We start from the raw sequence: 57,671 nt of genomic DNA, 5'->3' as shown, positions 1-57,671 counted from the left end.
TGATTTTTCAGGACTGGCAGAAACAAACAGTTTGGTACGTCATCAAAAACACAGACTTGAAAATGAAATGATGATGATGACCGATAAAGCCAACTGCATGGCTTCCACCGGAGATTACGTTACTGCGATGAATGAAAATAAAGATGTTTTAAGACAAATTATTCAGGCGCAGAGAAATGAACTTCACCGTATGAAACGCGAAAAAATATTTGATGATCATGTGATGAGAACCATCGAAATGCAACTGGATTTTGATGAAGCGAAGATCACCGGATTTGCCCATTAACGAAAATTTAAAATAATATGAATACACCAATCACCGTTCAGTTTAAAATAAATGCCCCGGTTGAAAAAGTCTGGAAGGCATTAACCGATAAAAACGAAATGAAAAACTGGTACTTTGATATTCCGGATTTTGAATTGGAAGTCGGAAAACAGTTTAATTTCTACGAACCTGGAGACGAGAAAAAATATCATCATCAGGGAGATATTTTAGAAATTATTTCACATCAGAAAATGAAACATTCCTGGACTTACCCTGAATTTTCAAATGGGAAAAGTGTTGTGACTTGGGAAATTCAGCCTGATGACAAGGAAACAATCGTTACATTAATTCATGAAAATATTGAAGCATTTAACGATTTAGGTGAAAATTTTTCAAGAGAAAGTTTCTCAGAAGGATGGAACGGAATTATCGGACAAAGTTTAAGACAATATTTGGAGAAATAGATTTCAGGGATATTACAATTTGGCCAGCCTATTAGCAAAGCGGAATAAAATTTGCTATTTTTGGGGAAATATTTTGAAATTCAATGAAAAAAAATATAATTGCAGGTTTTGCAGCAATTTTGTTCTTGACATCTTGTAACAAAGATGAAAAAATTCTGAACAGCTTAAACGATTATAATACCTCTATGGAAACTAAAGGTTATCATTTTGGTGATAAACTGGAGCTTCCAAAAGATGTTGCAGAAAATGCAGAAAATGTTACGATCAGTTTCGGAGACAAAGAAACTTCAAACCTTACGATTGATCCTAAATTCTTTACTTTAGGAGATAATGCAGTAACTTTTAATATCAAAACAAAAGGCGGTGAAACCCTCAATCAGGATGCAACCATCAATGTATTCGCAAAGAATCCTGAGAAAAAAATCTCATATCAAATCATTGCAGAATATCCTCATGATCCTAAAAATTTCGTACAGGGTTTTCAGGTGGAAGGCAATACGATCTATGAAAGTGACGGACAAAACGGTTCTTCTCAGATTTTAAAATATACGTTGGGAACTACAACGCCTCTCGCTTCTACAAAACAGGCTCAGGAAGATTTTTCTGAAGGAAGTACAATTGTTGGGGATAAAGTTTATCAATTAACATGGCAGAGCAAAAAAGGTTATATTTATGATAAAAATTCATTAAAATTATTGTCAAGCTTTGCGTATCCGAATGTGCTGGGAGAAGGTTGGGGATTAACGTATGACGGTAAAAATCTTATCGCATCAGACGGAAGCAAATTATTGTATTTCCTTGACCCGAATAATCCTACAAAATTGGTAAAATACATTGCTGTTGCAGGAAGCTCTCAGGCTTACGATCAATTGAACGAGCTTGAATTCCACAACGGATTTATTTATGCAAACGTTTGGCAGAAACCAATTATTCTAAAAATTAATCCTGAAAATGGGGAAGTAGTCGGAACATTTGATTTTACTGATATTGCAAAACAAAACACGAAAGGAAGCGATGATGTATTGAACGGAATTGCTTTCAAAGGTAAAAATATGTTGGTAACAGGGAAAAACTGGTCTAAAATTTATGAAGTTGCTGTAAAGTAACTTTTAGAAAATAAAATTTGATAATAACACATCAATAGGAACGGGCTTTAGCCCGTTTTTTTATATAACATCGGTCAAATCGGCTTTAGCCAAAACCTAATTTAAGCAATAAATTCCCTATTTTTGAAACATATTTAGATCATCAATGAAAAGAAATATAATAATTGGTTTTGCAGCGGTTTTGTCATTAATTTCCTGTAATAAAGACAAGGAAATATTGGGAAGTTTAAGTGATTATAACAACTCAATGGAAACTAAAGGATATCATTTTGGTGATAAACTTGAGCTTCCGAAAGATGTTACAGAAAACGCCGAAAGTATTAGCATCAGCTTCGGAGAAAAAGAAACATCTGATTTAACGATCGATCCCAAATTTTTCACATTTGGGGATAATGAAGTCACTTTTAACATTAAAACAAAAGGTGGCGAGACATTAAATCAGGATGCAACAATTAATGTATTTACAAAAACTCCAGAGCAAAATATTTCCTACGAAATTGTAAAAGAATATCCTCACGATCCCAATAATTTTGTTGAAGGATTTCTTATCGAAGGCAATACCATTTATGAAAGTGACGGGTTGGCCAATGCTTCTCAATTGATAAAATATACGTTGGGAACTACCACTCCGATTATTACGGAGAAACAGCCTGCTGACATCTTTTCAGAAGGTTGTGCAATCGCTGGTGATAAAATTTATCAGTTAACATATCAGAATAAAAAAGGTTTTGTATACGATAAAAATACTTTAAAGAAAATATCGGAATTTCCTTTACCTAATGAGTTTGGAGAAGGTTGGGGGCTCACTTATGACGGGGAAAACCTGATTGCAGATGACGGTTCAAACAATCTGTATTTTTTGGATGTTAATGATCCTTCAAAAGTGGTGAAAACCGTTCCTGTTGGTGGATATAAAGATATTTATAACCAGATCAATGAACTGGAATATCATAATGGATTTATCTATGCAAATGTTTGGCATAAACCGATTATTTTAAAAATAAATCCTGCAACCGGAGAAACGGTCGGCAAATTTGATTTTACGAAAATCACCGAAGAAAATGCACAGAATGACAGCGAACGCGTTTTAAATGGTATCGCTTTTAAAGGTGATAATATGCTGATTACAGGTAAAAAATGGTCTAAAATTTATGAAGTTGCCATTAAATAAGCAACAATTTCAATTTGAATACAATAAAGTATGTAAATTGGTAGTGTCCACAAAATTTTATCTTAGAAAAAAGAACTTTTGAAATTATTAAACTTATTATTGATCATTCTATTCTGTTCATTGTCTGCACAGAAGTCAATTCCTTTTGATACGTTAATGTTAAAGGAGGCAAAAGATATGCTTGCTGATGATTATGGAAATCTGTACATCTATAAAAACAAGGATTTCAGTTTTACAAAGTATGATTCTTTAGGGAAACAGCTTGGTAAACTGATGTTTACAGTTCCTTTTAAAGTTCAGAATGTTCAGAATCCGTTGAGTATTGCTTTCTTTTCTGAAAATGCTCAGGAAATGAAGTTTGTAGATCAAAATCTTAATGAAATTCAGAAAGTAGATTTTAAACAAAAATTCGGATTTATAAGAATGGCTTACGCAGAAGATCTGCAGCAGTTATGGTTGTTGGATGACAGCATGAAGCGATTAATTCAATATAATTTCAGAAACGAAACAATGATCAATTCTTATCCTTTTGATGCAAGTTTTGACGACTTGATGGATTTGATGGTTTTTGAAAATAAGATCTATATTTTAACCAAAAAGCACATTAAGATTTATAATTTTAAATTTGAAAAGCTCTTTGAAGCTCCCATTGAAAATGGGAAGCGTTTCAGGAGAGAAAATGAATTTATTTTAGTAATTACCAATAATTCGATTTTAAAATACATTCCTGAAAAAGAAATGGTGAAAATTTTTGAAGATCCCGATGCGCAAATTGTGGATAAAAATACCCTTTCTTATTTTGAAATCAAAGCCAACAACCTTTATCTTTACAACCTCGAAAAAAGTAAAGAAACCAAGTGGCAAACAGAGCCTGAACCAGAGAATAAGTCAACGGATCAGCCTATAGGAAAAAGTGAAGAAAAATCTAAAAACGGATCTTCGGAACAACCTGCAGGAGAGAATTTGGAGAAACTGATCAATGAGATTTCCGAAGTTCAGAAGTTTGGTATTTAGTTATATAAGCAATTAAACAGTAAAACATTAAGGGAAATTATGCATATTGCAGTTACAGGGAATATTGGAGCAGGAAAAACTACATTAACGACCTTGCTTTCAAAGCATTACGGATGGGATGCGCAATTTGAAGATGTAGACCATAATCCTTATCTGGAGGATTTTTACGCGGATATGAGCAAATGGAGTTTTGCACTTCAGATCTATTTTTTGGGAAGTAGATTTCGTCAGGTAAAGGAAATCAGAGAGAGTGGAAAAAACATTATCCAGGATCGTACGATATACGAAGACGCTCACATTTTTGCAGAAAACTTAAATGATATGAATCTTCTTTCGACCAGAGATTTTAATAATTATATTTCTGTTTTCGATTTGATGAAAAACTTTGTTTCTGCGCCGGATTTATTAATTTATTTGAAATCTGATGTTCCGAATTTGGTGAAAAAAATATACAAAAGGGGAAGAGAATATGAAGCATCAATCAGTATTGAATATCTTTCAAAACTGAATCAGAAATACGAAAAATGGATCTCGAGTTATACGGAAGGTAAGCTTTTAATTATCGAAGTTGATGATCTTGATTTTGTTGAAAAACCAGAAGATTTCGGATTTATCCTTGAAAAGATAGAAGCAGAACTGAACGGGTTGTTTTAACATTTATTTATCATTAATTAAGAGTCTTATGACTTGATTTGTTACTACATTTGATAGACTCAAGTTTAATTTTTTAAATACAAATAAAATGTTAGTTAAGGTTTTACATAATGGAAATTGTTCAAAATCAAATGCCGTTTTGGAATATTTGGATGAGAATGGAGTGCCGTTTGAGATCATCAATATGACTGAAGATCCACTAAGCATTTTGGAAATTAAAACGGTCTTGAAAAAGCTTAACCAAAGTGTTTTTCATATCATCCGTAAGACTGAAAAATTATACATGGATAATTTTGCCAATAAGAATTATTCTGAAGAAGAGTGGATTAAGATTTTATCTGAAAATCCGTCTCTGATACAAAGGCCAATTTTAATAAAAGGTTCCGTTGCCATGCTGGGAAGACCAATTGATAACGTAAAGTTCTTTATAGAAAAGTAATTTTAACATTAACATTAAAAATATAAACAAAAAGTCAGCATAACGCTGACTTTTTTCTTTTTAAAGAAGAATTACTCCTTCTATTTTTGCGACTTCTTTATAAATTTTAACTACCTGATGAGCATCTAAAACAAATGCATTGATATTGCAGGCTGTATATTTTCCATTTTTACTTTCGCGGTTTCCCAGGGTAAATTTGATTCCGTCAAAAACTCTGTAAATTTCAGTAAGTTTAGACTGATCGGTTGGGATTATGAATTTAAATAAATAATCTTCCGGAAAATCATGATGATCTTCCAGCTTTTCCCTCAAAGAATTATAGAATTCCTCAGGGTTTGCGTGTTGATTTCCTTGTAATATATCCATCTGCAAATTTTAATTTTATATATAAATATAGCGAAATTTTTTTTATTTTCCAAGAGGTCCTAAAAGAGCCTTGGAGTTCTGGTGTTCGTAATCTTCAATGATATTGAATAAGCCATTGACCATTTGTTCGGAAGCCAACTGACTTAAACCTCCCGAGCTTACCGTATTTTTATTTCCCCCAAGCAGACTTCCTAATAAATTGCTTCCGGATAAAGCGGTATTGATGGTTTTAACGATACCGTATTGATTCAATTGTTCATCAACTTTAGGCATAATAGCTGCCACCAATTGTTGCTGAGTTTTTTCTTTCAGTATTTGAGTCGCTGTAGTTCCCTGAATAATTCTCGTAACATCCTGAGCATTCAGGCTGTTCACAGCTCCTTCCAAAATAGGTCTTGAAACATTCACCGTATAGGAAGCCGCCTGAGCGATGTAATCTTTTTCTTTGGCAACCAATGACGGAGCAATTTTTTCTAATGTAGAATTAATATCTCTCAACTCTTTTGGTAAAGCTTTGTCAACCAAATTGTTTTGCAGAAAGGCGTCTTTGTTACCATAAATTCCCATTCCTTTATTGATACCGTTTAATAAAAGCTTTTTAATAACAGAAAGCCCTAAATCGGTAGTCGCTAAAGTAGTGCAAGACTGCATGGTTGTATTGATAATTGTACCGGTACCAATGATTAAAGCAGCAGCTATGATATATTTTTTCATTTATTTTTTATTAATCTTTAACATTCTCAAATTGTGAGCCAAATTTAACGAGTATTCTCTGTTTAACAAAATTTTAAATTTAACTCCTTAAATTGGGACGTTTTTTATGATAAGCTATTGGTGAATCGATTGCATTTTTTCTCTTAATATGTAATTTTATTTAATGAAATGGTATTGAATTTTAATATTACTTATTCTTAATATTGATTTGTTATTAATTTTCAGAATTTTTAAGAAATATTAACTATGTAACATATATTTTTATAATTTTGGCTAATGTCTTTTTTTGAGAAATACGAAACGACTCGAATAAAGATGATAAAAAGACACTAAATCTTTTTATAAATAATTGATTGTACAAATAAATTGAAACTATATGAAACAAAGTGATTTAAAGTATTCTTGTCTCATTGCTGTTCTATACTTTGGTATGAATGTCAATGCGCAGACTACTCCCAAAAAAGATAGTCTGAAAGAGCAGAAGATCGAGGAGGTAGTGATGATTGGATATGGATCTCAGAAAAAAGAAAATGTTACCGGAAGTATTGGCGTTGTTTCTGCAAAAGATCTTGCGGATAAACCCAATGCCAATCCTATTAGTTCTATTCAGGGGAAACTTGCGGGGGTAAACATTACGAATTCTGGTACTCCAGGAGGTTCTCCAAGAGTAGACATTAGAGGGGTTGGTTCTCTTACAGGAAATACCGTTTTTATTGTAGATGGTATGATTACGACTGATATCTCTTATCTTGGTTCTCAGGATATAGAATCAATGAGTGTTTTAAAAGATCCATCGAGTTTGGCTATTTTTGGAGCTCAGGCAGCTAATGGTGCTATTATTATTAAAACCAAAACAGGAAAAGGAAAGCCTGTTTATAATTTTAATTCTTATTTAGGATTTAAAAAGGTAACCAACGTACCTAAAATGGTTAATTCCGATCAGTATGTGGAACTATATAATGAAAAGATAAATAATGATGTTCCTAATCCACTACCTTCAGATTTTATTTCAAGAGGAAATTTTTCCGGAGATACAAAATGGTTTGATGAGATTTTCCGTACAAGCATAATAAATTCCAATGATTTTTCTGCAATGGGAAGTCTGGGAAAACTTAATTATTATGGTAGTGTAGGATATCTTCAGGATGAAGGTAATCTTGCTGCAGGTCAAGGAATTAATTCAGGAAGTGGTTTTAATAGATTTAGCAGTAAATTCAACCTTAGCTATAAAATAACTGATAATATCACGATTGGAGATAATTTCAGTTTTTCTAAAATGCGTACTGATGTAGCACAGAATCCATTGTTAGATGCGTATTCGGCTCCTCCTATATTTTCTGTAATGAATCCTAGCACAGGTGATTATCAGTTTTTTAACGGATATAATATACCTAATCCTAGAGCAAAGTTAGACTTATATCGTTCTCAGGTAAGACAGGAAAGATTGCTTAATAATGTATGGGGAGAATTGAAGTTTTTGAAAAATTTCACATTCAGAACTAGTTATTCAAGTGATAGTTACAGCCCTAGCCAATATGAATATACACCAACACTTGCTTACGTTCCTGCTTCTAGTCAAGTAGCATCTACATTGGTTACAAGAAATTTCAGAAATAGAAACTATGTTTGGGATAATACCATCAATTGGAAAAAAAGCTTAGGAAATCATAATTTAGACGTGCTTGCAGGTTTTTCAAGAACAAGAACTACTTTATCTCAAGATTATAGTTCGGCCAGAAATGTTCAGTATGATGGAACAAATGGTTCTTTAGACATTGCAAATGGTACAAATATTATATATGTAACTGGTGTAGACAGAGATGATAATGTTGTTGCTGGTGTTGATCAAGATCAGCAAAGAATTCAATCTTTCTTTGGAAGATTGAATTATGATTACAAAGGAAAGTATTTATTAAATGCATCTATTCGTAGAGATGCAAGTTCGCAGATCAATGTTGATAGATCTAGAACTTTTCCTGCAATTAGTGCTGGTTGGGTAATATCTAAAGAAGATTTTATGAGCGAGCAGAAAGTTTTCAATTTATTAAAACTTAGAGCTAGTTATGGTGAGTTGGGTAATCCTAATGTAGGTAGAGGATTCAACCAGAATATATCGATTATTGGTGGTGGTGCATATTTTGGAAATGCGGGTTATCCTGCTGCAACTATTGACCAATTTGTAGATACAAATATTGGATGGGAAACTACTACAGGAAAAGATGTTGGTTTAGAAATGGCGTTATTTAATAATAAGCTTAAAATTGATGCAGCTTATTATGATAAAGACTCCAAAAATATAGTTTATAATGTTTTCCAAGGAACGGTATCAGGTGCAAGTAACTGGAATGCATTTAAAACCAATGCCTATTCTTTTAATAACAGAGGTTTTGAAGTGTCTGTTAATTATAACACCAAATTTAGCGAAAATGTTAGCTTTGGAATCTATGGTAATTTTGCCTCTCTTAAAAATGAAATTACATCAGTTTATGGTGGTTCATATTTAGAAACAGGTGCTAGTTTATTTGGAAACTCTATCGTAAGACTACAAACGGGTCAGGCAGTAGGCTCTTACTATGGTTATGATGTAGCTGGTGTATTCCAAACAGATGCAGAAGCTGCAGCATCAGGACAGGCAGGTGCAAAGGCCGGATGGTTTAAGTTTGCAGATCAAGATGGCAATGGAATTATTGACTCAAGAGATAAAACATTCTTAGGAAACCCGATTCCTAAAGGGACTTATGGTTTTGGAGTTAATTTTAATATTTATGCAATTGATATCGCTGTTGATTTCCAAGGTGTATTTGGTAATAAAATATACAATTATAATCGTGAACAACGTTTTGGTAGCGAAACTTGGGACTTAGATATGTATGAAAACAGATGGCATGGAGCAGGTACTTCTAATACCAATTCTATGATTACATCAAATCAATTAGTTATTGCACCCAATAGCTTTTACGTTGAAGATGGAAGTTATATCAGAATTAGAAATATTCAGGTTGGGTATAATTTGCCAAAAGAATTTGCCAAAGCTCTTTCTATCACAAAATTAAGATTATATGTGAGCACACAAAATCCTTGGACAAGTTTCAAATATCATGGTTTCTCACCGGAGATTACCAATACGGATAGAGTACAAATGGGAATTGATAATAATATTTACCCAATCTCTGCAATTTATACAGTAGGTATGAATTTAACATTTTAATTAAAACATCATGAAAAAAATATTTTTAACACTTTCTATATTTTCATTAATCGTAAGTTGTAATGATGATTTTGTAGATATTAAGGATGAGGGAGAAAAAGATGTATCAAATTTCTTCACGACACAGGATGACGCTATGCAGGCAACCACTGCAATTTATAGTTTTTTAAGAAGTTGGGAAAATACAGGTTTCCCTGCGCAATACGTATTTGGGGTACCAGGTGATGATGTAGAAAAAGGATCTAATCCTGGAGATGCTTCATTTATCAATGCCTATGATAACTTTACATTTACATTAAGTGATGATGGAGTAAGAGGATATTGGATTGGACAATGGCAAGCTGTTAACAGAGCAAACCAAGTGATTACAAACGTTCCAAAAATAGACATGGATGCTACGCTTAAAAACAGATTGATAGCTGAAGCAAAAATGTTAAGAGCTTATTTCTATTTCAATTTGGTGAGAATTTATGGTGGAGTTCCTATATATGATGGATTACCGGCAGATGGAAATTATTTGAAAGCGAGAAACTCTACAACAGAAGTTTATAATTTTATAGTTTCTGATCTTACTGCAGCGGCAGCGGTTTTACCTCAGACATATTCTGCCGCAGATCGTGGAAGAGTAACAAAAGGGGCGGCTTTGGGATTACTTTCAAAGGTATATCTTTATATGAAAGATTATCAAAAAGCATATGATACTTCAACACAGGTAATTGGAATGGGATATAGTTTAGATCCGGATTTCAATCATTTATTCAGACCAGCCGGAGAATTTGGTACAGAATCTGTTTTTGAAGTCAATTGTGATTGTGCTGCAGGATTCGGAGGAAGTCAGTATGCAGAAGTTCAAGGGGTGAGAAATCAATATGGATGGGGTTTTTTTACTCCTACTCAAGCTTTAGAAAATGCATTTGAGCCGGGAGATATCAGAAAAGAATTAACTATTCTGAGAGAGGGAGAAACAACTCTTGAAGGAGATTTGATTCACAAAGGAGATCCTCAAGCAGGAAATTCTTGGAATCAAAAAGTTTATGTACCATCATCTTTAAATAATAATGCTTGTGGATATGGCTCTATTCAAAATATAAGAATATTAAGATTTGCTGATATTCTTCTAATAAATGCAGAAGCTGCCAATGAATTAGGAAATACTGCTGCCGCTGTTTTAAATATTAATAAAGTAAGAACTAGAGCTCAGCTTGCTAATACTACTGCTACTACTCAGACTGCACTTAGAGCTGCTATTTGGCAAGAAAGAAGAGTAGAATTAGCGATGGAAAATGATAGATTTCCAGATCTAGTAAGAACAGGACAAGCTGCTACGTTTTTAGGATCTAAAGGATTTGTAACTGGAAAAAATGAACTTTTCCCAATTCCTTTGGATGCAATGAATCAAAGTAACGGGCTTTTTACTCAAAACCCCGGCTATTAAAATTAAATAATAAACTTTAGAGGAGAATGAAAGTTCTCCTCTTCTTTTAGGGATGATTTTAAAAATAAATGAATTATGAAAAGGATAACACTATCAATTGCTGTAGCATCATTATTTGCAGTTTCATGCAAGAACTCCCAAAATGCAAAACAAGAATCTATTCAAAAATCAGTCGTAAAAAGCAATATCACAGATGAGCAACTCATGGACAAAGTTCAGATGGATGCTTTAAAATATTTCTGGGATTATGCAGAGCCGAATTCTATGTTGGGAAGAGAGCGCTATCACGAAGACAATATCTATCCGGATAATGATAAACATGTAGTCACTACAGGAGGATCAGGATTTGGATTAGCAACTATTTTGGTAGGAGTTGAAAGAGGTTTTGTTCCAAGAAAAGAAGCGGTAAAAAGATTGACAACGATGATGGATTTCCTTGCAAAAGCAGACCGCCATAAAGGTGCCTGGTCGCACTGGATCAATGGCGAAACAGGAAAAACTGTGCCTTTTGGAAAGAAAGATAATGGCGGAGATCTGGTAGAAACAGCGTTTTTAACTTCGGGAATTTTGATGGTTCGTGAATACTTCAAAAACGGAAATGCCGAAGAAAGAGCATTAGCCCAAAAATGTGACGAACTTTGGAAAGGCATTCAATGGAACTGGTACACAAAAGGAGGCGAAAAAGTCCTTTATTGGCACTGGTCACCGGAATATCAATGGGAAATGAATTTTCCTCTTGAAGGCTATAACGAATGCTTAATCACTTATATTTTAGCGGCATCATCGCCTACTTATTCAATCGATGCCGAAACCTATTACAAAGGGTGGACAAGAAACGGAACCTACCTTTCAGACAAAGAAAAATACGGACTTCCAATGTACGTAAAGCACAATTATGCCGAAGAATATGGCGGACCATTATTTTGGGCTCACTATTCATACATCGGTCTAGATCCGACAGGTTTATCCGATAAATTAATCAAAAATTATTTTGATTTAAATAAAAATCAAGTCCTTATCGACTACAAGTACTGCGTTGAAAACCCAAAACAATGGAAAGGCTACGGGCCGGATTATTGGGGATTAACAGCCGGTTATTCAAGAAACAAAGACGGAAGCGTTGGCTACGATGCTCATTTTCCACAAAATGATCACGGAGTAATCACTCCGACTGCGGCTTTGAGCAGTTTTCCGTATTCACCAAAAGAATCAATGGATTTCTTAAGGTTTATTTATACTCAAAAACCTGAATTTATAGGTTCTGCAGGGCCTTATGATGCCACCTCTATCAATTATGATAATTGGACAACTCCAAGATATTTAGCAATCGATCAGGGAACAATTGCTCCGATGATTGAAAACTACAGAACAGGATTTTTATGGAAACTATTCATGAACGCTCCTGAAATACAGCAAGGATTGAAGAAATTGAGCTTCAAGTCTGAAAAATATAACATTAAATAGTATCTTTTTAGGAGCTTAATCCCGCTTTCCGCACTCGCTATTTTGTGGGTTTCGGCGGCGGCTTTGCCGCCGCCGAAACCCACAAAATGAGCTCAAACAAATGCTTCAATCGGGGCTAGTGAATGAAATAATTGAATTTTTAGAATAACATTTTACATCAATAGGAACGGGTTTTAACCCGTTTGACAAAAAAATTAAATCAAACGGCTTTAGCCAAAACCTAATATTAAAATGAAATTAAAACTAAAACACCTCCCAATTTTACTTCTTCCATTTTCTCTAAGTGTAAACGCTCAGGAAATCAAAGGAGAACTAAACAAAGAAATCAAGAGACAGGAAAAAATATCCTACATTCTTGATTACCCACAAAAGGTAAAAGGAAACGTACCTTTAATCGTGTTTCTTCACGGTTCTGGAGAAAGAGGAACTAATCTGGAGATGGTAAAAGCGCACAGCCCGTTCACGTATAAAAACCTGATCAAGGAACCTGTAGCAATTTTGGCGCCTCAATGTCCCGCAAATTCTTGGTGGGATACAGAAACTCTTTATCAATTAATTAAAGAAATTCAGACAAAATATAAGATTGATGCTTCCAGAATTTATCTTACCGGACTTTCAATGGGAGGTTGGGGAACATTGAAACTGGCAATGGAGCATCCTGAGATGTTTGCTGCCGTAGTTTCAGTTTGCGCTCCGACGGATAGAATAATGGAAGCGAATATCGATCAGTACAAAGATTTAAACATGAAAATTTTTCATGGCGGAATGGACGACGTAGTTTTACCCGAAAATGCATTAAATTTCTACCAAAAACTACATCCTGTAAATCCAACCGCAGAATTAACAATTTTCCCTAATGACAACCATAATTCATGGGACTCGACCTATTCAAATCCTGGACTGTACGAATGGATGCTGTCAAAGAAGAAAGAGAAATAATTATTATTTAGAAGGTAAAGTTTAAAACCTTTGCTGAGTGAAATTGAAAATTAGACGTAGTTAAATGCCCTTGCGCCTTAAAAGCATAAAGTTTATCAAAAAACTTTGCACCTTTGCGTTTAACCAACCAAAAATTAAAACAAAAAATAGAACTATAATTTATAACGAAGATAGATTTATGAAATCGAAGATTCACGAATACCATAAAAAAATGAAGATATAATGAGTAAAAAGTTAATTGTAATCGCCACTTTAGCACTGGCACCTGTGTTTTCGGCGCAGGAAATGGTAAATAAGCCCGTTCAGTCTTACCAGACGGCTCAATATCAGGCTAAAAAGAAAGCTTTTATAGATAATCTTTTGTCTAAAATGACTTTAGATGAAAAGATCGGACAGATGAATTTACCAAGTTCAGGTGACTTTACTACAGGTCTGGCTCAAAGTTCCGATATCGGAAAAAAAGTGGAGCAGGGGTTAGTTGGTGGACTATTCAACATAAAAGGAGCGGATAAAATCAAAGCAGTTCAAAAAGTAGCAGTGGAAAAAAGCCGTCTTAAAATTCCTTTGATTTTCGGAATGGACGTTATCCACGGTTACGAAACTACTTTCCCTATTCCATTAGGTTTAGCAGCTTCTTGGGATATGAATTTGGTTCAGCAGTCAGCAAGAGTTGCTGCAAAAGAAGCAGCTTCAGACGGAATCAACTGGACGTTCTCTCCAATGGTTGACATTTCCCGTGAACCAAGATGGGGTAGAGTTTCCGAAGGTTCCGGTGAAGATCCGTATTTAGGAAGTGAAATCGCTAAAAATATGGTGTACGGTTACCAAGGAAAAGATTTGGCAAACGGAACGAATATTTTAGCTTGTGTTAAGCACTTTGCACTGTACGGAGCTGGTGAAGCTGGTAGAGATTATAACACTGTTGATATGAGTCACGTGAGAATGTTCAACGAATATTTTCCGCCTTATAAAGCGGCTGTTGATGCCGGAGTAGCTTCTGTGATGGCTTCTTTCAATGAAGTTGACGGAGTTCCTGCAACAGGAAACAGATGGCTTCAAACTGAGGTTTTAAGAAACAAATGGAACTTTAAAGGTTTTGTAGTAACAGATTACACCGGAATCAACGAAATGGTTGACCACGGAATGGGAGATCTTCAGCAGGTTTCTGCATTGGCTTTAAAAGCCGGAGTTGACATGGATATGGTTGGCGAAGGATTTTTAACAACACTTAAAAAATCTTTAGCAGAAGGAAAAGTAACTCAGGCTGAAATCGATTTGGCGACAAAAAGAATTCTTGAATCAAAATACGATCTAGGTTTGTTTGATAATCCTTACAAACACGGAGATACAAAATTAGCAGCGAAAGAGGTTTACAGCATAGAAAACCGTAACATCGCGAGAAATGCTGCTGCTCAGTCAATGGTTTTAATGAAAAATGATAACCAAGTTCTTCCTTTGAAAAAATCAGGAACTGTTGCGGTGATCGGACCATTGGTAAATAACTCATTAAACATGGCCGGAACTTGGAGTGTTGCAGCAAAGCATGACAAAGCGGTTAATTTAATGCAGGGTCTTCAGGCTAATTTCGGGAAAGAAGTAAAATTCATTTCTGCAAAAGGTGCCAACATCGATTATGATGCAAAACTAGAAGATATCTACGCTGCTCACGGAAAAAAAACCGACAGAGACAATCGTTCAAAAGAGGTCTTATTAAAAGAAGCTGTTGACGTTGCAAGCAAGGCAGACGTTATCGTTCTAGCGATCGGTGAATCTGCAGAAATGAGCGGAGAATCTTCTTCAAGAACTGAAATTACGATTCCTCAGTCTCAGGTAGATTTATTGAACGAATTAAAAAAGACTGGAAAACCAATCGCAATGGTACTTTTCACGGGTCGTCCGTTAGCTTTGACGAATGTAAAAGATACGCCTGATGCAATTCTTAATGTTTGGTTCGCGGGTTCAGAAGCCGGAAATGCTATTTCTGACGTTCTTTTCGGAAAAGTAAATCCTTCAGGAAAACTTCCGATGACTTTCCCAAGAAGTTTAGGACAGGTTCCTATTTATTATAATGCTAAAAATACAGGTCGCCCGTTAGACCAAAAATTAGTTGATAAATGTGAATACCAAAGATTCCGTTCAAACTATATGGATGAGTGTAATACGCCGTTGTATCCGTTTGGTTACGGGTTGAGTTATACGAAATTCAATTATTCTGACATAACAGTTTCTAATGCTAATCCAAAAGGAGATCAGACGGTTCAGGCTTCTGTAACGGTTACGAATTCTGGAAATTATGATGGAGCTGAGGTTGTTCAGTTGTACATCAGAGATATGGTGGGAAGCATCACGAGACCTGTAAAAGAGTTAAAAGGTTTCCAAAAAGTAATGCTGAAAAAAGGAGAATCTAAGAAAATCACTTTCGATATCACTCCTGAAAGCTTAAAATTCTACAACGGAGATTTAAAATTCGATTGGGAATCCGGAGATTTCGACATTATGATCGGAACCAATTCTGAGGATGTAAAACATTCAAAAATCAATTGGACAAAATAATATTTCTAAGCCACTCAAAATGAGTGGCTTTTTTTGTATCTTAGAATTAAATTAACTAATACCATATTTTTGGCACACTTTTTACCAAATTGAAAACAATTAAAATTAAAATATGAAAAAAACAGTTTTATTAGGTGCGATGTTCCTTGGTTCATTAGTTTTCGCACAGAAAGTTGGCGGAGACAGGGATGTTCACGGATGTATCGGCTCAGCGGGATACACGTATTCGCAAATTAAGAATGAGTGTGTAAGAGTTTTCGAGCAGAAAATTAAACTGAACGAAGTAAGCACAGATAAAAGTTATTCTACAAGAACGGCTGTTATTTTTAGTAAAAACATGCAAAAAGCTGAAATTTTTATTCCGGATGGAAGTGCAAAAAGCATAATTCTTGACAGACAGGGAAAAAGCAAACTTTGGAAAAGCGGAAAACAGATTAAAGATAGCTACGTTTTAGTCCCTTACAAAAAGACTGGTTATCAAATTAAAAAAGATGATGTAGTAATCTATCAATAAACAGAAAAACAGGAAATCAATTTGGTTTCCTGTTTTTTTATGTTGAAATTTAATCTTTGTAGCTTTTTGACTCCATCGAATTGTAGTTTTATTGTTTTTAAGGAGCAATTTCCCGCTATCCACTATATCTTTTTTATTACGGCCTCCGCTTCGCTCCGGCCGCAACAAAAAAGGATGCCGTTCCTATCGGGGCTAAGGTATTTGTCGTTCTTTCAGCATTTGTCATGAACCGAAGGTGAAACTATCTCATGAAAAATTTAGTAATAAAAAAGATTGCTTCGTCGCTACACTCCTCGCAATGACCTAAGAAATGCTTTTGCGAACTTAAAAGTGTAAGGTAATTTAAAAAAAACTGTGCAAGTCTACGGTCAAAAAATAAGAAATGCAGGCTTCACCCCGTGTAAATAAAACGTAATTGGTATTTAATCTTAATCAAAACCTAAAACCACCTCCACAATTTTTCTCTCTCAACCAAAATCCGTATTTTTGTGCATCTAAAAGTAAAAGAAGAATGAATTCCTACAAAAATCCATTGGAAGAGCGCTACTCCAGTGAAGAAATGTTATTTAATTTCTCACATAATAACAAATTTCGTACTTGGAGACAGCTTTGGATCGCTCTTGCAGAGATCGAAAAAGACCTTGGTCTTGAAATTTCTGACGAGCAGATCGCAGAGTTGAAAGCCAATGCTGAAAACATCGATTACGATAAAGCAGCAGAGTATGAGAAAAAATTCCGTCATGATGTTATGGCTCACGTTCACGCGTATGGTGATGTGGCGCCTTCAGCAAAAGGGATTATACATTTGGGAGCTACTTCGGCGTTTGTAGGGGACAATACAGATTTAATTCAAATCCGTGACGGACTATTAATTTTAAAGAAAAAATTAGTAAACGTAATGAAAAATCTTGCGGATTTTTCTATTCAATATAAAGACCTTCCAACGTTAGGATTTACGCATTTTCAACCAGCTCAGTTAACGACTGTTGGAAAAAGAGCGACACTTTGGTTACAGAGTTTGGTTCTTGACATCGAAGAACTTGATTTCTTCCTAGAAACACTACGTTTCAGAGGAGTAAAAGGAACAACAGGAACTGCTGCAAGTTTCCTAGAGCTTTTCAACGGTGATTACTCTAAAGTGAAACACTTAGATAAAGAATTGTCAAAAAGATTCGGTTTCGATAAAGTGTTTGGAGTTTCCGGTCAGACTTATGACAGAAAGATTGATGCTAAGGTTGTTGCTTTATTAGGAAACATCGCTCAGTCGGCTCACAAATTCTCAAATGATTTACGTCTTCTTCAAAATCTTAAAGAAGTTGAAGAACCATTCGAGAAAAACCAAATCGGTTCATCTGCAATGGCTTACAAACGTAATCCAATGAGAAGCGAAAGAATCGGAGCGCTGGCAAAATATGTCATGTCTTTGACAACAAGTTCTGCAATGGTAGCTTCTACGCAATGGTTTGAAAGAACATTGGACGATTCTGCTAACAAGAGATTGACGATTCCACAAGCGTTTTTAGCGGTTGACGCTATTCTATTAATTTGGAACAACATCATGAACGGAATCGTAGTTTATCCAAACAGAATCAACAAACATATTGAAGAAGAACTTCCTTTCATGGCGACTGAATACATCATCATGGAAGAAGTGAAAGCTGGTGGTGACCGTCAGGAAATCCACGAAGTGATCAGGGTTCACTCAATGGAGGCTTCTAAAAAGGTAAAAGAAGAAGGTAAAGAAAATGATCTGATTGAAAGAATCTTAAACGATGATTCTTTAAAATTGGATAAAACGAAATTAAAAGAAGTTTTAGACCCTAAAAACTTTATCGGTTTTGCTCCGATTCAGACGGAAGAATTCATCAACAATGAAGTTCAACCGATTCTGGACGTAAACAAAGATCTGATAGGTTTGGAGGCTGACCTTAAAGTATAAATCAATATGCAGTCTTTTCGGCTGCATATTTTTTTGAATTGATATGAAGTTTTACGCATTTTTTATTCTGATACTATTTCCTGTGATTGTATTTTCTCAGGATTTAAAGCCGAATAAGAAAATAAAATCTGATACAGATTTCAATCATACAATTTTAGGAATTACAGCTCCAATGAACTTGGGTGAATTTTCAAGAACAGCTTTGTTTACTAATTCTAAAAATGACAGTGTTTTTGCTGCTGAATATGAAAATAAAGACAATGATGCATTGTTTAAATTCAAAATTATTCCGGCTTTTCTTGATGAAGAGAGACTTTTGAATCATTATTATAAAGAACTTAACGAAAGGAAATATACACCTCAAGAAAGAGAGAAAGTAAATAAAACAATAGTTTTTCAAGAAGGAAAATTTAAACTTCATGGCATCAGTACCTATTTTAGCCATCTTAACAAGTTGATTAACGTAAGATTTTATGATGCCGGATTTTGGATGTTTATCTCAGAAATAAGTCAAAAAGGTAATGATACTTTGGCTTTAGATGCAAAGCAAGATGAGTTTTTAAAGAGACTAATGCCTTCAAAGATTGTAGAGAAGAACCCGTTAACTAGATATTCAAATATTCATTATGCACGTGCTGCTTTTCGTGATACTCTGATGCTAAGAAGTACAATGAGTAGTGCAACGAATAAGCTGAAATGGATATATGAAAATATTGATAAATATGAGAGAGCATCAGGAATTCCGGGAACTCTTTTAGAATATCAAATTGCTGGGATTAACGGTTTTATAGATTATAAGACAGAAAAAAATCCCAAACCTAGTAATGGTGGCATTGCAACAAATAAGCTGATTTCTTTTTTTACCAAACTTAGGAATGATGGTTTTACAGATGAATTTTTGATGGAGAATTATTATTATTTATTAACACCTCCAGAAAATCATCAGTTTGACTACAGAGGTTATCAAAAATGGAAAATGGAAAACTCAATGGATTATAATGTTTCTCAGAAATACTATATTATTGTAAATTCGCGTAAGAAGACCAACCTGAGTAAAGACGAATAATTAAAATTGAGGTTTAATCATCTACTACAACATGAAGAAAGTACTTTTATTCATTTCATTGATTCCAATGATTTCCTTTTCTCAGAAGAAGGATGTTTTAAAGTACTTCATATCGAAAGATTCTTTGGTTGGAGTAAAAAATAAAGACGGTAAAATTATCGTTCCTGCGCAGTTCAGAATTTTTTCAAACATTGAAAATGGTGAATTGGTTGAAGGAGAAACGATCTATTTTGATGGTTTTAAAAAAGATGAAGAAAAGGAGAAAAATGCTTGGGGATATGTTTATGATAAAAAAGGAAATTTCCTGTACAGACCTTTCTTGTACGACAGCGGAGCAGATTATTTCGAAGAAGGAGTAAGAAGGTTCGTTAAAAATGGGAAAGTCGGTTTTGCAGGCAGAAATGGTAAAACTGTTATTGAAGCTAAATATGATTTTGTATCGCCTTTCAATTATGGATATGCCGCCTTTTGCGATGGCTGCGATTGGGGAAAAACCGAAGAAGAACACAAAGCAATCGTTGGAGGAACTTGGGGAGTGATGAATTTCAAAGGTGAAATCATTCAACCCATTTCAAAATCCGAAAATGCTGTAGAAATTAATGGGAAATATTATCCGTATCCATTCAAATACAATGAAAAAGAGAAGAGTATTCTTCAGTTTTTCGAAAAACAAAATAAACAGCTTTCCGATATTTATTACGTAAATCATTATAATAAATTGTCTGAAAATGAAAAAAAATTATTATTTGAAATCGTGGAAAGACCAAAAGAAAATTTTCCATTCTATCAGGTAAATACATATGATTACAGAAAAATGGAAGCAGGAATATCCAATTTTAAATTTCTGGTTTCAGAAAACGGAAAAAATGTTTTAGCTCTGGAATTTGACAATGAAAAGATTCCTTTTGAAAAATGGCTTAAAGATGAAATGAAAGAAGCTGAAGAATTTCAAAAAGAACATCCCGATAATCCGAACAAATTAAGTAAATAAGTCCAGTAACAAGAAAATTTCAGAATTATTAATTTTTAAAATTGATTATTTAAAGATAATGCTACAGAATCAAAATCATCAACAATTAATGACCGATTTAAAAGAACTGGTTGCCAAGACGAGAAGTCAGGTAGCTGTTCAGGTAAATTCGGCAATGGTGGTTTTATATTGGAAAGTTGGACAAAGAATAAATGAAGATATCTTAGGAAATAAAAGAGCAGAGTATGGTAAAGAGGTAATTTCACAAATCTCTCACCAACTTACTTTTGAATTTGGAAGTTCTTTTTCAGAAAAAAATATCCGAAAAATGATGCAGTTTGCTTCTGTTTTTGGGAATTTTGAAATTGTCGCATCAGCGATGCGACAATTATCGTGGACCCATTTCTTGTTACTTATTCCTATTTCTGAAGATACTAAAAGAGATTTTTATATTGAAGTTTGTAAGATTGAAAACTGGAGTGTAAGAACTTTGAGAGAAAAGATTAACTCTTTACTTTTTGAGCGAACTGCGATAAGCAGAAAGCCGGAAGGAGTAATTAATAAGGAACTGAAAAATTGGTCTGAGAATAATATTTTAAATCCAGATCTGATTTTTAAAGATCCTTATTTTTTAGATTTTTTGGAATTGAAAGATACGTTTTCTGAAAAGGATTTAGAGGAAGCAATAATTGTTGAGCTTCAAAAATTTATTTCTGAATTAGGAAATGATTTTGCATTTCTCTCAAGACAAAAAAGGATTACAATCGATAATAGAGATTACTATTTAGATTTACTTTTCTATCATAGAAAATTAAAATCTTTAGTAGTTATCGAGTTGAAATTGGGAGAATTTGAAGCTGCACATAAAGGTCAAATGGAGCTTTATCTTTCATATCTTAATGCATATGAAAAAGTGGAAGGCGAAAACCCGCCGATTGGTTTAATTCTTTGTTCCGGAAAAAATTCCGAACATATCGAACTAATGAATCTGGAAGCAGATAACATAAAAGTTGCAGAATATTTTCTTGTATTACCTTCAAAAAAAGTTTTACTTGAAAAATTCCACCGTTCGATAGAAATCGCAAGGAATAAATTTGAAAATAAAAATAAGTCTAATAATATTTAAATATCTGGCATCTAATGTCTAATAACAAAAGAATTTTCGTAGAAAAAAGAGGAATTTTCGATGTAGAAAGTCCAAAAATTTTTGATGAAGTAAAAGCGGTTGTTCCGTCGATCAAAAATGTGAAAGTGTACAATGTGTACGATATTTTCAATTTGAACGATGGTGAATTCGAAAAGGTTGTCAACAGCACTTTCGTAGACCCTGTTACTGATATTTTGCATGAAGAAAATCCTGCCGAAGGAATCCATTTTGCTATGGAATTTTTGCCGGGACAGTACGATCAGCGTGCCGATTCTGCTCAACAATGCATCGCTTTACTGACTGAAAATGAGAAGTCTAAAGTGAGAAGCGGGAAATTGATCGAGTTTGAAGGTGCTTCTGAAGCTGATTTAGCTAAGATCAAAGATCTTTTGATCAATAAAGTTGAATCTCAGGAAAAAGATTTATCTGTTTTAGATATTCCTGCGGATGAAATTCCGTCAAAGGTTTTAATTCACGAAAATTTCATCCATTTTAATGATGCTGAACTTGAAAATTTCTACAATAATCACGGTTTTGCTTTAGGATTAGATGATTTAAAATTCATTCAGGATTATTTTAAAACCGAAGAGAGAAATCCTACGGAAACTGAACTAAAAGTTTTAGATACGTATTGGAGTGACCATTGTCGTCACACAACGTTTGAAACAGAATTGTCAAATATTGAGTTTGAAGGACAGTTTAAACATACATTGGAAACTATTTTCAATGATTATATCGAAAAAAGAAAATTCTTAGGACGCGAATTGAAACCAATCTCTTTAATGGATCTGGCGACAGTTTGCGGAAGATATTTCCATAAAACAGGTAATTTGGAGAACTTGGTGGTTTCTGACGAGATCAACGCCTGTACCATCCAAATCGAAGCTGAATACGATGGTAAAAAAGAACCGTGGTATTTATTATTCAAAAACGAAACGCACAATCACCCGACAGAAATTGAACCTTTCGGAGGTGCTTCAACGTGTTTAGGTGGTGCGATCAGAGACCCTTTGTCCGGACGTTCTTACGTTTTTCAGGCGATGAGATTGACTGGGGCTGCTGATGTTTTGGAATCGGTTGACAAAACTTTACCGGGAAAATTACCTCAAAAAACAATCACAAAACAGGCTGCAAACGGATATTCTTCTTACGGTAACCAAATCGGTTTGGCGACTACGATGGTTTCCGAAATCTATGATGAAGGCTACAAAGCAAAAAGAATGGAAGTTGGTTTCGTTGCCGGAGCAGTTCCTGTGGATTGGGTAAGACGTGAAAAGCCTGAAGCTGGGGATTCTATCATCATTTTAGGGGGTGCAACTGGTCGTGATGGTGTTGGTGGAGCAAGCGGAAGTTCAAAAGAACAGGACGAAACTTCAATCCATACAATGAGTTCGGAAGTTCAGAAAGGAAATGCGGTTGAAGAACGTAAAATCCAGAGATTGTTCAGAAATCCTGAAGTGACGAGATTGATTAAAAAATCAAATGACTTCGGAGCTGGAGGTGTTTCTGTAGCAATCGGTGAAATCGCTGATTCTTTAGATATTAATTTAGATGTTTTACCTTTAAAATATGAAGGTTTGAACGGAACTGAATTGGCTATTTCTGAGTCTCAGGAGAGAATGGCGGTTGTGGTTGAACCAAAAGATAAAGAGCAGTTCATCAAGTTCTGTGAAGCTGAAAACATTGTTGCCGTTGAGGTTGCAAAAGTGACAGATTCAGGAAGAATGCAGATGTTCTGGAAAGGCGATAAAATTGTTGATCTTTCAAGAGAATTCCTTGATACTAATGGCTGTTCTAAAAGTCAGGAAGCTAAAATTACTCACCTTAATGAAGTAAAAGAAGAAACTCTATCATTTAATGAAGAGAATTTCTTAAAAATATTAGGTGATAAAAACGTTGCTTCTCAAAAAGGTTTGTTGGAAATGTTCGATTCTTCTATCGGTGCGACTACGGTTGCGATGCCTTTAGGCGGGAAATATCAGCAGACTTTGATGGAAGGAAGCGTTCAGACGTTACCAATCATCGGAGCAAAAAATATTGAAACGGTTTCTTTGGCAAGTTGGGGATTTGATGCGGAGATTTCTAAGCAGAATTCTTTGCTGGGAGCTTCTTACGCTGTCGTAGAGAGTGTTGCAAAAATCGTTGCGATGGGTGGCGATTACAAAAATATCAGATTCAGTTTTCAGGAATATTTTGAAAAATTAGGTCAGAATCCTGAGAAATGGGGTAAACCTTTAGCTTCTTTGTTGGGAGCTTATGATGCGCAGATCAATTTTGGTTTGGCTGCCATTGGAGGTAAAGACTCAATGAGTGGTACGTATCAGGATTTGAATGTTCCGCCAACGTTGATTTCTTTCGCTTGTGCGAACGGAGAAAAGAAAAATATTATCTCTCCTGAATTTAAAAACGAAGGAAATAAACTATATTTCTTCAATCATACCGCTCAGGAAAACGGACTTCCGAATTATGACGCTTTAAAAACTGTTTTTGAATTTATTTTCGAAAATATTAAGACTGGTAAAATTATTTCAGTTAAAACGATTAAAGAAGGTGGAGTTGCAGTTGCTTTAGCAAAAATGAGCTTCGGAAACAGATTAGGTGCTGAAATTACAGTAGATGAAAACGTTTTATTAACTAAAAATATCGGCAGCTTAATCATCGAATCTAAAGAAGAATTAAATGCTACAAATCTTCAATTGATTGGTAAGGTTGTTGTGGATGAAGTTTTAACTATCAACAAGCAACCGATAGCGATCAACAAACTTTTAGCTGCAAATACAAACACATTTGAAAATCTTTTCCCCACAGTTGAAAAAGAAAAATTGACGGTTAAAATTGATGAAAAATTAAACTCAATCAACCCTAGAAATATCATTATTAAAAAACACGGAATCGCTCAGCCAAAAGTATTCGCACCGGTTTTCCCGGGAACAAACTGTGAATATGATACGCTGAATGCTTTCGCAAAAGAAGGAGCGGTTGTCAAAAGCTTACCTTTAATCAATATCAACCATCAATTGTTGGATGAAAGTATTGATGCTTGGGTAGAGGAAATCAAAACTTCTCAGATTTTGGCTTTCTCAGGAGGTTTCTCTGCGGGTGACGAGCCGGATGGTTCTGCAAAATTCATCGTGAATGTGTTGAAAAACGAGAAGATGAGAAATGCAGTTCATGAATTGTTAGACAGAGACGGAATGATCATCGGGATCTGTAACGGTTTTCAGGCGTTGGTTAAATCTGGATTGTTGCCTTACGGAAGAATCAAAGATTTAGATGAAAATTCTCCAACGTTGGCTCACAACGCGATCAGAAGACACATTTCTCAGATGGTAAATGTGAAAGTTCTGAACGATGAATCGCCTTGGTTGAAAGGAATGAAAGGACAAGTGTTCACGATTCCTATTTCTCATGGTGAAGGTCGTTTCATGGCTTCGGAAGAGGAAATTCAGAAGTTGTACGAAAACGGGCAGATTGCAACGCAATACTTGGATTTAGAAGGAAACATCGCTCACGGAATGCCGTTCAATCCAAATAATTCATTGTTCGGAATTGAAGGAATTACCAGTCCATGCGGTAAGATTTATGGTAGAATGGGGCATCCTGAACGTTTTGCAGAAGGATTGATGAAGAATATTCCAACCGCCAATTATCACAATATATTTAAAAATGGAGTTGAGTACTTCAAATAATAATAAAAAGAAAATGACTGTCATTAATGGCAGTCATTTTTCAAATCTGGAAGGTTTCTACGAAGAAGTTTCTAAGGTCTTAACGAAAGATACCAATTGGAAAGTCGGAACGTTAGATGGTTTCAATGATATTTTATACGGTGGTTTTGGAATTTTTGAAAATTATGATGAAGTTCAAATTATTTGGAAAGATTCTCAGAAATCAAAAAAAGATTTGGGGTTTGAATTGACGAAAGAATTTTACGAAAATAAAATCAAGCAGGGAAAACCTTTTAATGTAGAATTAATTCAAGATAAATTAAATGAATTGATTGATGGAAAAGGGCAAACTTTATTCGATATTTTAATTGAAATTATAGAAGAGCATCAAAATATTACGTTAATTTTGGATTGATGATTAGTTATAAATGATCAGCGATAAATTATAAATGATACTAAAAGTAAAATGAAGAAAATGATATATGGATTGTTCTTTGGTGACAGCATAACTTACGGAGAATATGACGGAGTTTTTGGTGGTTGGGTTGATATTCTGAAAAGATATGCTTTGCAGAAGTACAATGAAGGAGAAGGTAATGAATTGATTCTTTTTAATCTCGGAATTGGTGGCGAAACAACAGAAAGTTTGGTTAAAAGAATTCCACATGAAATGGCGGCGAGAAATTCTGCCGAAGGAAATGTTGTTTTCATCGGTTATGGAGCAAACGATTTAGCTATAAAAAATGGAATTCAGATGGTAAATCCTGAAAATTTCAAAACTAATATTTTGACTGCAATTCAACACGCAAAACAATATTCAAAGGATATTTACCTGATAAGTATTCTTCCATTTTCTAAAAAAGTGGATGGAGTAGTCGTCGCTTCGGGAAAATTGAGAACGAATGAAGAAGTTGTGATTTACAATCAGATTCTTAAAGATATTGCGACTGAAAACTCATTAATTTATATTGATTTTTATTCAGCTTTTTTACAGGATAAAGAAATTGTACTTTCTGCAGACGGGGTTCATCCCAACGAAAGAGGCTACGGAATGATGGCCGAAATTGCAATTCCAATCATTGAAAAATATTTAGAATTTTAAACACAAATAATCACTAATTTTTTCGCAAATAACACAATCATTTGTGCAAATCAGTACAATCTGTGGTAGAAAAAGACTTTTTTGTAGGAGCTGGTTGAAAAAATCAATTAAAAATATACTTCCAATACACCAAGACTCCTGTAACAACCGACAAAATTGCCGTTAACATTACCGCTCCCGCAGAAATATCCTTGATAAAACCAATTCTTTTATCAAATTCAGGTTGAATAAAGTCACAAATTTTCTCAATCGCTGTATTAAAAATTTCAGCACTTAAAACTCCGAAAGAAACGATAAGGATTATGATCGTATCAATATTGGAAAGTTGGAAATAGAAAATCAATATAATATTAATAAAGAAGGCTAAAACCTCCAATTGAAAGTTTCTTTCCGTTTTCAGCATTAAAAAAACACCTCGAAAAGCATTAAAAAAACTCTTATAGATGGGTGGTTTTCGCATGATTTGTTTTTACAAATATAAGAACTTGAATTTTGATGATAATTATTAAATCCATTATCTTTGAAAAATTTTAAAAACAAAACCATGAAGAAAAATTTATTGGCCATGTTGCTTATTCTTATCTCAAATTTGCTTTTTTCACAGGATTATAAAAAGAAAATTGCTAAAGCTACCTGCGATTGTGTAGCTAAAGTGCAAAATGAAAACAAAGGTGAAAAAACAAAGGAAGCTCAGCTGGGACTTTGTATGATATCGTCTTCAATGCCTTATGCAAAAGAGCTTAAAAAAGACTATGGCATTGATATTGAAAATATTACAGATGAAAGTAGTGATAAGGCATTTGAAAATTTAGGGAGTACAATCGGATTGATGATGACTACAGAATGTTCTGATGTGTTTTTAAAGATAATGGATGATACCGATGAAAATAGTGACGCGACATCTGAATTATTATTAAACGGAACCATTACCAAGATTGAGAAAGAGAATTTCGTGATATTTCATGTGGTAGGAGAAAATAAAAATTTAACCAAGTTTTATTGGGTTTCCAATATTGAATCAAATCTTGATCTTCCTAAAGAATATAATTTGCTAATCAATAAAAAAGTTAGCATCAGCTATTACACAACTGAGATCTTCGATGCAAAAATTAATGATTACAGAAATCTGAATATTATTTCAAGTCTGAAAACAGATTAATGATATTTGTTAAAAACTACTGGACATTATTTTTTTCAGTCTTACATCTATTTGTTATATTTGTACAAACTTATTTTATAAATCTATGAAATTTATTATTTCAAGTGGAGAACTGCAGAAAGCATTGCAAACTGTAAGTGGCGTAATATCAAGCTCTCAATCGAGACCTATTTTAGAAAACTATCTTTTTGAGTTAAATGAAAATAATGTTACCATTACAGCATCTGATGGCGAAACAACTCTTGTAACTTCTTTGGAAGTGAAGTCTGATGATTCGGGGAAGTTTGCTGTGCCTGCTAAAATTTTTCAGGATTTTATCAAGACCTATGGCGAACAGCCTTTAACATTTTCTGTAAAAGATAATGACGAGGGAACCGGAAGTCAGCTTGAGATTTTAGATGAAAAAGATAATTTCGCAGTAGCTTTGGACAATGCCGATGATTATCCGGAATTGCCGGAATTTGATGCTGCCCAAAGTGTAACAATGTCTGCGGGAGTTTTATCTGAAGCTCTTACAAACACACTTTTTGCTACAAGTAACGACTCTCTTCGCCCTGTAATGACGGGAGTTCTTTTCCAGTTTGGAGAAAATGAAACAAACTTTGTTTCTACAGATTCTCACAGATTGGTTGTGTACAAAAGAATGGACTTAATGAATGCTGAACCAATGGAATTCATTATGCCTAAAAAACCTCTGAACATTTTCAAAAATATCTTGGCAAGTTCTAATGAAGATGTAACCATCGATTTCAACGAGAATATGGCTAAGTTTACTTTTGGTAAGCATATCTGGATCTGTAGACTGATCGACGGAAAATATCCTAACTATACAGCGGTAATTCCTAAAGAAAACCCGAATGTATTAACGATCAACAGAAATCTTTTATTAGGAGCAATCAAAAGAGCATCTATCATGTCTAATAAATCTACCAATCAGGTTAGATTTAAATTGTCGGCAAACATTCTTCACCTTCACGCAGAAGATACGGAATATGCAAACAAAGCAGATATGCAGATTCCTTGCGACTATAACGGAGAAGATATCAACATCGGGTTTAGCTCTAAGTTTTTAACTGAAATGTTGACAATTCTTGGTTCAGACGATATCACAATGAAAATGTCTCAGCCAAACAGACCGGGAATTATTGAACCTCTGGATGGTCTTGAAGAAAACGAAAATATCTTAATGTTATCAATGCCTGTAATTGGATTGTAATATTAATTTATATAAAATATGTAAAGAGGTTTTGATTTTCAAAGCCTCTTTTCTTTTTTGGGAGCTTAATCCCGCTTTTCACTATATCTTTTTGGTTACGGGCTCCGCTTCGCTTCGCCCGCAACCAAAAAGGATGCCGTTGCAATCGGGGCTAGGGATGTGTTCAACAACATAAACATTTGAAAATAGCCACGATTTTGTCATGCTGGAAGCACCTAAATGCAGTATTGGAAAAGATTCTGGAAAGATTCGCGTCTGGATGCTTTCAGCATGGCAAACTTGATGGGAAATCTCGCAGATATTTACGCTTATAGATCTGTGCAAATTTGTGAAAATCTGTGGTCAATTAAAAGTAATCAAGATTAAAAATAAAATCTGCAAAATCTACGATTGTAAGGAAAATCATTGAGAGAAAATTAACCTCTTAAAATATCTTATAAATTTCGGTATTTCTTAAAAAAACACGACATTTGTAACTCGAAAAATTCAAATAAAATTTTCAAAATTTAATAAATGAAGATATCAAATAACTGGCTGAAAGATTATATAAAAACGGAATTAAAACCTGAAAGAATTGGTGAATTCCTTACTGATATCGGTCTTGAGGTTGAAGGGATAGATAAATTTGAAAGTATCAAAGGAAGCTTAGAAGGGATCATCGTGGGTAAAGTTTTAACTTGCGAGAAACACCCTAATGCAGACAAATTGAATAAAACAACAGTAGACGTAGGAAACGGAAAGGTGTTAAACATCGTTTGCGGTGCTCCGAATGTTGCTGCCGGACAAACTGTTCCTGTTGCGGTTGTCGGAACCAGGATCTATGATAAAGATGGCGGATTTTTTGAGATCAAGGAAGCGAAAATCAGAGGCGAGGTTTCTCAGGGGATGATTTGTGCTGAGGACGAATTAGGTCTTAGCAACGATCACGGAGGGATTATGGTTTTAGATGAAGAGAAATATGAAGTAGGAAAGAATTTTGCTGATTATTTTGAATTGACAAACGATGAAGTTTTCGAAATCGGATTAACGCCAAACAGAACCGATGCAATGTCTCATTACGGGGTTGCGAGAGATCTATTTGCTTTCCTTTCAACAAATAAGCAGAAGTCAGAATTTGAAAAAGTGAGTTCTGAATCTTTAAATAATGAAGGTTCTCACAGCTTTACGTTAGAAGTTGAAGACGCAGAATTATGTCCAAGATATATCGGTGCTGTGATCGAAGATGTAAAAGTTGCAGAATCTCCGGCTTGGCTGAAGAACAGATTAAAAGCAATCGGATTAAGTCCGATCAACAATATTGTAGACATTACAAACTATGTTCTTCACGGTTTAGGTCAGCCGCTTCACGCTTTTGATGCAGATAAAATTGCAGATAAAAAAGTGAAAGTGGGAACCGTAAAAGAAGGAACAAAATTCACGACTTTAGATGGTGTTGAAAGAACTTTGAACGGTTCTGAGATTATCATCAAAGACGGAAAAGATAATCCGATGTGTATCGCCGGAGTTTTCGGTGGAGCTAATTCAGGTGTTTCTAATGAGACCAAGACTATTTTCCTGGAAAGCGCTTATTTTAATCCGGTAGCGGTAAGAAAAGGGGCAAAATTCCACGGTTTGAATACGGACGCATCTTTCAGATTTGAAAGAGGGGTGGATCCAAATATCACAAGAACTGCTATTACTCACGCAATCAAAATGATTCAGGAATTAGCTGGCGGAAAATTGACAGGAGATTTGTTGGAAGAATATCCAAAGAAAATCGAAGACAATTATGTGATCATCAGATTCTCAAAAATCGAACAAATCTTAGGAACAAAGATTCACAGAGAAAAGGTAAAAGAAATTTTAAAAGCTCTTGAAATTCAGGTTTTAAATGAAATTCAGAATGGTTTTGAAATCTCCGTTCCTGCTTACAGAGCAGATGTTACGAGAGAAATCGATGTTATTGAAGAGATTTTAAGAATCTACGGATATAACAAGATCGAGGCTCCACAAAAGATATCTTTCACGCCTGTGAAGTTAAGCGCAAAAGATCAGGACGAATTGGAAAACAACTGGGCAAGAACTTTACAGGGTCTTGGTTTCAATGAAGTGATGAACAATTCATTAACATCTGTGAAAGATGAAACTGATGCTGTAAGGCTTTTAAATCCATTAAGTAATGATTTGGCATTCATGAGAAAGTCTTTATTAGAAGGGCTTCTTGAAAATGCTATTTACAATATCAACAGAAAAAATCAGGATATCAAATTCTTTGAATTCGGAAAAATTTATCACAAAAAAGATAAATATGAAGAAAGAAAGCAAATGGCTATCTTAATTTCAGGAAGAAATGTTACTGAAAACTGGTTACAGCCAAAATCTGCGACAGATTTCTATAATTTAAAAGCTTACGTAAAAGTTTTATTAGAAAGATTAGCAGTTGATTATAAGGAGGTTGCTTTATCTGACGATAGATTTTCTGATGCTTTAGCATATGAAGCTGACGGAAAAGTTTTGGTAAGAATAGGGAAAGTAGCTCCTCAGATGTTGAAAGATTTCGATATTGATCAGGAGTGTTTCTATGCTGAAATTGAGTTGGAATTGGCTCAGGAATTACGTTCTACAAATGAATTGAAATTTAAAGATATTCCAAAATTCAACAAGATCAGAAGAGATTTAGCTTTATTGATTGATAAAACCATCACGTATCAGGAACTTTACGAGACTGCTAGAAAGAATAAGTCACCATTCATCAAAAACATTAATTTATTTGATGTTTATGAAGGGAAAAATCTTCCGGAAGGCAAGAAATCTTATGCAATGAGTTTTGAATTATTAAATGAAGAGAAAACATTAGAAGAAAAAGAAATTTCTCATGTAATGGATTCTTTAATTAAATCGTTCCAAAAGGAATTTAATGCAGAATTAAGATCTTAATATAAATACAACATTAAAAATTATATATTTTAGAACGGACTTTTTTTAGTCCGTTTTTTTTGTTTTTTAAACAAATGTAATTTCATAGGAATTTAAGCTAATTTTTTATAATGTGATTAAATGGAAAGATGTACAATTATATTTGATTATTGGATGGTTTTTACGAAAAAATATTAGTAAAATTTGTGTTTAACGAAACAATAAAAACCTCTGAAACCCGTTTAAATAATATAATTTCCGTAAATTTGATTAAATCAAAAAAGAAAAAAATGAAAAATCTTTTTTTAAGTATATGTGCAGCAGCGGTTTTGGCATCGTGTGGTACAATGTCTAGTCCATCTGCTTCTAAAGTAGGAAAATCTCAGCCTTCACTGGCAAATACAAAATGGACATTGGCAGATAATGTAAAAGGAAAAGTTCCGACTTTAAACATCGAAGGCGAAAAAATCAATGGAAATGCAGGATGTAATAATTATTTCGGAACTGCAAAAGTAGATATAGTTACAGGTAGTTTTTCTGCCGGGCAAATGGGCTCTACAAGAATGGCATGCGATAATATGAGCGTAGAGCAGAATTTTATGGATATGGTAGGAAAGGCTAATAAATATGTGGTTTCCGGAAATACCTTAGAATTATATAAAGACAATCTTTTATTATTGAAATTCAATAAAGCAGAATAAATAAAAAGGAACTCAATTTGAGTTCCTTTTTTTATGTTTAGATATTTCTTATTCTTCCTCTTCTTCGTCGTACTTAGCCAACTCCTCATCACACCATTTGAATGCAGCTTCTACCACTTTAGTAGCCTCATCTGCCATAGTTTCTTCATCATCCCCTTCCAAATCATCTAACCACTCAACTTCTTCTTCCTCAACGTTTAAGATAAATCTTGGATATTCTGTATGAACTACGAATAAATCTTCAGGAAATTCCGAATTATCTGCTAATAAAAACTTTGGTAACTTCATTTTTTTAATGTTTTAACTTTAACCAAAGATAATAAAATTATTGATACTTGTTCTTGTCGATCTTAATTTTTTGCAAAACTTTATAGCGTGTAAGGGTTGTTCTTTTTAAAGTATCTTCAGGTTTAAAAGTAAGGCTTACCTGAGGGTTTATGGTACTTATTAATTCCGCAACCTGTATCTTTTCTAAATCTTTTTCTTCGATAATAAAAAACTGTAAAGGAACTTTGTCTAACTTTTCAGACTGTAAAAATTGGGTAATTTCTTTTCTGTTTTCAAGATAATTTCCTTTTGAAAGCCATGTAAATGCTGCACCTGAAAGTAAACTTAAAGCTCCAATAACATACACTTTAAGATTAAATATCTGGAATAATTTCCTGAAATAAACAATCCAGATCGGTAAACTGAAAGGAGCCATTAATCTGTAATCTATCGGATTTACAGAATAAAAATATTGGATAAAATAAGAACATATAATTCCAATAACACTCACAAAAACATAGAAAAATTCAGGATCTGAAAGCTTCTTTTTTACAAATAAGCAGATGATCAGAAGAATATTAACAAAACCAATTCCGTAAATAATATAATTAATTTTTCCTCCTCCCGGATTTGCAATGTGAATAAACGGATTAAATGTTGTACATAACCCTTGGAATAACTCAACCAACAGCTGAGAAGTAGGGTGGAGCCCCATTTCTAAAAATGTTTTTACATAATCTGCATTAAAATAATCAATAAAGAGAAATTTATATAAAACAATGAAAACACAGCTTATTGCAGCAGAGATTATAAAAGAGAAGGAGTATTTTCTTTTCCAGAAAATAAGTCCGTAAAGTCCGGTTCCTGCGATGATAAACAGGGCGCTGTACCGTATGTTATAAAGAGCGATTAAAGCCAATGAAAGGTAAAAAACAGCTTTCCATTTTTCTAATTTTCCTATAATAACAAGCATTGCTGTGTATAAAAAAAGAAATACAAAAGGCAGAATTAGCTCTTCACTCATCGTATACGAGTAGATCGAAAGAAAACTGAATAAAGCACTTAAAATAATCGTTTCTCTGAAATAAAATTTCTTTTTCCAAGCAAAACAAATGATAAAAAGAAATGCTAAAATACCTACGACTTTACTACTCCAAAATTCATCAAACCCGAAAAAGGTGAAAAATTTAATGCTTAAAGGATATCCTAACGGCGTTGTGGTATTATCAATTATCGGAAAAACATGAGCCGCTCTCATGTATCTTATTGAATCCGGATTTAGACGGCCTTTTTCATTCAGTAAAAAACGGAAAATGGTCATCACTAAAGTAATGATGACCATTGATATCTGAATATGTTTCTCTTTAAATTTCATCGAAGAAAAATAGTGAATTTTGCAATACAAGTCAATTTTTCTTCTAACCGAATTATTTCATGTCAATTTTAAAAATTCAGAATTGACAATTCACTCATTCACCTTTTTATTTTGCAAACATCTTAGCAACTTTTTCTGCCTTTTTGCTTTCAGAATAGTCGTAGAAACCTTCTCCGGATTTCACGCCTAATTTTCCGGCCATTACCATGTTTACCAACAATGGATTTGGAGCGTATTTAGGATTTTTGAAACCGTCGTACATTACATTTAAAATAGCTAAACAAACATCAAGACCGATGAAATCTGCCAATTGAAGAGGTCCCATCGGATGAGCCATACCTAATTTCATTACGGTATCAATCTCCTCAACACCAGCAACGCCGTTGTAAAGTGTTTCGATAGATTCGTTGATCATCGGCATCAAAATTCTGTTTGCCACAAAACCCGGGTAATCGTTAACCTCTACAGGCACTTTTCCTAACGTTTTACTCATATCATAAATGATATCAAAAGTTTCTTTAGAAGTGGAATATCCTTTAATAATTTCAACCAATTTCATGATTGGAACGGGATTCATAAAGTGCATTCCGATCACTTTATCGGCTCTTTTTGTAGCAGCAGCGATTTTAGTGATAGAAATTGAAGAAGTATTGGTTGCCAGAATACAGTTTTCAGGAGCCAATTCGTCCATTTGAGCGAATATTTTTAACTTTAATTCCTGATTTTCTGTTGCAGCTTCTACAATTAGATCTGCTTCTGTTGCAGCATTTTTAAGTTCCGTGAAAGTAGTTATGTTACCTAAAGTTTCTGCTTTTTGCCCTTCAGTAAGGTTACCTTTAGCGATGATTCTGTCAAGATTGGTTGTAATAGTTTTTAAACCTCTGTCCAAAGCATCCTGAGATACGTCTACTAAATTTACTTTAAAACCGCTTTGAGCGAAAGTATGTGCAATACCATTTCCCATGGTTCCGGCTCCGATAACTACGATGTTTTTGATCATTTTCCTTAAATTATTTTTTATAGATAGTTAAATTTCTTGCGTTGGATAAGTCGGTTTTTTTTACAGTTTGTGTTTCATCAAAACCTACCGTTCCGTCATGATTCTTCTTTCTTGCGTTATTTTGAGTTTCAATGGCAGATTGCAGACCTTTTGTAAAAGCAAGAGCCTGTTTTTTTGAAAAGCTGTCAGTTCCGATATATAAATGGAATTCACCTTCTCTTCCCAGCCCGCTTTGTTTGTAAATCTCCAGATTTTTAATTTTATTTTTTTTCTGAAATTGTTTTACATAATTCATTACAGGATCTGTTGATGGAGTACCGCAACAAATGCTTCCGTATCTTATCTGTAAATAGTTTTCACTTTTCTGTGCCCAAAAGAATGAAAAACTAAATATTCCTGCAATTAATAATATTTTTTTCATATTGATTTTTTTATTTGATAAAGTAAAACTCAATTAACGTGCCTTTGTTATTTCGTAGAAATTTTCAATGACCATTTTGAATGTTTAAACTCACTTTAAAAACGGTTTAAAAATAAGCTTTAAAATTTACTTATTAAAATGATCCCAAACACTTTTAGAAATATCAGAAATAATCTTGCAGTTTACGGCATCGGTTTCTGTAGAATTGCTTACAAATAAGGCAATTGCGTAATGTTTTCCGTTGGGTAAAGTTACAATTCCTATTTCATTTTCGGCACCTGTAAGTCCGTCTTTATTCTTTCCGGAAGATCCCGTTTTGCGGGCTACAGGAGTGTTTTTTGGCAATTGTTCTACCATTTTATTCAATCCTGTTTTTGTTCCGAGCATTACTTTCATCAGATAGTCTGTAGATTTTTTAGAAAGTAATTTTCCGTCATAGAATTTTTTCAGAACCTGAACCGCAGAATTGGTCGTGCTGTAATTTTCATACTGTGCCTGCCAATCTTTATGCATCTCTTCTTCATTAAATTTTATCTGAAAACCTTTTACGCCTTTAGAATCCATGAATTTTTGAACAGTTTGCGTACCTCCAATTAATTTTAAAAGAATATCACAACCATTATTATCGCTCATAGCAACGGTCTGATCAATAATTTCGCTTAACGGAACTTCCGCATTTTTGTCTTTATATTTATCGCGAAGAGGCGACCATGTATTTTCTAATAAATTTGATTTATCCAGTAAAATTTTCTTATCTAAAGACAGTTTCCCTTTATCAACAAGATCTAAAACAGCCGCCGCAATATGAAACTTAAAAACACTTTGCATCGGAAGTTTTTTCTCGCCATTTTTATTGTATTTAAAACCATTTTCAAATCCTAAAACTGAAACGGCTACCGTTGCTTTTTTGTCTTTAATGATTGAGTTGATCTTCTTTTCTAAAACTGATTGCTGAGCGAACGTAAACGCCGAAATCAAAAGAAAAAGAAATTTGATTTTTTTCATAATATTTGGTATTAAAAAATCCCTTTTAGAAATTAAAAGGGATTTGCAATTTAAGACAATTATTATTTTATTTCAAAATAATTAAGATTAACTCCGTCGTTTTCAAAAATTATTCTGATCTTATTTTCTCCTTTTTTAAGGTTAATGCCTGTAGCAGAGACGGTTTTCCATGTTTCATTTCCGCCTGTAGAATTTAAAGAAAAGGTTGCCAGCTGCTTTCCTGAAGTATCCTCAATTCTGATTTTACCATTGTTATTACTTGAATATCTGATGTCAAAACTATAGCTTTTATCGGCTTTTACATTGATGGTGTATTGCAGCCATTCTCCCGATTCTGTTTTTCCAACGTAATATTGATTGGTGATTTTGTCTTTACATTGATAAATATCAACACCGTCATTTCTCATTTGATTTCCTGAATTCCATTCAGATCTTTTGGCAGGATCGCTTACCCAAAGATTGATGAAATCTTTATCTAAATATGCCGTGCCCATTCTTCCCAAATCATAATCCGAAGCAAAAATTCTTCCCGGAACCTGATTGTTTTTAAACGGCTTTGTAGATCCGTCTGTTGTCTGTCTGAACATCGCATCAATCACATCATTTTTAATTTCAGTGTTAGTGAATTTATAATTGTCAGCAATTTTCATTAAAGCTTTTGTTGCGAATTCTTTCGTTGGTTTTTCACCTCCTTTCGTCCAGTAATCCAATAGTTTTTGATAATCCGGAGTGATCTTTACATTGGTAATTCCTGCGATATTATCGATTTTTTTCATTGGCCAGAATGCATATCCGATGTTGTATTTGTCCAAAAGCTGGATCAATTCTGTAAACCAGACATTAGAATTTTCTCCTGTTTCACCCAGCCAGATTGGCATATTATGCTTTTCTCTGAGATCTAATGCATTTTTTATTGTTGCGTCATCATTATAATTCCAGTATTTATGGAAACTGAATGCCATATTATCGTCCCAAATCGGAGTTAATCCGTTATAATTATTTCCCCATCCGTTTCCTTCAAGAAAGATGATATGCTTTTTGTCAACCTGACGAATGGTTTCTGTAATATCTTTTTGTAATTTCCAAAGGGGAGCATTAGACATTTCATCTGTTCCGTTCGGGTTTTTTCCTGTGAAATTAATGTTGGGCTCATTAATTAAGTCATAACCGCCGATCCAAGGCTCGTCTTTATATCTTTCTGCTAATTTTTTCCAAAGAGCGATTGTTTTTTTCTGATTCTCTTCGCTTTCCCAAAGTGACGGTTTTGATTTGTCATTATCAGAAATATTCACATCATTTCCCTGTCCGCCCGGTGCAGCATGAAGATCTAGAATTAAATACATTTTATTATCTGCGCACCATTTTAAAAGATTATCTGTCATTTTAAAACCTTCTTCCAGCCATGTGTTCTGACCTTTTACTGATTCTTTTTCAATCGGCAAAGTGTACAAATTATAATGCATCGGAAGTCTTATCGAATTAAATCCTGCCTTTTTCAGGAAATCAATATCCTGCTTTGTGATTCCGTTTTTTAAATAGGCTTTATAGAAATCATTCATTCCTTTTTCACCGATCAATTCTGCGATTTTCTCTTTGATTTTGTATTGCGGACCGGCAAAATCAGCAGTTTTCAGCATATATCCTTCCTGCAGCATCCATCCTCCTAAACCGAGACCTCTTAATTGAATATTTTCACCTTTATCATTAACGATTTTCTGACCATTTGTTTTTAAAAGCTGCGATGTCCCAGATTGAGACAATAAAAGACCGGATAATAGGATGGCTCTTTTCATAGTTTTGATTTAAATATTTATAAGGATTTTTTTAGTTGTAGCTGATATTTGCTTCCATGTAAGAATCTACATTGATGCCGTTAATTTTAGCAGGAATCCATTTTGTATGTAAAACGAAGTTTTTCAATTGTTGATTGAATTGTTTTTCAAATATATTGTTTTTTTTATTCTCAAAGCTACTTTCTATTGATAAATCTTTAATTTCACCATTTTTCGTAAGAATGAAATTTGCAGAAGTAGAGGAATAAAATTCTTGGTTAGTTTTGTTGATGTAGTTTTTCGGAAGAGGATATTGAAAGAAATAATTTTTCTGTATTTTATCGAATTGATTGTCATAAGATGAATTGGGAATTCTTGTGGTCATATCACATTCTTCGTAAGAAAAAACTTCTTCAGGATGATTTTTTACAAATTGTTGTTTAGCAATATATTTTAAAGAATCGATGAAATTTTTGCCAAATTTGTTCTCAATAAGCCTATTCATTTCTGTTTCTCTACAATTCTCATATTTACCATTTAGATAACGAATACAGGAAAGTGAAATTTTGTTGGCTTTAATGTTTTTTTGATGTAAAAGCTGTATAAACTCTTTTTCACCTAGATAGTCATAACCTAAACCTGAAAATAGGGTCCATGTATAATTTTTATAATGAAAATCATTTTGTGCCTGTCTTTTTTCATAATTACAATCTATCTCGTAACCATTTTTCGTTTGATTACAAGATAGAATTGTAATTAATATTGAGAATGAAAATAGAGCTGGTTTTATTTTCAAAATTGCTTTTTTTCTTAACTAATTAATTTCATAATCTCCAAAGCCACTTTTAAAGCTTCAGTTCCGTCTTCCAGAGAAACTTCTACATTTTTATCTTCTATAATAGCATCTGCGAAGGAATTTAATTCATCCAAGATCGCATTATTAGGCTGAATATTTGGATATTCAAATAAGATCTGGTTCTTTTCACCATCCGCATTTTCAATAATCATATCAAATGGAGTAGGGTTTTCAGGGGCATCTTTCATACGGATAACTTCTGCTTTTTTCTCTAAGAAATCAACGGAAATATAAGCGTCTTTCTGGAAGAAACGGCTTTTTCTCATCGCTTTCATAGAAATTCTGGAAGTCGTAAGATTGGCAACGCATCCGTTTTCAAACTCAATTCTGGCATTAGAAATATCCGGTGTTTTACTTACTACACAAACACCGCTGGCATGAATATTTTTAACTTTAGATTTCACAACACTTAATAAAATGTCTAAATCGTGAATCATTAAGTCTAAAACCACAGAAACATCCGTTCCACGAGGGTTAAATTCTGCCAATCGGTGGATTTCAATAAACATTGGATTTTGAATGTAATCTTTTGCTCCGATAAAAGCAGGATTGTATCTTTCAACATGGCCAACCTGAGCTTTTATTCCATTTTCACGACATTTCTGAAGGATTTCTTCTGCTTGTTCGAGTGTGTGAGTGACAGGTTTTTCGATAAAAAAATGAAGTCCTTTATCAATCGCTTTTAAAGCATAATCGTAATGATAAATTGTTGGCGTTACAATATCCAGCATTTCGATCTGATCCAAAAGATCATCAAAATTTTCAAAATATTTATAACCTAATTCTGCTTCTAATTTTTTTCCGTTTTCTACATCTTTATCATGGAAACCTACAAATTCATACTTATCTGACTGATTAAGAAGTCTTAAATGTATCTTTCCTAAATGTCCGGCACCTACCAAACCTGCTTTTAACATAGTTGTATTAAATTTCTGTAAATATAATGATTTTAGGTATTCGGAAATAGATGATAGGTTTTAGGTTGATAAATAGTATTTGTTTTATTATTTTTGTGCAAACTACCACCAGAACCCCCAATAATTACCATCTAATGACGCAAGATTCGTTTGTACATAAAGGAAAAAGAAAGATTTTGGTTGAATATCTTCGACACAAGATCGGAATTTCGGATGAGAATGTACTTTCGGCCATGAATGATGTTCCGAGACACCTTTTTATTGAAAGTATTTTTGAAGATTTCGCTTATGAAGATCGTGCTTTTCCTATTTTGGCGCATCAGACGATTTCGCATCCTTCAACCGTTGCAGAGCAATCTGAATTATTACAGCTAAAAACAGGCGAAAAAGTGTTGGAGATCGGGACAGGATGTGGTTATCAGACCGCTGTACTTATAGCCATGAAAGGTTTGGTCTATACGGTTGAAAGACAAAAAGATCTGTTCGATTTTTCTAAGAAAAAATTGAGAGAGATGAATTTATATCCAAAGTTTCAGAGTTTTGGTGATGGTTTTGCCGGACTTCCGACTTTTGCTCCTTTTGACAAAATTATTGTGACTTGTGGAGCCTCAGTTTTACCAACGGAATTATTAAAACAATTAAAAGTTGGCGGAAAAATGATCATTCCGTTAGGTCCGACTGATGAGCAGGTTTTATACAGATTTACGAAAATTTCTCCCACTGAGATTGAAAAAGAAGAATTTGGAGCTTACAAATTTGTTCCGATGTTAGGCAAAACCAATCAATAATAACTGTAATTGTTGGGAAAACGCTAAGACGCAAAGATTAATAAAAAATACTTTTTTTAAGGCGCTAGAAAATCAAAGATTTTCAGTGATGTTAAAGTCTTCAATTTTATCGAAGATAAAATCCTTGCGCCTTATTATATGTAATTAAATTGAAAAATAGCGTCTTTGCGATAACCAACATTAATAACCTACAGAATTATCCCATAATATGGAAACCTCCGTCAACATGGCGGATTTCTCCTGTAATTCTTGTTTCTTTTCTGAAAAGATGTACAATTTCGTGCGCCAGATCTTCAGGTAAAGCATTTCCTAGCGGACTTTTTTGATTTGCTTTTTCAACATCCTCAGGATTCAACGTTGCATTTCCGGCTTTGCTTCCCATATATGGTGAAAAACGGATCGCATTGGCACGGATGCCGTATTTTCTGCCTAATTCATGCGCAATTTCCATGGTTAATCGTTCAAGCGCAGCTTTAGCAATACTGATATTAATGTAAGGAAAAGATGAAACTTTTTCTGCTGCAATGTAGCTAAGCGAAACAATAGAAGCTCCGTTTTGAAGGACATTGTTCGAAAGTAAAGCCTGAGATAAGGAGATCAAAGAAAACGCTGAAACGTTCATCGTTTCATTAAATTCTTCTACAGTAACTTCCAGCATTGGTTTTACAGATTTTTGTCTGATGGTTTTATCCATTGCAATAGCATGAAGAAAACCGTTAAGTTTAATATCTTTTTGATAAAGATCTTTCGCCAGAAAATCCAGACTTTCCGGCAATGTTACGTCTAAAGGAGCGGTGTACACCTGATCTCCCAAAACTTTATGACATGCCGTTTGAAAGTCATTATAGTTTTTATCAAGAAAGGCTTGAGCTTTTTCAGAAAGGTTTTTATGAAAAGGAGTAGCTCCTAATCCGGCACACACAACTTTTCCATTATTTTCAAGGATTTTTTCTGCAGTTTTCATGGCAAGGGAGTTTTCATCCGCGATACCTGTTATAAGAAATGTCTGATTGTTCAGCATAATTTTTCATGTATTATTTTAAATAAAATATTGATTTTAAGCTTTATAAAGAGCTGTCCCCCAGGTCCATCCAGAGCCTACGGCAGCAAATAAAAGGATGTTTCCTGGTTGTATTTTTCCGCTTTTATAGGTTTCATCAAGTACGATTGGGATCGTTCCGCCGGAAGTATTGGCATATTTATCCATATTGGTCATTACTTTTTCAAAAGGGATATTCACTTTTCTGGCAGTTTCCTGAAGAATTCGGATGCTTGGCTGGTGCGGAATTACCCAATCCACATCATCTGCTGAAAGTTTATTCGCTTCAAGGATTTCAGTAATTGTTTCCGGTAAAACTTTGGTTGCAGTATTGAAAACTTCCTTACCGTTCATCTGAAAATAATGAAGTTTCTGCTTTAAAGTTTCTTCTGATGCAGGCATTTCAGAACCTCCGGCCGGAATATTAAAATGATATTTTCCACGACCGTCTGCGTGAAGTTTAAAATCAAAGAAACCTTTATCTTCGGTCGTTCCTGACAGTAAAATTGCTCCCGCACCATCTCCGAAAAAGACAGAATCCTTTCGTTCCCAATCGGTAATGGTTGAAAAAGTATCGGCTCCAATGATTAAAACATTTTGGTACATTCCTGTTTCTATGAATTGGCAACCGATTGCAATGCCATATAAACCTCCTGAGCAAACTGCTGAAATATCAAATGCTACGGCTTGGTAAGCACCCATTTTTTCCTGAACAAAACATGCTGTTGAAGGAGCTTGTCTGTCCGGAGTTGAAGTTGCTACAATAATTAAATCGATATCTTTCGGTTTTAGATCAGCTTCTTTTAATGCTTCTAAACCTGCTTTATATGCCAGATCGCTCGTTACTTCACCCACTGCAATTCTGCGTTCCTTAATTCCTAGATTTTTATAGATCCACTCATCAGAAGAGCCGATGGCTTCAAAAAAGTCGTTTTTCAATATTTTCGGAGGTACATAAGAACCTGTACCTTTTATGAAAGCATTTTTTTTAATCATCATATTTTGCGGCATGTTTATAAATTTTGTTTAATTTTTGATTTTAATGTAAAAACAAAGTAAATCTAGTGATAATTATATTGAATTAAAGTTTTGCCATTGTGTTTTTTTGATTTATTTTATGGGTGGATTTTCAGGGAATATTGAGAGATTTATGAATATTATTAACCAAATTTAATAGTGTTTCGGAATGAAAATTGTATCATTTTGTTACTAAATCATTGAAATCATTACTCGATTTTAATACTATTCTAAAAAATGCAGAATAATTCAGACTGCTGATGAAAATTTATTCTTAACGAATCGAGATGGATATATGAAGAAATAATTTCAAATAATAAATTTAAAAGCCTCATTTTCAGTTGGGTTTGGGTTTTCTATTTTAACAGTTTTAACTATTAATTACAAAATAAATAATGAAAGTATTCATTAATAAAAGGATTCCGGAAATAGGAGTTAAAATGCTGGAAGAAGCAGGATTAGAAGTTATATTCCCGACACATGATAATTTGCCTCCCGAAGAATGGCTGAAATATTGCCAGAATGCCGACGCTATTTTGAATGTAGGACACAACAAATTTGACAGAGATTTTTTCGGGCAATGCCCAAATGTAAAGGCAATTGCCTTGTATTCTGTTGGTTTTGACCATGTTGATATTAAAGAAGCTTCACAAAAAAATATTCCTATCGGAAATACACCGGATGTTTTAAGCAGAGCTACTTCTGATGTTGCATTTTTATTAATGCAATCGGTTGCGAGAAGAGCAAGTTTTAATTTTCAGAAAGTGAAAGATGGAAATTGGGGAGATTTTGATCCTTTACATGCTTTGGGACAGGAATTATACGGAAAAACTTTAGGCGTTTTCGGGTTGGGAAGAATAGGTTTTGAAATGGCAGAAAAGTGTAAAAAAGCCTTTGATATGAAGATTATTTATCACAATCGCCATCACAATGAAGAAGCAGAAAAAGAACTCAATGCAACCTATGTGTCTTTCGAAGAATTAATTGAGCAATCGGATGTTTTGAGTATTCACGCTAATTTTGTTCCGGATCAGAAAGACCTTTTCAATGCTTCGGTTTTTGAAAAAATGAAGCCTGATTCTATTTTCATTAATACAGCCAGAGGGGGTTTTCATGATCAGAAAGACCTGTATGAAGCATTGATTTCAAAACAGATTTGGGGAGCCGGTTTAGATGTTACAAATCCGGAACCTATTTCTAAGGATGATCCTATTTTAGAGCTTTCAAGTGTTTGCGTATTGCCACATATCGGCTCAGCAACGATCGAAGCGAGAAACGGGATGGCAAAAGTAGCTGCAGAAAATATAATCGCTTTTACTAAAGGTGAGAAAATGCCGAACTGCGCTAATCCTGAAGTTTACAATATTTAATTAAAATTAAAATTTGATTTAAATATTTCTAAAAAACATTGAAGTTGGAATCATTTTTGTCTTTATTAAATCAACACTAAATACAATATTATGATACCTGAAGATAACATCAACGAGCAAAACAGAAAATTGGAACAGATGGATTATAATCCGAGTGAAGATTTATTTAAAAGAGAAAAACATATTTCGTTGGATGGAGACGGAAATCCCATTCTTAATGAAGACGGGGAGTACGAAAGTATTGACAAAGGGCTTGATATTCCGGGAGTTGAAGATGATGATGGGATGGAAGAGATAGGCTCCGAAGATGAAGAAAATAACTATTGGAGTACAAGTGATAATGGCGATGATCATGAGGAAACGAACGATGACGTACTAACTTAAAATACTAAACCTTACCTAGAAAAGTAAGGTTTTTTTGTTAACTTTTTCTTGCTAAAAGGCTGTTTGGTAAATAGATAGCTTTTATTTGTATTGATTTAATACAAATAAATGATTATGTTTGAATATTCTGTCATTAAAAGTGTTAAATTTATCATGACCTAGTGATTAATATTTTTAACCTATGACGAAAATTTTACATATTTTACTCATATTCGTTGGAGTTCTTACATTTTCTCAAGCGCCTGTAAACATCAAAGTGAAAGATGCTGTAGGTAATGAAAATTTCAACGTAACGTGTGCTAATGACCTTGATGCCAATGGTTGTATAGCGCTGCATGTGGAATATCCTGAGTTGAAAGAAACAACAAACTATCAGGTAAGTCCGGCATCCTACAGTCCGCCGATCGCAATGAATCAGGGAACGGCGCTTAATGCTAATTATGATGATCTGTTTGCTGTAAAATTGGATCTTCCGTTCAAATTCTGTTTTTACAATCAATACTTTGAAGCTGTAGTTGTGGGTTCCAACGGAGTGCTCACCTTTGATGAAAGTCAGCTCGGTAAGATCAATTATCCAAATGTTCAATGGCAAAATCCTAGTGTGAGCCTTCCAAAAAGTTCTATTTTTGGGGTGTATCACGATATGGTTTTTTCATCTAATGACCAGTCTGAAATATTTTATTCTGTAATCGGCACGGCACCTTACAGAAAATTTATCGTTAATTTTTATGAAGGAAGAGTAGCGGGTTGTACAGACCGTTCTTCTTCACAAATTGTACTTCATGAAACAACAAATGAGATTGAAGTTTTTGTTGATAAAAAATTAACGCCATGCCCAACCCGAAAGTTTGAAAATGCATTGATTGGAGTTATTAACAGTGACGGAACAGTCGGCGTTTCTCCTGCATCAAGGAATACGGGAGTTTGGCAGGCGTTGCAGGAAGGCTGGAAATTTAATCCGGTTGGAAATGTTATTCCGCCACAGGTAACATGGACAAATGCTGCGGGACAGACCGTTGCTACAGGCGTGCAGGCTACTATTTGTCCGACACAGAATGAAGTTTACACAGCCAATGTTTTGTTTAATATTTGTGGAAACAGTACGCTTATTTTGACGGATGATTTTGAGATCACTTTTGATCCCACTTATCCGGTTGCGAAGAATTATACGCAAAATTTTTGTGGAAATACTCCGGTTAATCTAAATCTGAATGGTTTTCAGTCAAATCTTACTTCTCAGAATCCTGCTAACTTTAACTTTAGTTTTCATTCGACATTGCTGGACGCCCAAAATAATCAGAACGCTTTGCCCAACGCATATGCTTTGAATGCCAATACGGTTTTATATGTAAGAATTCAGAATCCGGGTAATCCGACATGTTTTAGAGTGGCTGTTTTAACACTTAATTTTGCCTCGAAAAACCTGCTGAAATCTACAGTTGTACTCTGCGATACCAATAACAATGGTGTAGAGCAAAACTATGATCTTTCTTTTCTTAATATTGAACTTTTCCCTCCGGGAACTACGGGTATTTCATACTTTGCAACCCAATCGGATGCTCAAAATAATATCAACAGCATAACGACAGCAAATATTACGACGAATACCAATATTTGGGTAAGGCTTCAGGATGGAACATGTACATATATTTTAGGTCCGGTTCATTTTCAGTTTAGGCCCGGCGCAAATGTCAATTCTCCGCTTGCGTTTCCTTATACGATCTGTGATATTAATGCAGATAATCAGGAACCTTTTGATTTTGCATTAATTATAGGGCCTTTAATTACAACACAAACGGGCGCTGTTTTTACAGCATATTCAACATATAACGAGGCATATACAAACATTGGAACTGCTTTAACATTAATAAAAGAAGGTCAGTATCAGGTTTTTATAAGAGTTGATATTCCGAATGGCTGTTTTGCAGTTGTTTTAGTGAATATGAATGTGACTTTTACTAAAATTGAAGTCAATGAAAAACATGAATATATCTGTTTCAACGGAACGGATAATATCACGGTAGATCTCAATGCTTTATCCGCCGGAATGCTGATTTCTCCGACAACAGTTCCTGTAACTGAGTTTTATCCTGATTCTGTGAGTGCGGAATTGGGCGTAGGGGCAATCAGTCCAAATCAAACCATTACGACTGATGGAAATTTTGTAACTCAAACCTATTTTGTCCGTTTTGAACAATCTGATATCTGTTATACGGTAAGACCTCTGAATGTGCATTTGGTTCATCCTGTGGCTGTTCAGTCAAGTTTTTCTGTGTGTGATTTTAATAATGATAATTCTGAAATGGTATTGTTATCTCAGTTCAGTGCTTCGATCATTGGAAATCAGAATGCTACGACATTATTTTATCTTAGTCAGGCTGATGCGCAAAACGGAAATAATCCTGTAACCAACATTACGCTTACAGGAAATCAGCAGGTTTTTGTGAAAATAACTTCTTATAATTGTGTGCAGATTTATCCTGTCAATTTAAGTTTAAACTCAACTCCGGTGGTTAATTCTCCGGTTACGATTTCGCTAAACAATATTTGTGATAATAATAATGACGGTGCGGAAATTTATAATTTAATTCAGGCACAGTCACAAATTTACAGCGGCAATGATGTTGTTTTTACGTATTATACATCTTACGATCCTACGACGCATATTTTTTCGGGCGAAATTACCAATCCGAGTCAGTATAGCGTTCCGGGAAATGCAACGGTTTATGTTAAGGTTAAATTTAACAGCAGCGAATGTTTTTCTGCGGCTCAATTAAATATTCAGATGACATTTTTACCGCCTGTTGTTCTTCAGAATGCACTTTTAGAGAAATGTGATGAAGATTTTAATTTAAGTGAAACTTTTCAGTTGAATGATGCTATTCCGCAGTTGTTTGTGGCTTCCCAAAATACGCAACCGCTTTCTGATATGACGATCACGTATTACAATACGGCTGCCGAAGCCAATGCAGGGGCTGCAGGAACGCAGATAGGCAATACAATTACAACGAGTGTTTCATCAGTAGAGGTTTGGGCGAGATTTCAGTCAAATACTACAGGATGTTATTCTGTAGCACCAATTCAGTTGAAGACTTATTTCCCTCCAAAGGCGATTAACTCAACTCTAACGGTTTGTGACGAAAATCTGGATGGCTCTTATGAAGTGAATTTGCTGAATTTTACGAATTTAATGGTTGATATTCAGAATCCGGCCAATGTATTTAGTTTTTATTTAACGGAACAAAATGCGCAAAACGGGATAAATCCTATTGCGAATCCACAAAATTTCACGGCAAATCCGTTCCCAACTCAGATCTGGGTGAAAGTACAGAATATGGCAGTTTGTGATGATGTTGCAAGTGTCAGTTTTATATTTGGATCTAAAGTTGTTCTTCAAAATGCAGGTCCGTTTAATCTTAATAATGTTTGTGATACAGGAAATGACGGGATAGAAAATGTTAATTTAACTCAATTTGAGCAGCAGATTTATACAGGAGGTAACGCAACCTTTACTTACTATCCTTCTTTGGCGGACATTAATGCTAATACAAATGTTATTACAGCGCCTTCCAATTATTCGTTCAATCAAAATACGGGATCAAATACAATTTATGTAAAAGTAAGTGTTCCCGGATCTTGTCCTGAAAGAGTGGAGATACATTTATCTTTAAAGTCAACTCCGATTTTCAATATTCCGAAACAATATATTTGTCAGGACGGGTCACTAACGTATACCGTTCATGTCGAAGTATTTAACATTGTAAGCTATGTCTGGACCGATCCAAACGGACAGATTGTTTCAAATACGGATACCATTACAGGAGTTACCGTAATCGGAACTTATACTCTTACAGTTACAGCAGATAACGGATGTTCTTACACGGGTACTTTTGAATTAAAATATTACGATGTTCCAGTGATTCAAAAACTCGATATTAACGGAAATAACTGTACGGTTTACGCTACAGGTTCAAAAACAATATTGTATTCTATAGACGGAATTACATGGCAGTTGAGTAATACATTCTATAATTTACCGACAGGAATCACTACTTTTTATGTAAAATATGTAGACGGAGAGTGTATTGTAAAACAAGATGGAGTAATTTTAGATATTAAAAATGCCATTACACCAAACGGAGACGGTCTTAATGATAAATGGATCATAAAAAATCTCCATGTTTTCGGAAATAAAATGACCAATGTAAAAGTATTCGACCGTTATCAGGCTTTGATTTTCGAACAGAATACCAATACCCAAATTATCTGGGACGGTACAATTTTAGGAAGAGCGATCCCGACATCGAGTTACTGGTATGTCATCACACTTCCGGACGGGCGGTCATTCACAGGATGGATTTTAGTGAAGAATAATAATTAAATTTAAGCCTAAATAATAGCTAAAGCCTTATTGAATTTCAGTAAGGTTTTTTATTTTTGAAAATTAAGCACTCAGCTTCACCACAAACGGCTGTCCCGATCAATATTCTGGAGAAACTTGTCCCGAACAAAAATGTTAAAATTCATATTAAAGGCAAGACCTATAAAGTAATAATTGACAAGTGGGAAAGCGATAGTCTGGTTGTCTATTATCCGCTAATTTTTTTAAACTTTTTTCTTTTAGTTTTCGCGATTCGGAATTTTTACCGTTTAGTTGCATTGTATTTTCTAATTTGAATATCTTTAAGACTTTCAAACTAAACTCAGAACTTTATATAACAATATGACTTTCCAAGAACAAATACAGCAGGGGATTCCTAATCAATTACCTCAACCAAAACCATACGAAACCAATATAAACCATGCGCCGAAGCGTAAAGAAATTTTAGGGGAAGAAGAGAAAAAACTAGCCTTAAAAAATGCTTTGCGTTATTTCGAACCTCAGTTTCATGCAGAATTACTGCCTGAATTTAAAGAAGAACTGGAAAAATACGGTAGAATTTACATGTATCGTTTCCGTCCGGATTATGAAATGAAGGCAAGACCAATTTCAGAATATCCCGGAAAATCTGAGCAGGCGAAATCAATCATGTTGATGATTCAGAATAATCTGGATTATGCGGTGGCTCAACATCCTCACGAATTAATTACTTACGGTGGAAATGGTGCCGTGTTCTCCAATTGGGCACAATATCTTTTGACAATGAAATATTTGTCGGAAATGACGGACGAACAGACGTTAACGATGTATTCAGGGCATCCGATGGGATTATTTCCTTCGCATAAAGATGCACCGAGAGTGGTTGTGACCAACGGAATGATGATTCCAAACTATTCTAAGCCGGATGATTGGGAGAAATTCAATGCGCTGGGTGTTTCTCAGTACGGACAAATGACGGCCGGAAGTTACATGTACATTGGTCCGCAAGGGATTGTTCACGGAACGACGATTACGGTGTTAAATGCTTTCAGAAAAATCAATAAAGAACCAAAAGGCGGACTTTTCGTTACCTCAGGTTTAGGTGGGATGAGTGGAGCTCAGCCAAAAGCAGGAAATATTGCAGGCTGCGTTACCGTTTGTGCTGAGGTAAATTCAAAGATCACAAGAATCCGTCATGAACAGAAATGGGTGAATGAAATTCATGAAAATCTGGATGAATTAGTAGAGAGAGTTAAAAAAGCTCAGGAAAACAAGGAAACTGTTTCTCTGGCTTACCTTGGAAATATTGTTGAGGTTTGGGAGAAATTTGATCAGGAAAATTTAAGAATTGATATTGGTTCAGACCAGACTTCACTTCACAATCCTTGGGCGGGAGGTTATTATCCTGCGGGACAAAGCTTTGAAGAATCAAACAAAATGATGGCCGAAGATCCTGAATTATTCAAAGAAAAAGTTCAGGAAACCTTAAGGAGACACGCTGCAGCAATCAATAAACATACAGAAAGAGGAACCTATTTCTTCGATTACGGAAATGCTTTTTTATTGGAAGCTTCAAGAGCGGGAGCAGATGTAATGTCAGACAATCCGACGATTGGAAAGGAGTTTAAATATCCAAGCTATGTTCAGGACATTATGGGACCGATGTGTTTCGATTACGGTTTTGGACCGTTCCGTTGGGTTTGCTCAAGCGGAAAACCGGAAGATTTGCAGAAAACGGATGAAATTGCTTGTCAGGTTTTAGAAGAAATGATTAAAACATCTCCTGAAGAAATTCAACAGCAGATGAAGGATAATATTCAGTGGATCAAAGGTGCGCAGGAAAATAAATTGGTAGTTGGCTCACAAGCGAGAATTTTATATGCCGATTCGGAAGGAAGAATGAAAATTGCAGAAGCCTTCAACAAAGCCATTAAAAATGGTGAGATTGAAGCGGTAGTTTTAGGAAGAGACCATCACGATGTTTCGGGGACAGATTCGCCTTACAGAGAGACTTCTAATATTTATGACGGTTCAAGATTTACGGCAGATATGGCGATCCAAAATGTGATTGGTGACAGTTTCCGTGGGGCAACCTGGGTTTCCATTCACAATGGAGGCGGAGTTGGCTGGGGAGAAGTGATCAACGGCGGTTTCGGAATGTTGTTGGACGGAAGTGATGATGCCGACAGACGATTAAAATCAATGCTTTTCTGGGACGTTAACAACGGAATTTCAAGAAGAAGCTGGGCAAGAAATGAAGGTGCTGTTTTCGCCATTAAAAGAGCGATGGAAATGGAACCGAATTTGAAAGTGACGTTGCCGAATTTTGTGGATGAGAACTTATTGTAGTTTTTCATTTATCAGTTATGAAGATTTATACAATAAAAGAAAGTAGAGGCTCTTTGAAATTGCTTAATGAAGAAAATCAACTTGTTGGAGAGGTTTTGTATGAATTTGTCACAGGTATTAATCGAAGAATAAAAATAGACAATGAAATTTTTAAAATAAAAAATACCGGTTTTTTGTGGTATGATAATGATGTTTTCGATAAAAATGGAATATTGGTTTTAAAAAATGATTATGCAAAAAACCGGATATTTTATTATGATCAGGACACTGAATTTTTTACATATAAATTCAAAGGGTGGTTTAATAAAAAGTTGTATTTATATAACAATGGTGATCAGCCAGTTTTGATGATAGGTTATAAACAAAAAATTTTTAAGAATCAGTATATAATAGAAGTTGGAAAAGGTTTTACTAATTATATAGTCATTCTAAGTTTATTAAATTTCTATATAAGTGAATTATCAAGTGCATAATTTGAAATGCCAAAATTTCCAAAATAGAAATAAAAGATATAATGTATTCAAAACTAAAACCTTTCGGCATTCTTTCATTATTACTATTGATGGCATTTTACAGCCTTCAGGAAATTCCGTTGGTGTATCCAACCTATTTTCCGAAGCCGGTGTATGATTTTAAGACAAATCCTTTGAAACGGGCTAAAGTAGAATTGGGCAGAAAACTGTTTTATGATCCAATTTTATCGAGGAATAATAGCATTTCATGTTCTTCCTGTCATAACTCAAACCAAGCCTTTTCCCATGCCGGAAATAGTTTAAGCAAAGGAATTGAAGGTGGAATAGGAGACCGAAATTCACCCGCGATATTCAATCTTGCATGGCAGAAAAAATTCATGTGGGATGGTTCGGTTGTGAATATTGATGTTCAGGCTTTGGCGCCGATCAATCATCCCAAAGAAATGGGGGAGGATATTAATGCTGTGGTTCGAAAACTTAATAAATCAAAAGAATATAAAACCCTTTTTTACAGAAGTTTTGGTGACAGTTTAGCAACTACGGAACGGGTTATGAAAGCACTTTCGCAGTTTCAGCTGACGATTGTTTCCGCTAATTCTAAATATGATAAAGTAAAACAGGGCAAAGCAAAATTCACCGAAGCGGAGGCGAACGGATATCAATTATTCAAAAACAATTGCAGCTCATGTCATACCGAACCGTTGTTTTCCAGTTACGAGTTTGCAAATAACGGACTGCCCATCAATCCAGAACTCAAAGACTACGGAAAATGGAATAAAACAATGGAGCCGGAAGATAAATTGATGTTCAAAATTCCAAGTCTCAGAAATCTTTCTTACACCTATCCTTATATGCATGACGGCAGATTTCAAACGCTGAATGAAGTGCTGGAACATTATGAAAAAGGCATAGAAAAAAGTCCGACATTAGCTAAAGAACTTCAAAATCCGATTGTTTTTACCGCAAATGAAAAGGAAGAGTTATTATCTTTCTTGAAGACACTTAATGATTCTGTGATGGTTTCAAATCACGAATATCAGAAGATAAAAAAATAAAAATGAAGATTTGTCAATTGTTATTGACGAAAAACTTTGCTGAGTGATACGCCCTTGCGAACGTAAAAACAGTTAGTAGTCAAAAAACTTTACGAAACTTTGCGGTAAGAAAAATAGGATAAAAGTCTGTTTAAATAAATAAAATTAAACAATGAAAAAAATAGGAATTATAGGTTGTGGCTGGCTTGGCGGTCATATTGCAGAGAGATTATCCGGACAGTATGAAATTTTCGCAACCACGACATCCGAATCTAAAATACAAGATCTTACTTCCAAAGGATATCACACGACACTGGTCGACTTTCCCGATCATATATCTGAAACAATGACAGAATGGGAAGTTGCGCCACAGTTGGATGCTGTGATTATTACGGTTCCGTTTTCCGGGGTGAGAGGGGCGCAGATTTCAATGAAAGAGAGACAGGATAATTTGTTGACCTTTCTTGGAGATTACAAAGGTCAGCTCTATTTGATGAGTTCTACCGGAGTTTACCCTCAGACTGAAAAAGAATTTACAGAAAACGACCGATCTGCGGATGAGGTTCCGAGTGAGGGCTTTTTAAAAGAAAAATTTCCTCAGGTCAATATTTTGAGATTGGCGGGATTAATGGGAGATCAGCGATTGTTGAAGAATTATAATATTTCCAATTTGGATATGTTGGTCAACCATATTCATTACGCTGATATTTGTTCGGTTGTTGAAAAAATGCTGTACAGACAATCTCAATCCAAAGTGTATAATGTGGTGGCGCCTGTTCATCCTAATAAAGAAGAAATTATCAACGCTCAGAAAGGTCTGCCGTATTCGGGGGAACGTACTACAAAAGGCAGAACGATATCGCCTTCAAAATTAATTGCAGAGTTGGATTTTGAATTTGAATATCCGGATCCGAGGTATTTTCATTTGTAAATAATAAAACCTGCTAGTGTGGCAGGTTTTGTTAGTTAATCAAGGAATAGATTATCCCGTTTAAATTTTTCATTGATTACTTTAGGATCTGCTAATTGGACATTACTCCCCATGTATATTTTGGCTTTTCCGGCGGGATCAGCATAAAAATCTTTTCTTTCTTTAGTAAAATTTGTGAATGTAGTTTCAATAAAATTTTTTGGAAGTGTTATAGGAAGGCTTTGTTTCTTAACACCAATTAAGTTAAAGGTGAAGTAGTGGTTTAGGTCGTATACTTCAACAATTAAACCAGGAAGCCCCTTAAAACGGAATGGGCCGTCATTAATAGGAACATCACTTGTAAACCAAGCAATAAATTTTCTATTATTAAGTAAACAAGTTGCTTTCTGACAGTTAAATTCTCCTATCTTCTTTTTTTCACTTTCTATTTTCCAGTTTATTTTTTCAACAGGATAGCCGTAGAGTTTATTTACAATTTTATCAAGTAATTTGATATTTTTGCCTTCATCATAATATACTTCATGATTTACCCTTGCTTGAGGCATATTAGCAAAGTTTATGGAGTAATTTCCTTTCTCAAAATTGCTTTGTACGATTGAATCTCTACGCATTTTTGAATAGCTTTTATAGATAGATTCTTTACCATTTGAGAGTAACACCATTGTTTCGTCAAACTTTCGATCTTTGTCTAATGAATCACGCATGAATGTGTATTTATAATAAAATACAGTGTTAGACTTTACTTCCTGTGCCTGAACGCAATTAGTTATATATATAATAAAAAATAATAATACTTTTTTCATTTTGGTATAAAGATTATAAAACTCAGATAGTAAATTAATACTGCCTGGGTTATTTAGATATTACTGATGACAGTTAATTTGTTCAACAGCTTCTGCGTCACTCATTAAACAGTCTATTCCCCATTCGGAGCACCATGTAGTGTTTGAATTAAGCCCGCAAGATGTTTGAATAAAAATTTGAATACAACCAAATGCTGTACTGTTTTCTTTGACTTCTTTAGTTTCTTTAGAATCAGAATTTTTAACAACTGTGCTTTTAGCATTTACTAAACCTGCACCAACAAATGCTGCCAATAAGATCATTTTTTTCATTGTTATATTTTTTAATCAGTTAGTTAATAGTTTAAAAATCTCTTTCAAAAATAAACAATATATCATATAATGTGAGAATTATTTTTTCATGGTAAGCCCTGCTATTACTTATGTTTTCAGGGATTAAGAGAATTGTTTTGATTTTATTATGTCTATCTGTTGTTAGTTAATAAAAATTTAATTATATAACTTTAAATAATAAAAATAAAACTTTTCATAAAGCTTTAAAACACCCTTATTCGTAATCAGTCACAAATTACATTGGAGACAAATAATAGTATTCGTAACCAAATACAAATTACATTAGAGCCAAACAATAGTGTTTGTAATCAAATACAAATTACATTTAGGAAAAACAATGGTGTTTGCGACTAAATACAAATTGTTTTTGTTTCCAACAATATTGTTTGTCATTAAATACAAAATTTTTATATTTGAAATATGTGAATTGTTAAATAATTAATAATAAAAATACAATATACGTATGAAAATTACATTATCGAGACTAAGTACTAAAGATCTTGCGACTTTAGCTCAAAGAATTATTTCAAATTCTCAATCGGGAAAATATCCTGTGATCACCAATCATCCTTTACTTTCGGTTTTACAGAACTCATACACCGAGTATGACAGTGTCTATGCCAAACAGATCTACAGCGGAAAAGGAAAAGATGTCGCTACACTGGATCATGAAAGAGATGTCGCTTACAGCAATATGAAGGCATTCTTGAACGGTTACCGAAAACTTTCTTCAATGGCTAATTATCAGCTGGCGGAAGATCTATATGGAGTATTCAAAACTTTTGGGTTGGATCTTGACCGTTTAAGTTATTCCTCCCAAACGGCTCAAATGAAAAAGCTGATTGAAACCTTAGAACGTTCTGAAAATATGGAGAAAATAGCCAATCTTTCCCTTAATAAGGCATATAACGATATGAAGTCTAAGCATGAAGCTTTTGAAATTCTTTTTGCAGAACAGGCAGAAGCCAATGGTGAACTCCGCCAGATGAAAAGTGCTTCAGCTGTCCGCAAGGATCTCGAAAAAATACTAAAATCTTATATCAATCTCGTGACCGTGATGAAAGATGTTCCGGATTGGAAGCTTTTCTATGCCGACACCAACGAGCTTGTGAAGGCTGCAAAAAATTCTTCTATAGCTAAAACTAAAGAGGAAAATTCATCAGATAAAAAAATGTAAATGATTAGGCTCAGCGTAATGCTGAGTTTGATTGTAATAAAAAACCCTCTAAAAAGAGGGTTTAAATTATATTAAGGCTTTACTCGTGGTCTGCATCCACATAGACAATCCTCCTGACCAGTGTTATCGTCACATACACCAACTGCAGTGCACATGTAGATATAACCGATTGGGCAGTTAGGAACACCTCCACCTTTTACTTGTTTTAATTGCTCTCTTGAAATTTTTTTCAAATTTTTCATAGTAATTATTTAATTTGTTTGAATTCCAAATATAACAATATTCCCTATATGAAGAATTATATTTTTAATTTTTAAGAAAATTTTAATGCTTCACCGCCTTAATCGCCGCTTCATAATTCGGTTCATGCGAAATATCATCTACCTGCTCTTCATAAACAATCTTCCCTGAAGGATCGATAACCACAACAGCTCTGCTTAAAAGACCTTTCATTACAGAGTCTGTAAGCTCAACACCGTACGTTTTCCCGAAATCCGAACGGAAATCCGAAAGCATCACCACATTTTTGATTCCTTCTGCACCACAAAATCTCTTTTGAGCGAATGGCAGATCTTTAGAAATACAAAGAACAACCGTGTTCGGAAGATTCGCTGCATCTTCATTAAAATGACGCACAGAAGCTGAACAAACTCCCGTATCTACACTCGGGAAAATATTTAAGATCATGTATTTTCCTTTGTAAGAATCAAGGGTTTGGTCTTTCATCGTAACATCGGTAAGGGTAAACTTTGGAGCTGGTTTATTTACTGACGGTAATTTGGCATACGTGTGTACAGGCTTTCCTCCCATTAGAACGGTGTTGGCCGTTTTAGCATTTTGAGCGAAACTCAATGTGGAGAAAAATATTGCTGTACTGAAAATTAATTTTGAAAACATAAATTTTATTTTTTTAGATGTTTAATTTTTTAACCACAAAAGGCGCAAAAGCCCTTGAACATTTAGATAAGTTGAATATTTTAAAGTTAAACACATTGAAAATAAAAGTTTACAAAATGAAAATCTTAGATTTTCAAAACTTATGTGCTCTTCTATCCGTACTTAAATTAGCTTAAATGAACTTTTGTATCTTTTGTGGTTAAAAATAATTCTGACAAGTTATAAGCAAATTTATTCTTTTTTAAAACGTTAAACATTAATTTTAATTCAAACACCCATTAAATAGAGCGAATCTATTAATCTCCTCTTTTTAAAATCAATTTTTACGTCTACCTTTATTCTATTCAAATTTTTACACTCAAATTATTAAACAAATAAAAATATTTATGGATTCAGTACATAACGCATCATTTCACGAAATTTTTAAAAGCGAAAACGAAATTCCCGAAGAATATAAAGTTCCCGAAATTCACCAACGAACCTATCTTCTCAATGGCGAACTGGTAGAGTGGAACGGAGAAGTCACTAATATCTATTCACCCATCTGTATTCCGACCGAAAACGGTCTGGAAAGAAAATTATTAGGAAGTATTCCGAATATCGGTCCAGAAGAAGCAATGGAAGTTCTGGAAGCTTCTGTAAAAGCCTATGACAACGGTCTTGGTGAATGGCCGACAATGTCGGTTGAAGGTCGTATTAAATGTATGCAGAAGTTTGTGTATTTAATGATCGAACAGCGAGATCTGATCATTAAACTATTAATGTGGGAAATCGGAAAAACGCTGCCGGATTCTACCAAAGAATTCGACAGAACGGTAGATTATATCAATCAAACCATCGATGCTTTAAAAGATTTAGATAGAGAATCTTCACGTTTCCAGCAGGCGGAAGGAACGATTGCCCAAATTCGTCGCGCTCCACTTGGAGTTGTGTT

At 34.4% G+C, this 57,671-nt stretch carries 51 protein-coding genes (2 of these 51 cut by a window edge); 34 read left to right on the top strand and 17 right to left on the bottom strand.

All coding sequences use genetic code 11. The annotated features are described in order from the left end of the window. The 7 genes from BT156_RS14090 to BT156_RS14060 all read left to right on the top strand — a co-directional run. Positions 1-286 carry the final stretch of a Na+/H+ antiporter gene (locus tag BT156_RS14090; protein ID WP_072410956.1) on the top strand. It extends 1,325 nt beyond the left edge of the window, so 286 of the gene's 1,611 nt are visible here — the last part of the coding sequence; its start codon lies off the left edge, out of view; it ends in the stop codon at positions 284-286. Positions 287-303: 17 nt separating this feature from the next. After that, positions 304-729: an SRPBCC family protein gene (locus BT156_RS14085; RefSeq protein WP_072410954.1), complete on the top strand. Its 426-nt coding sequence runs from the start codon at positions 304-306 to the stop codon at positions 727-729. Positions 730-812: 83 nt separating this feature from the next. After that, a complete protein-coding gene (locus BT156_RS14080) occupies positions 813-1,835 on the top strand; it encodes a glutaminyl-peptide cyclotransferase (RefSeq protein WP_072410952.1) in 1,023 nt (340 codons plus the stop codon). Between the two features lie 145 nt (positions 1,836-1,980). Continuing rightward, positions 1,981-3,006 (top strand): glutaminyl-peptide cyclotransferase, encoded by a 1,026-nt coding sequence (locus BT156_RS14075; protein WP_072410950.1) that lies wholly within the window; start codon positions 1,981-1,983, stop codon positions 3,004-3,006. 78 nt (positions 3,007-3,084) lie between these two features. Then, entirely contained in the window at positions 3,085-4,020 is a 936-nt protein-coding gene (locus BT156_RS14070) for a hypothetical protein (protein ID WP_083582354.1), read from the top strand. Positions 4,021-4,059: 39 nt separating this feature from the next. Further along, a complete protein-coding gene (locus BT156_RS14065; RefSeq protein WP_072410946.1) occupies positions 4,060-4,674 on the top strand; it encodes a deoxynucleoside kinase in 615 nt (204 codons plus the stop codon). 88 nt (positions 4,675-4,762) lie between these two features. Continuing rightward, entirely contained in the window at positions 4,763-5,113 is a 351-nt protein-coding gene (locus BT156_RS14060; RefSeq protein ID WP_072410944.1) for an ArsC/Spx/MgsR family protein, read from the top strand. Positions 5,114-5,173: 60 nt separating this feature from the next. On the opposite strand, the gene BT156_RS14055 is transcribed toward BT156_RS14060, so the two are convergent. Both BT156_RS14055 and BT156_RS14050 read right to left on the bottom strand, forming a co-directional pair. After that, positions 5,174-5,479, bottom strand: a complete 306-nt coding sequence (locus BT156_RS14055) for a DUF493 family protein (protein ID WP_072410942.1) — start codon at positions 5,477-5,479, stop codon at positions 5,174-5,176. Between the two features lie 42 nt (positions 5,480-5,521). After that, on the bottom strand, positions 5,522-6,193 hold the full coding sequence (locus BT156_RS14050) for a DUF4197 family protein (protein ID WP_072410940.1): 672 nt from the start codon (positions 6,191-6,193) through the stop codon (positions 5,522-5,524). Between the two features lie 376 nt (positions 6,194-6,569). Between BT156_RS14050 and BT156_RS14045 the strand changes: the two genes are divergently transcribed. The 13 genes from BT156_RS14045 to BT156_RS13985 all read left to right on the top strand — a co-directional run bounded on the left by BT156_RS14045 (position 6,570) and on the right by BT156_RS13985 (position 26,198). Beyond that, positions 6,570-9,401, top strand: a complete 2,832-nt coding sequence (locus BT156_RS14045; protein ID WP_083582353.1) for a SusC/RagA family TonB-linked outer membrane protein — start codon at positions 6,570-6,572, stop codon at positions 9,399-9,401. A gap of 10 nt (positions 9,402-9,411) precedes the next feature. Next, on the top strand, positions 9,412-10,836 hold the full coding sequence (locus BT156_RS14040; RefSeq protein WP_072410936.1) for a RagB/SusD family nutrient uptake outer membrane protein: 1,425 nt from the start codon (positions 9,412-9,414) through the stop codon (positions 10,834-10,836). A gap of 75 nt (positions 10,837-10,911) precedes the next feature. After that, positions 10,912-12,300: a glucoamylase family protein gene (locus BT156_RS14035; RefSeq protein WP_072410934.1), complete on the top strand. Its 1,389-nt coding sequence runs from the start codon at positions 10,912-10,914 to the stop codon at positions 12,298-12,300. A 231-nt stretch (positions 12,301-12,531) separates the two neighbouring features. Further along, on the top strand, positions 12,532-13,239 hold the full coding sequence (locus BT156_RS14030; protein WP_072410932.1) for a carboxylesterase family protein: 708 nt from the start codon (positions 12,532-12,534) through the stop codon (positions 13,237-13,239). A gap of 222 nt (positions 13,240-13,461) precedes the next feature. After that, complete coding sequence (gene bglX / locus BT156_RS14025; protein ID WP_072410930.1) at positions 13,462-15,792, top strand: beta-glucosidase BglX; 2,331 nt, start codon at positions 13,462-13,464, stop codon at positions 15,790-15,792. 112 nt (positions 15,793-15,904) lie between these two features. Further along, entirely contained in the window at positions 15,905-16,306 is a 402-nt protein-coding gene (locus BT156_RS14020; RefSeq protein ID WP_072410928.1) for a hypothetical protein, read from the top strand. A gap of 511 nt (positions 16,307-16,817) precedes the next feature. After that, positions 16,818-18,245, top strand: coding sequence for an adenylosuccinate lyase (purB, locus tag BT156_RS14015; RefSeq protein WP_072410927.1), 1,428 nt, complete (start codon positions 16,818-16,820; stop codon positions 18,243-18,245). 43 nt (positions 18,246-18,288) lie between these two features. Then, positions 18,289-19,311 (top strand): hypothetical protein, encoded by a 1,023-nt coding sequence (locus tag BT156_RS14010; RefSeq protein ID WP_072410926.1) that lies wholly within the window; start codon positions 18,289-18,291, stop codon positions 19,309-19,311. Positions 19,312-19,342: 31 nt separating this feature from the next. Beyond that, complete coding sequence (locus BT156_RS14005; RefSeq protein ID WP_072410925.1) at positions 19,343-20,302, top strand: WG repeat-containing protein; 960 nt, start codon at positions 19,343-19,345, stop codon at positions 20,300-20,302. A gap of 58 nt (positions 20,303-20,360) precedes the next feature. Beyond that, positions 20,361-21,407, top strand: coding sequence for a PDDEXK nuclease domain-containing protein (locus BT156_RS14000; RefSeq protein ID WP_072410924.1), 1,047 nt, complete (start codon positions 20,361-20,363; stop codon positions 21,405-21,407). A 14-nt stretch (positions 21,408-21,421) separates the two neighbouring features. Beyond that, the gene (locus tag BT156_RS13995) at positions 21,422-25,117 is read left to right on the top strand and encodes a phosphoribosylformylglycinamidine synthase (RefSeq protein ID WP_072410923.1); all 3,696 of its coding nucleotides are present in this window, start codon (positions 21,422-21,424) and stop codon (positions 25,115-25,117) included. Beyond that, positions 25,095-25,511, top strand: coding sequence for a barstar family protein (locus tag BT156_RS13990; RefSeq protein ID WP_072410922.1), 417 nt, complete (start codon positions 25,095-25,097; stop codon positions 25,509-25,511). The genes BT156_RS13995 and BT156_RS13990 overlap by 23 nt, the downstream gene beginning before the upstream one ends. 51 nt (positions 25,512-25,562) lie before the next feature. Continuing rightward, positions 25,563-26,198, top strand: a complete 636-nt coding sequence (locus tag BT156_RS13985; RefSeq protein WP_083582352.1) for an SGNH/GDSL hydrolase family protein — start codon at positions 25,563-25,565, stop codon at positions 26,196-26,198. Positions 26,199-26,301: 103 nt separating this feature from the next. Here the strand turns inward: BT156_RS13985 and BT156_RS13980 are convergent, their stop codons facing one another. Beyond that, complete coding sequence (locus BT156_RS13980; protein ID WP_072410921.1) at positions 26,302-26,658, bottom strand: diacylglycerol kinase; 357 nt, start codon at positions 26,656-26,658, stop codon at positions 26,302-26,304. 84 nt (positions 26,659-26,742) lie between these two features. Here BT156_RS13980 and BT156_RS13975 point away from each other — a divergent pair, with 84 nt between their 5' ends. From BT156_RS13975 to BT156_RS13960, 4 genes are all read left to right on the top strand, one after another. Continuing rightward, the gene (locus BT156_RS13975; protein ID WP_139255484.1) at positions 26,743-27,357 is read left to right on the top strand and encodes a hypothetical protein; all 615 of its coding nucleotides are present in this window, start codon (positions 26,743-26,745) and stop codon (positions 27,355-27,357) included. Between the two features lie 85 nt (positions 27,358-27,442). Then, positions 27,443-28,573, top strand: a complete 1,131-nt coding sequence (gene dnaN, locus BT156_RS13970) for a DNA polymerase III subunit beta (protein ID WP_072410919.1) — start codon at positions 27,443-27,445, stop codon at positions 28,571-28,573. Between the two features lie 513 nt (positions 28,574-29,086). Further along, positions 29,087-31,489 (top strand): phenylalanine--tRNA ligase subunit beta, encoded by a 2,403-nt coding sequence (pheT, locus tag BT156_RS13965; protein WP_072410918.1) that lies wholly within the window; start codon positions 29,087-29,089, stop codon positions 31,487-31,489. A gap of 269 nt (positions 31,490-31,758) precedes the next feature. After that, on the top strand, positions 31,759-32,169 hold the full coding sequence (locus tag BT156_RS13960) for an META domain-containing protein (RefSeq protein WP_072410992.1): 411 nt from the start codon (positions 31,759-31,761) through the stop codon (positions 32,167-32,169). Between the two features lie 48 nt (positions 32,170-32,217). On the opposite strand, the gene BT156_RS13955 is transcribed toward BT156_RS13960, so the two are convergent. The 8 genes from BT156_RS13955 to BT156_RS13920 all read right to left on the bottom strand — a co-directional run bounded on the left by BT156_RS13955 (position 32,218) and on the right by BT156_RS13920 (position 39,782). Beyond that, a complete protein-coding gene (locus BT156_RS13955) occupies positions 32,218-32,457 on the bottom strand; it encodes a hypothetical protein (protein ID WP_007845674.1) in 240 nt (79 codons plus the stop codon). Positions 32,458-32,494: 37 nt separating this feature from the next. Further along, entirely contained in the window at positions 32,495-33,811 is a 1,317-nt protein-coding gene (locus BT156_RS13950; protein ID WP_072410917.1) for a hypothetical protein, read from the bottom strand. A 106-nt stretch (positions 33,812-33,917) separates the two neighbouring features. After that, the gene (locus BT156_RS13945; RefSeq protein WP_170857321.1) at positions 33,918-34,808 is read right to left on the bottom strand and encodes a 3-hydroxybutyryl-CoA dehydrogenase; all 891 of its coding nucleotides are present in this window, start codon (positions 34,806-34,808) and stop codon (positions 33,918-33,920) included. 13 nt (positions 34,809-34,821) lie between these two features. After that, on the bottom strand, positions 34,822-35,232 hold the full coding sequence (locus tag BT156_RS13940) for a hypothetical protein (protein ID WP_072410912.1): 411 nt from the start codon (positions 35,230-35,232) through the stop codon (positions 34,822-34,824). A gap of 126 nt (positions 35,233-35,358) precedes the next feature. Beyond that, positions 35,359-36,237: a CGA/CIA family class A beta-lactamase gene (bla-A, locus tag BT156_RS13935; protein WP_072410910.1), complete on the bottom strand. Its 879-nt coding sequence runs from the start codon at positions 36,235-36,237 to the stop codon at positions 35,359-35,361. A 62-nt stretch (positions 36,238-36,299) separates the two neighbouring features. Next, a complete protein-coding gene (locus BT156_RS13930; RefSeq protein WP_072410908.1) occupies positions 36,300-38,030 on the bottom strand; it encodes a cellulase family glycosylhydrolase in 1,731 nt (576 codons plus the stop codon). 31 nt (positions 38,031-38,061) lie between these two features. Then, positions 38,062-38,805, bottom strand: coding sequence for a hypothetical protein (locus tag BT156_RS13925; protein WP_072410906.1), 744 nt, complete (start codon positions 38,803-38,805; stop codon positions 38,062-38,064). A gap of 14 nt (positions 38,806-38,819) precedes the next feature. After that, positions 38,820-39,782 (bottom strand): Gfo/Idh/MocA family protein, encoded by a 963-nt coding sequence (locus BT156_RS13920; RefSeq protein WP_072410904.1) that lies wholly within the window; start codon positions 39,780-39,782, stop codon positions 38,820-38,822. Between the two features lie 134 nt (positions 39,783-39,916). On the opposite strand from BT156_RS13920, the gene BT156_RS13915 reads away from it, so the two are divergent. Continuing rightward, on the top strand, positions 39,917-40,570 hold the full coding sequence (locus BT156_RS13915) for a protein-L-isoaspartate(D-aspartate) O-methyltransferase (protein ID WP_072410901.1): 654 nt from the start codon (positions 39,917-39,919) through the stop codon (positions 40,568-40,570). A gap of 196 nt (positions 40,571-40,766) precedes the next feature. On the opposite strand, the gene BT156_RS13910 is transcribed toward BT156_RS13915, so the two are convergent. Together BT156_RS13910 and BT156_RS13905 are read right to left on the bottom strand one after the other, a co-directional pair. Beyond that, positions 40,767-41,591 carry an SDR family oxidoreductase gene (locus tag BT156_RS13910; protein ID WP_072410899.1) on the bottom strand — a complete coding sequence of 275 codons (825 nt, stop codon included), beginning with the start codon at positions 41,589-41,591 and terminating at the stop codon, positions 40,767-40,769. 36 nt (positions 41,592-41,627) lie between these two features. Then, positions 41,628-42,608, bottom strand: a complete 981-nt coding sequence (locus tag BT156_RS13905; protein WP_228430139.1) for a 3-oxoacyl-ACP synthase III family protein — start codon at positions 42,606-42,608, stop codon at positions 41,628-41,630. Positions 42,609-43,021: 413 nt separating this feature from the next. Between BT156_RS13905 and BT156_RS13900 the strand changes: the two genes are divergently transcribed. The 7 genes from BT156_RS13900 (at position 43,022) to BT156_RS13870 (ending at position 53,527) form a co-directional block, all read left to right on the top strand. After that, positions 43,022-43,996 carry a 2-hydroxyacid dehydrogenase gene (locus BT156_RS13900; RefSeq protein ID WP_072410895.1) on the top strand — a complete coding sequence of 325 codons (975 nt, stop codon included), beginning with the start codon at positions 43,022-43,024 and terminating at the stop codon, positions 43,994-43,996. A gap of 90 nt (positions 43,997-44,086) precedes the next feature. Beyond that, a complete protein-coding gene (locus BT156_RS13895) occupies positions 44,087-44,380 on the top strand; it encodes a hypothetical protein (RefSeq protein ID WP_072410893.1) in 294 nt (97 codons plus the stop codon). Positions 44,381-44,561: 181 nt separating this feature from the next. Beyond that, the gene (locus BT156_RS13890) at positions 44,562-48,761 is read left to right on the top strand and encodes a T9SS type B sorting domain-containing protein (RefSeq protein WP_072410891.1); all 4,200 of its coding nucleotides are present in this window, start codon (positions 44,562-44,564) and stop codon (positions 48,759-48,761) included. A gap of 342 nt (positions 48,762-49,103) precedes the next feature. Next, complete coding sequence (locus BT156_RS13885) at positions 49,104-51,089, top strand: urocanate hydratase (RefSeq protein ID WP_072410889.1); 1,986 nt, start codon at positions 49,104-49,106, stop codon at positions 51,087-51,089. A gap of 17 nt (positions 51,090-51,106) precedes the next feature. Further along, entirely contained in the window at positions 51,107-51,562 is a 456-nt protein-coding gene (locus tag BT156_RS13880; protein ID WP_072410887.1) for a hypothetical protein, read from the top strand. A gap of 41 nt (positions 51,563-51,603) precedes the next feature. Next, a complete protein-coding gene (locus BT156_RS13875) occupies positions 51,604-52,617 on the top strand; it encodes a cytochrome-c peroxidase (protein WP_072410885.1) in 1,014 nt (337 codons plus the stop codon). 151 nt (positions 52,618-52,768) lie between these two features. Continuing rightward, positions 52,769-53,527, top strand: a complete 759-nt coding sequence (locus BT156_RS13870) for a Rossmann-fold NAD(P)-binding domain-containing protein (protein WP_072410883.1) — start codon at positions 52,769-52,771, stop codon at positions 53,525-53,527. A 35-nt stretch (positions 53,528-53,562) separates the two neighbouring features. Here BT156_RS13870 and BT156_RS13865 read toward each other — a convergent pair whose 3' ends face one another. Together BT156_RS13865 and BT156_RS13860 are read right to left on the bottom strand one after the other, a co-directional pair. Further along, complete coding sequence (locus BT156_RS13865) at positions 53,563-54,330, bottom strand: GLPGLI family protein (RefSeq protein WP_072410881.1); 768 nt, start codon at positions 54,328-54,330, stop codon at positions 53,563-53,565. A 60-nt stretch (positions 54,331-54,390) separates the two neighbouring features. Further along, positions 54,391-54,642 carry a hypothetical protein gene (locus tag BT156_RS13860; protein WP_072410879.1) on the bottom strand — a complete coding sequence of 84 codons (252 nt, stop codon included), beginning with the start codon at positions 54,640-54,642 and terminating at the stop codon, positions 54,391-54,393. Between the two features lie 484 nt (positions 54,643-55,126). On the opposite strand from BT156_RS13860, the gene BT156_RS13855 reads away from it, so the two are divergent. Next, a complete protein-coding gene (locus BT156_RS13855) occupies positions 55,127-55,840 on the top strand; it encodes a DUF6261 family protein (protein WP_072410877.1) in 714 nt (237 codons plus the stop codon). 71 nt (positions 55,841-55,911) lie between these two features. On the opposite strand, the gene BT156_RS22640 is transcribed toward BT156_RS13855, so the two are convergent. After that, on the bottom strand, positions 55,912-56,082 hold the full coding sequence (locus BT156_RS22640; protein WP_435522178.1) for a bacteriocin-like protein: 171 nt from the start codon (positions 56,080-56,082) through the stop codon (positions 55,912-55,914). 82 nt (positions 56,083-56,164) lie between these two features. After that, positions 56,165-56,737: a thiol peroxidase gene (gene tpx, locus BT156_RS13850; RefSeq protein WP_170857320.1), complete on the bottom strand. Its 573-nt coding sequence runs from the start codon at positions 56,735-56,737 to the stop codon at positions 56,165-56,167. A 386-nt stretch (positions 56,738-57,123) separates the two neighbouring features. Between tpx and BT156_RS13845 the strand changes: the two genes are divergently transcribed. Next, positions 57,124-57,671: the beginning of an NADP-dependent glyceraldehyde-3-phosphate dehydrogenase gene (locus tag BT156_RS13845; RefSeq protein ID WP_072410875.1), read on the top strand. Its footprint extends 1,081 nt past the window's final position; only the first 548 of its 1,629 coding nucleotides appear in the window; its start codon is at positions 57,124-57,126; its stop codon lies off the right edge, out of view.

The sequence above is a fragment of the Chryseobacterium limigenitum genome (assembly GCF_900114875.1).
Classification (GTDB): Bacteria; Bacteroidota; Bacteroidia; order Flavobacteriales; family Weeksellaceae; genus Chryseobacterium; species Chryseobacterium limigenitum.
The sequence above is the reverse complement of the archived record's forward strand: the minus strand, read 5'-3'. Positions and strand labels throughout refer to the sequence as shown.

Excerpts from the sequence above, each read along its gene's own strand:
- BT156_RS14085 (WP_072410954.1), top strand. The coding sequence starts at position 304 with ATGAATACACCAATCACCGTTCAGTTTAAAATAAATGCCCCGGTTGAA.
- BT156_RS14080 (WP_072410952.1), top strand. The coding sequence starts at position 813 with ATGAAAAAAAATATAATTGCAGGTTTTGCAGCAATTTTGTTCTTGACA.
- BT156_RS14075 (WP_072410950.1), top strand. The coding sequence starts at position 1,981 with ATGAAAAGAAATATAATAATTGGTTTTGCAGCGGTTTTGTCATTAATT.
- BT156_RS14065 (WP_072410946.1), top strand. The coding sequence starts at position 4,060 with ATGCATATTGCAGTTACAGGGAATATTGGAGCAGGAAAAACTACATTA.
- BT156_RS14060 (WP_072410944.1), top strand. The coding sequence starts at position 4,763 with ATGTTAGTTAAGGTTTTACATAATGGAAATTGTTCAAAATCAAATGCC.
- BT156_RS14055 (WP_072410942.1), bottom strand. The coding sequence starts at position 5,479 with ATGGATATATTACAAGGAAATCAACACGCAAACCCTGAGGAATTCTAT.
- BT156_RS14050 (WP_072410940.1), bottom strand. The coding sequence starts at position 6,193 with ATGAAAAAATATATCATAGCTGCTGCTTTAATCATTGGTACCGGTACA.
- BT156_RS14045 (WP_083582353.1), top strand. The coding sequence starts at position 6,570 with ATGAAACAAAGTGATTTAAAGTATTCTTGTCTCATTGCTGTTCTATAC.
- BT156_RS14040 (WP_072410936.1), top strand. The coding sequence starts at position 9,412 with ATGAAAAAAATATTTTTAACACTTTCTATATTTTCATTAATCGTAAGT.
- BT156_RS14035 (WP_072410934.1), top strand. The coding sequence starts at position 10,912 with ATGAAAAGGATAACACTATCAATTGCTGTAGCATCATTATTTGCAGTT.
- BT156_RS14030 (WP_072410932.1), top strand. The coding sequence starts at position 12,532 with ATGAAATTAAAACTAAAACACCTCCCAATTTTACTTCTTCCATTTTCT.
- bglX (WP_072410930.1), top strand. The coding sequence starts at position 13,462 with ATGAGTAAAAAGTTAATTGTAATCGCCACTTTAGCACTGGCACCTGTG.
- BT156_RS14020 (WP_072410928.1), top strand. The coding sequence starts at position 15,905 with ATGAAAAAAACAGTTTTATTAGGTGCGATGTTCCTTGGTTCATTAGTT.
- purB (WP_072410927.1), top strand. The coding sequence starts at position 16,818 with ATGAATTCCTACAAAAATCCATTGGAAGAGCGCTACTCCAGTGAAGAA.
- BT156_RS14010 (WP_072410926.1), top strand. The coding sequence starts at position 18,289 with ATGAAGTTTTACGCATTTTTTATTCTGATACTATTTCCTGTGATTGTA.
- BT156_RS14005 (WP_072410925.1), top strand. The coding sequence starts at position 19,343 with ATGAAGAAAGTACTTTTATTCATTTCATTGATTCCAATGATTTCCTTT.
- BT156_RS14000 (WP_072410924.1), top strand. The coding sequence starts at position 20,361 with ATGCTACAGAATCAAAATCATCAACAATTAATGACCGATTTAAAAGAA.
- BT156_RS13995 (WP_072410923.1), top strand. The coding sequence starts at position 21,422 with ATGTCTAATAACAAAAGAATTTTCGTAGAAAAAAGAGGAATTTTCGAT.
- BT156_RS13990 (WP_072410922.1), top strand. The coding sequence starts at position 25,095 with ATGGAGTTGAGTACTTCAAATAATAATAAAAAGAAAATGACTGTCATT.
- BT156_RS13985 (WP_083582352.1), top strand. The coding sequence starts at position 25,563 with ATGAAGAAAATGATATATGGATTGTTCTTTGGTGACAGCATAACTTAC.
- BT156_RS13980 (WP_072410921.1), bottom strand. The coding sequence starts at position 26,658 with ATGCGAAAACCACCCATCTATAAGAGTTTTTTTAATGCTTTTCGAGGT.
- BT156_RS13975 (WP_139255484.1), top strand. The coding sequence starts at position 26,743 with ATGAAGAAAAATTTATTGGCCATGTTGCTTATTCTTATCTCAAATTTG.
- dnaN (WP_072410919.1), top strand. The coding sequence starts at position 27,443 with ATGAAATTTATTATTTCAAGTGGAGAACTGCAGAAAGCATTGCAAACT.
- pheT (WP_072410918.1), top strand. The coding sequence starts at position 29,087 with ATGAAGATATCAAATAACTGGCTGAAAGATTATATAAAAACGGAATTA.
- BT156_RS13960 (WP_072410992.1), top strand. The coding sequence starts at position 31,759 with ATGAAAAATCTTTTTTTAAGTATATGTGCAGCAGCGGTTTTGGCATCG.
- BT156_RS13955 (WP_007845674.1), bottom strand. The coding sequence starts at position 32,457 with ATGAAGTTACCAAAGTTTTTATTAGCAGATAATTCGGAATTTCCTGAA.
- BT156_RS13950 (WP_072410917.1), bottom strand. The coding sequence starts at position 33,811 with ATGAAATTTAAAGAGAAACATATTCAGATATCAATGGTCATCATTACT.
- BT156_RS13940 (WP_072410912.1), bottom strand. The coding sequence starts at position 35,232 with ATGAAAAAAATATTATTAATTGCAGGAATATTTAGTTTTTCATTCTTT.
- bla-A (WP_072410910.1), bottom strand. The coding sequence starts at position 36,237 with ATGAAAAAAATCAAATTTCTTTTTCTTTTGATTTCGGCGTTTACGTTC.
- BT156_RS13930 (WP_072410908.1), bottom strand. The coding sequence starts at position 38,030 with ATGAAAAGAGCCATCCTATTATCCGGTCTTTTATTGTCTCAATCTGGG.
- BT156_RS13920 (WP_072410904.1), bottom strand. The coding sequence starts at position 39,782 with ATGTTAAAAGCAGGTTTGGTAGGTGCCGGACATTTAGGAAAGATACAT.
- BT156_RS13915 (WP_072410901.1), top strand. The coding sequence starts at position 39,917 with ATGACGCAAGATTCGTTTGTACATAAAGGAAAAAGAAAGATTTTGGTT.
- BT156_RS13910 (WP_072410899.1), bottom strand. The coding sequence starts at position 41,591 with ATGCTGAACAATCAGACATTTCTTATAACAGGTATCGCGGATGAAAAC.
- BT156_RS13905 (WP_228430139.1), bottom strand. The coding sequence starts at position 42,608 with ATGATGATTAAAAAAAATGCTTTCATAAAAGGTACAGGTTCTTATGTA.
- BT156_RS13900 (WP_072410895.1), top strand. The coding sequence starts at position 43,022 with ATGAAAGTATTCATTAATAAAAGGATTCCGGAAATAGGAGTTAAAATG.
- BT156_RS13895 (WP_072410893.1), top strand. The coding sequence starts at position 44,087 with ATGATACCTGAAGATAACATCAACGAGCAAAACAGAAAATTGGAACAG.
- BT156_RS13890 (WP_072410891.1), top strand. The coding sequence starts at position 44,562 with ATGACGAAAATTTTACATATTTTACTCATATTCGTTGGAGTTCTTACA.
- BT156_RS13885 (WP_072410889.1), top strand. The coding sequence starts at position 49,104 with ATGACTTTCCAAGAACAAATACAGCAGGGGATTCCTAATCAATTACCT.
- BT156_RS13880 (WP_072410887.1), top strand. The coding sequence starts at position 51,107 with ATGAAGATTTATACAATAAAAGAAAGTAGAGGCTCTTTGAAATTGCTT.
- BT156_RS13875 (WP_072410885.1), top strand. The coding sequence starts at position 51,604 with ATGTATTCAAAACTAAAACCTTTCGGCATTCTTTCATTATTACTATTG.
- BT156_RS13870 (WP_072410883.1), top strand. The coding sequence starts at position 52,769 with ATGAAAAAAATAGGAATTATAGGTTGTGGCTGGCTTGGCGGTCATATT.
- BT156_RS13865 (WP_072410881.1), bottom strand. The coding sequence starts at position 54,330 with ATGAAAAAAGTATTATTATTTTTTATTATATATATAACTAATTGCGTT.
- BT156_RS13860 (WP_072410879.1), bottom strand. The coding sequence starts at position 54,642 with ATGAAAAAAATGATCTTATTGGCAGCATTTGTTGGTGCAGGTTTAGTA.
- BT156_RS13855 (WP_072410877.1), top strand. The coding sequence starts at position 55,127 with ATGAAAATTACATTATCGAGACTAAGTACTAAAGATCTTGCGACTTTA.
- BT156_RS22640 (WP_435522178.1), bottom strand. The coding sequence starts at position 56,082 with ATGAAAAATTTGAAAAAAATTTCAAGAGAGCAATTAAAACAAGTAAAA.
- tpx (WP_170857320.1), bottom strand. The coding sequence starts at position 56,737 with ATGTTTTCAAAATTAATTTTCAGTACAGCAATATTTTTCTCCACATTG.